Raw genomic sequence first — 54809 nt, forward strand, 5'->3', positions numbered from 1 at the left:
CCGGAGGAGATCACCCGGGACATCCCGAACGTCTCCGAGGAGGTCCTGGCCGACCTGGACGAGCGCGGCATCATCCGCATCGGCGCCGAGGTCGTGAACGGTGATGTCCTGGTCGGCAAGGTCACGCCGAAGGGTGAGACCGAGCTGACGCCCGAGGAGCGGCTGCTGCGCGCGATCTTCGGTGAGAAGGCCCGTGAGGTCCGTGACACCTCGCTGAAGGTGCCGCACGGCGAGCAGGGCAAGGTCATCGGGGTGCGGGTGTTCTCCCGCGAGGAGGGCGACGAGCTGCCGCCCGGTGTCAACGAACTGGTCCGCGTCTATGTGGCCCAGAAGCGGAAGATCAACGACGGCGACAAGCTGGCCGGCCGGCACGGCAACAAGGGCGTCATCTCCAAGATCCTCCCGGTGGAGGACATGCCGTTCCTGGAGGACGGCACCCCGGTCGACATCATCCTCAACCCGCTGGGCGTGCCCGGCCGGATGAACGTCGGCCAGGTGCTGGAGACCCACCTCGGCTGGATCGCCGCCCGCGGCTGGGACATCTCCGGCGTCCAAGAAGCGTGGGCCGAACGCCTGCGTGACAAGGGCTTCGACAAGGTCGCCCCGCGCACCAACATGGCCACCCCGGTCTTCGACGGCGCCCACGAGGAGGAGATCGTCGGCCTGCTCGACAACACCATCGCCAACCGCGACGGGGATCGGCTCGTGCAGCGCAGCGGGAAGGCCAGACTGTTCGACGGGCGTAGTGGTGAGCCGTTCCCCTATCCCATCGGGGTCGGCTACATGTACATCCTGAAGCTGCTCCACCTGGTCGACGACAAGATCCACGCACGTTCGACCGGCCCGTACTCCATGATCACCCAGCAGCCGCTCGGCGGTAAGGCCCAGTTCGGTGGCCAGCGCTTCGGTGAGATGGAGGTGTGGGCTCTGGAGGCCTATGGCGCCGCCTACGCCCTCCAGGAGCTGCTGACGATCAAGTCCGACGACGTCGTCGGCCGCGTGAAGGTCTACGAGGCGATCGTCAAGGGCGAGAACGTCCCCGAGCCGGGAATCCCCGAGTCCTTCAAGGTCCTCATCAAGGAAATGCAGTCGCTGTGCCTCAACGTCGAGGTGCTCTCCAGTGACGGCATGTCCATCGAGATGCGCGACACCGACGAGGACGTCTTCCGCGCCGCGGAAGAGCTCGGAATCGACCTGTCCCGGCGCGAGCCGAGCAGCGTCGAGGAGGTCTGAGCGCCTTACGGCTTCTGAGCCCCTTGCGGTCCTGATGGCTTCTGGGCGCCCTTGCAGCCCTGACGGCTTCTGGGCGTCCTTGCAGCCGCTTACGGCTTCTGGGCGCCCAGCGGGCTCGAGCGGCGGCCACTTCATCATGCTGTTCGGCGCCGGGGCCGCCCCGGCGCGACGGCTGGGTGCGCTGGAGACTCCGGATGACCGCGATCGCCGATCGCAAGACCCAGCGCCCGGATGCCGTGCTGGAGCTCATCGAGCGCAGCCAGGTCACCGGAGAATGACGCGCATGCACCAGATCAGCCGAGCAAGGGGAACTCGACGTGTTGGTGCCAGCGGGTGCCGTCACTGACGAACAGGCTGACCGACGATACGTGGGCAGTGATCGGCAATCGTGGAGTGAGCGCGGCTTCCACCTCATGGAACACCTGGGCCTGCTGGCCGTGGGCGACCGTCAGGTGCGGGATGACCTCGGCGAACTGTCCGCCGTACGGTGGCGCTTCGGGCCATCGCGCCACGACGGCCTCGGTCAGGGCACGGAACGGCTGCTCGGGCGTCGGCGCCAGGTAGAGCACTTCAGGGAAACGCCGGCACGTGTCGAACCGGACGGCGAACGGGCTGTGTTCGCCGATCAGCACGCTCAAGTCGTCGATGACCGCGGGCCCGATGCGATCGATGTCGAGGAAGGGAAAAAGCACCGTCACGTGCGCGGGAACCCCCGCCCTCGCGGAGGAATCGAAACGCCGCCGCCAGCCCCCGACCAATGGCTCGGCTTCCCGCACCACGGCCAGCAATGCTGTCTCGCCTGCTCGGTACTGTCCTGAAGCGTCATCCGACATGGCCGGATGATCTCGGACTACTCGGCAGGTTCGCCACCCATATAGGCCCACCGCTCGGGTTGATGTCACCGGAGGAAAAGTAACTCTCCGTAATCAAACCATGGGGTGTTTGATGTAGTTCAGCGGCTTTTGCGGCGGGCGGCCGGGTCGGCTTCGGCGGTGAGGCGGGCGGAAGTCTCCTCGCCGAGGCGGACATAGCGGCCGAGGCCGGCCAGGTGCTGGTGGCGGGACTTGGCCTGGAGCTCGGGCGCGGGAGCCGGAGGCAGGAGCGCGCCGGTCGGCCAGGAAGACCGGGCCGGCGGTGCGGCCTTTGAGCAGGCGGGGCAGTAGCCGGGCGGTGCCGGTGCCCCAGTGCACGTACTCGATCGCGCCGCCCTTGGAGACCACGCGGGCACGGCGGAACTCCAGGTCCAGATCCTCGATGTTCAAGGTGAGGATCTCCTCGGCGCGAGGTGGCTAGGTGGTCGTTCGCGATCGGGCCTCGGCGGCCCAATGAGGTGCGTTCCACCGGTCGGCGATGGTGGCGGCCTGAGCGAAGTGGGCGGCGGCCTCGTCGTCGTGGCCGAGGAAGACGGCCAGCTCGCCGAGAGTGTGGGCGACCGGGCGCAGCTCCACCGACAGGCTCGTGGCGTCCGGCGGGGGGCCGTCGCGGCGCGCAAGCAGCGTCGCGTAGATCTCCTCGGCCGCGGCGCGATCGTCCAGGGCGATGGCGGCCATCGCGCGGACGGTCGTGAGGAAGGTGAAGAAGTAGTCGGGGCGGATCGGGTCCGAGGTGCGTATCCGGCGGGCTTCGTCGATCAGGCCGTTGGCGTGCAGGGCGAGGACCAGCAGGTCGGAGGCGATCGGGCCGAACGCCTCGTGGAAGGCGCGCACCTCCTCCAGGTGCTCGCCGAGCGTGCCGTTGTTCACCCAGATCGCGGCCAGCGCGAGGCCGAGAATGCCGACGGCGTGCAGGGATCCGGCACGCCGCATGCCGTCAGCGGCCTCGGTGTAGAGCCGTTCGGCGGCGGCGAACCGGCCCTCGATGAGGGCCAGGGTCGCCAGCACCACCTTGGCGACGCCGATCGCTTCGGGCAGTCGGTAGGTGCGCGCGAGGTCGAGGGCCTCGGCGGCCGCGCGGCGCATGGTGGCCGGGTCGTTGGCCGCGGCGGCGCAGGCGGCCTGGTTGAGTAGCCCGGTGACGCGGTAGACGGGCAGGTCGTGCTCGGTGCCGATCGCCACCAGCTCGCGGCAGAGGTCGTCGCGTTCGGGCAAGCTGCCGTGGCCGCGGGTCAGGACCTGGAGGGCCGCCGCCCGCAGGCGGGGTGAGGTGGCGAGGTCGAGCGCCTCGCGGGCCGCAGCCAAGGCGGTGGGGTCGTCCTCGCCGACCAGTTCTTCGGCGTAGGCGGCGAGGAGGTGGCTGCGTACCTCCGGGGCCAGTTCGGTGTGCTTGAGCAGGCGGCTCAGCCTGTCGACGATGGGCCGGTCCACCGTGCCGTACTCGCGGGATTGCCATGGTGTCGGCTCGGTCCAGGCCGTGAACGCGGCGATCATCAAGTCGTCGCGTCCCAGGGACTCGGCGTACTCGACGGCCTGCAGGCGGGTCTGGCGCGCGGCAAGCAAGGCGCCGGCCCGGATCTGCGCCCGCAGCAGCCTGCCATGCAGGTCTATGCGTTCCTCCGGGTCGGTCGAGTTCGCGACCGCGTCGGTGAGGAGATCGGCCGCGACGTCGTGTGCGTAGCGTGCCTCGGCCAGCTCGGCGGCCCGGAGGCAGTAGCCGACGGCCTGGGGGGATCCGGCTCGCGTGTAGTGGTATGCGAGCGCCGTGATGTCACCGGTGGTCTCCAGCGCGGCGGCGAGGCGGGCGTGCATGCGGGTGGCCCGCAGGCGGCTGACGTCGGCGACGAGGGTGTCGCGGACGAGGGCGTGCACGAACCGCACCCGCCCGGGGCCCGGCTCGCTCAGCAATCCGGCGATCACGCCCGTGTCCAGTGCGTCGAGCACGCCGTCCTCGTCGGTGTAGGCGGCCTCCACCAGGACGTTCACCGAGCTCTCCCGGCCCGCGACCGCGGCGAGGCGCAACACGGCCACACCTGCCTCGGGCAGGCGTGCGAGGCGCCGCCGCAGCACGTCCCGTACGCCCTCGGGGACCTCGGAAAGGGCGACCAGCGCGCCCTCCCCGTTCATCAGCCGGGCGCTTTCGCGTACATAGAACGGGTTGCCGCCGGTGCGCTCGGCGATGGCGGCGGCGGTCTCGTCGTCGGCCTTGCACTCGGTCCGTACGAGCTGTGCGACGGCCTCCTCGTCCAGGCCGGGCAGGGGGAGCCGCAGCGGTGTGGCGCGCGCGAGGGAGGCCAGCGTTTCGGTGAGGTGTTCACTCTCGTCCGCCCGGTACGCCGCGACGACCAGCAGGGGAGCCCTGATGCCGAGGCCGCCGCCGAGCAGCTCCAGCGTGGCGGTGTCCGCCCAGTGCAGGTCGTCCAGGACGATGGCGACCGGGCGTTCCGCGGCGACCGCCGCCAGCCATGTCCACACAGCTTGGCGTAGGCGGAACCGTCCCGCGGTCGCGTCACCGTTCACCGGCCCGGCGTCGGCGAGCAGCGGCGCGAGGTCGTCCGCGAACCCGCCCGGGGATGTGGTCGCGGCGATGCTCCTCAGCACCTCGGTCCACGCCCACGCGGGCGGCGCGCTGTCGACCTCGGGGCAGCGGCCGACGGCGACCAGCCATCCGTCACCTTCGAGCCGCCTACCGAGGTGTTCCAGGAGCGTCGACTTGCCGAGCCCGGCCTCGCCGGTGACCAGGGCGATACGGGCTCCGTCGGCAGCGGCCTCGGCGGCGGCCGTGACCAGTGCCGACAGCTCTGCCTCGCGTCCGACGAACGGCGCCTCGACGATCGTGGCCGTTCCCGGGCGAGGGGCCGCGGTCGGCTGTGGCGGGGGCGACGGCACGCTCGCACGTAGGACGTCCAAGCGCTGGGTGAGGATCGCCTCCTCCAACGCCGTGAGGTCCGGGCCGGGGTCGAGCCCGAGCTCCTCGGCGAGGATGCCGCGGGCGCGGCGGAGCGTCGCCAGCGCGTCGGCTTGGCGGCCGCTGCTCCACAGTGCCAGGGCGTGCAGCCGCCAGCCCTCCTCTCGCAGCGGCTCGTCGCGGGTGAGCCGCTCGGCCTCGGGAACCACCGCGGCGGCGTCGCCGATGCGCAGACCCGCCGCGACGTGCAGCTCGGTGGCGACCAGGCGCAGCTCGTTCAGCCGGGCCGTCTCGGCGGCGGCCCACGGCTCGTCGGCGACCTCGGCGAACGCCGGTCCCTGCCACAACCCCAGCGCCTCGGCGAGCCGAGCCCGCACGACGTGCGGGTCGGTGACCGTACGGGCCTGGTCGAGCAGATCCTCGAACCGCCACGCGTCCACCGACTCGCACGGCAGCCGGAGCGCATAACCGGGCGAGGCGCTCACCAGCAGCCGGGCCGGCGTGCGCGGCGGACGTCCGGGCTCCAGCAGCCGGCGCAGGTTGGACACGTACGCCTGCAAGGACATCAGCGCCCGCGCGGGCGGCTCCCCGCGCCACAGATCCTCGATCATCCGGTCGACCGGCACGACCTGCCCACGCGCCGCCACCAGCAACGCCAGCACACCCCGCTGCCGCGGCCCGCCCAGGGGAACGGGCTCGCCGCCGACCTCGGCCCCGAAAGAGCCCAGCACCCGGATGAAGACCATGATCCGCACATTTTACGTGGACGTTCCAAACCGCTTCCAAACCGCTTCCAAATCCCCTCCAAACACCCTGGAGCAGCCTGAACACGTCGCCACCGATGAAGGGCAGGAACAGATGAGCGTCAACACCCAGGACATGGAGATCGTCCACCGCGTGCTCCGCCGTGAGTCACGGCTGCTGATGGAGCTCGTCGCGGCCGTCACCCCGGGTGACACCGCTCGCGCCAAGGTGATCGCCGACCACTTCCGCGTCTACCGGCTGGGCCTGCACAACCATCACGAGGGCGAGGACGAGCTGCTGTGGCCGCCGCTGCTTTCCCGGGTGGACCTGGAGACCGACATCGTCCTGCGCATGCAGGCCCAGCACGAACGCACCGCGGACACCCTGGCCAGGCTGGACGCCACGGTCCCCGCCTGGGAGGCCACCGCGGGCGCCGACGAACGCGACACCCTCGTGGCCGCCCTCTCCGAGCACCGCGCGGTCCTGCTGGAACACCTCGACGACGAGGAGGCCACCCTCCTCCCGCTCGCGGCCAAGCACATCACCGAGCAGGAGTGGGCCTCCCTGGGCGACCACCTGGTGAACAACACTCCCAAGCTCACCCTGCTCACGCTCTTCGGCGCCGTCCTGGAAGACGCGAACCCGGCCGAGCGCGCCATCGTCCTCAGCGGCCTGCCCGCCCCGGTCCGCGTCATCTGGCACGTCATCGGCCGCCCCCGCTACGCCCGCCACATCCGCCGTGTCCGCGGCTGAACCCCACCCCCTCTGAACATCACCCGTCTGACCATCAAAGGAGAACGACCATGTCGCTGAAGAAGCTCAACACTGTCCTGGCCACCGCCGTCGTCCTGTTCACCCTCTACCTCGGGTTGTCCTTCGTCCTGCCCCTCGGGACGTCCTTCCCGGGCTTGCCGAACTGGCCCTCTGGCGACAGCGGCTTTCCTATCGTGAAGGGCAGCCGCGAAATCGCGATGGGCCTGGCCATGGGCATCCTGCTGGTGACGGGCCACCGCCGCGCATTGGGCTGGGTCCTGCTGATGGTGGCCGTCGCCCCGTTCGGCGACATGGTCAACGTCCTGGCCCACCACGGCCCCATGGCCGCCGCGTTCGGCATCCACGGCCTGACCTCGGCGCTGATCGCGGTCACGGGACTGCTGATCCTCCGCGAGACCAGCAAGGCGCGCAAGGCCCAGGAGACCGCCACCGCAGCGCCCGCCGCGCAGCCCGCCTGACCTCCCCGTAGTGCGGCACGGTATTCCTTCGCATTTTCTGACAACTCGAAAAGGGAGACGACAATGGCGATCAACGATCTGCGCGGTGTCCTCAAGGGGCGCGTGCTCCTGCCCGATGAAGACGGCTTCGATCAGGCCGCTACCGCGTGGAATCTGACCGTCAGGCAGCCGGTGGCGGCCGTGGCGGAGGCCGCGGATGCCGATGACGTGGCGGCGCTGGTGCGTTACGCGCGGCGGGCGGGTATGACGGTGACCGCGCAGCCGAGCGGCCATGGCGCCTCCGGTGATGTGGAAGGCCTGATCCTGCTGCGTACCGGCCTGCTGAACGAGGTGGACGTACGCGCGCAGGAGCGCGTGGTCCGGGTGGGCGCGGGCGTGAGGTGGGGGCAGTTGCTGGCGGCGGCCGGTCCGCTGGGTCTGACCGGCCTGTCCGGCAGCGCGCCGGGGGTCAGCGTGACCGGCTACACCCTGGGCGGTGGGGTCGGCTGGTTCAGCCGCAAGTACGGCTTCGCCTCTGACAGCGTGCGGGCTGTCGACATCGTGGACGCCGATGGCGAACCGGTCCGGGTGACCGCCGAGTCCGATCCCGAGCTGTTCTGGGCGCTGCGCGGCGGTGGCGGGGACTTCGCGGTGGTGACCGCCCTCGAACTCGAGCTGTATCCCGCGCCGGTCCTGTACGGCGGGCGCGTGATCTGGCCGGAGCACCGGACCAGGGAGGTGTACGACGCGTTCCTGGAGATCACCGCCGAGGCGCCGCGGGAACTCAGTGTCTGGATCAACCGGCTCCAGCCGCCCGGCGCGTCGCCGATGGTGACGCTGGATCTGGCCTACCTGGGTGAGGCGGCTCAGGGGGCGGATCTGCTGGCACGCCTCGACAAGATCGAGGACGCGATCTCCGACAGCCGCGGCGTCGTCCCGGTTGCCGACCTGGGTGCCATCACCGGCGAGCCCACCGATCCGGCCCCATCCATCGCTCGTGCGGAGTTGCTCACCGGCCTGGACGCGGACGCGGTGGAGCTCCTGCTGGCCAAGCCGGTCCAGCCGCTCATCAACCTGCAGATCAGGCACCTGGGCGGGGCGCTCGCCGAGCCGGGAGAGGGGGCCGGTGCGAGCGGCGCGGTGGCTGAGCCGTACCTGCTCGGCCTGCTGGGTCTCGGCCTGCCGCACGCGGCCGACGCGACACGCGCCAAGCAGGCCGAGGTCGTAGCCGACCTGGAGGCCTACATCAGCGGCCGCAAGCCGTACACCGTGCTGTCCCCCGGCGACACGGCGGCCAAGTCCTTCTCCGGCAGCGCGCTCGCGCGGCTGCGGGAGATCAAGCGGGCCCGCGACCCGCACAACGTGTTCCGCGCCAACTACCCGGTGCTCGGATAGATCGGTACCAGCAGGTCACGGCCCCTCCGCCCACCGGGGCGGCGGGGCCGCACGGAACCCGCGTGACAGATGTCGCCGCGAGCACTGTGAAGGGCACACCCGCGCCGGAAGGACTCGCACAATGGCCGTGGCCACGCCGTCGGCGACCCGCTTGATCCCGACGTTGGCGCGCGGCCTGTCGAGATCTCGTTCAGGTAGTTGTAGATCGTGTAGCAGCCGGCGGGCGTTCTTTGCCGGTCCAGGTGGCCAGGAGTTGGAGCGCGGCGTGGGAGGCCGTGCCCTCCTCGGCGGTGTGCATGGCCAGGGCCAGTCCGGGCTCGTCCGGCAGGCGCAGGGTCTCGTAGGCCAGCTCGAGCTCGCCGACCAGCGGATGCCGGTACAGGTACCGTCCATACCTCTTGTCCTTCACCTGGTGCTCCGCCCACAGCTCGCGGAAATCCGCGCTGCCGGCGGAGAGCTCCTCGATCAGGGCCGCCGTGGACAGGTCGGCGGGTCGGTGACCGGCGTCCAGCCGGAGGAAGCCGACGATATCCCGAGCCCGTGCCGGCCAGTCGGCGTAGAGGTGACGTATGCCCTCGTCCAGGAAGGTCAGCCGAGCCATGTTGCGCTGCGCCGGAAGCAGTGCTCCGAAGTCGGTGATCAGTGCGGCGGCCAGCGAATTCCAGGCCAGCACGGTGGTGTTGCGGTCGACCAGGTAGGCCGGCACGTCGTGGATCGAGGACAGCAGCCGGTAAATGCCTGAGCGCAGAGGCCGACGTTCGGCGGGGCCGGGTGTGGCGGCCGGAGCCGGCCGGGCCAGGCGATGCAGGTGGGCGCGTTCGGTGGCGTCCAGCCGCAGCGCCCGGGCCACCGCGTCCAAGACCTCCGCGGAAAAGTGCAGAGTGCGTCCCTGCTCCAGCCGGATGTAGTGGTCGACGCTGACCCCGGCCAGCTGCGCCAGCTCCTCGCGCCGCAGCCCGGGGACGCGACGCCGCTGCCCGTACGCGGACAGGCCGAACTCCTCCGGACGCAGCCGGGCTCGCCGAGATCGCAGGAATTCGCCCAGCTCGGCGCGTCGATCCAACACCATGCTCTCCAGTATCGCGGGCGCGCGCCGGTTGAGCCTGGTCGTGCCGTGCCTAGGCATGGGCTGCCGCTGGTTGTGTCCGTCGCCGCCCGCCCACAGTGGATGGCGCCGGAACGGTTCCGCACCCGTCATGGGCGATGAACGCCCTGCCGGGTTCAGATCACGGGAGCAGTACGTGACCTCTTCTCATCTGCCCATCAAGCGGCTCGGCCGCACCGATATGGACATCACCCGAGTGGGCTTCGGCTCATGGGCGGTGTCGGGCTCGGGCTGGCACTTCGGCTGGGGCGCCACCGACGACTCCGAGTCCATCGCCGCCATCCGCCACGCCCTCGCCCGCGGCGTCAACTGGATCGACACCGCCGCCGTCTACGGCCTGGGCCATTCGGAGGAACTGGTCGGCAAGGCCATCGCCGACCTGCCCGAGGCCGACCGGCCCTACATCTTCACCAAGGTTGGGCTGGTCTGGGACCCGGACGACCCGCGGGCCGCGCCGCGCCGGATCATGAAGCCTGCCAGCGTGCGGCGCGAGATCGAGGACTCGCTGCGGCGGCTGGGCGTCGAGCGCATCGACCTGTACCAGGTGCACTGGCCCGACACCGGCGAATCGCTGGAGTACGCCGGCGACGGCACCGGCGCCGTCTCGCCCAACGCCACCCCGCTGGAGGAGTACTGGCAGGTGATGGCCGATCTGAAGGCCGAGGGCAAGGTCCGCGCGATCGGGCTGTCCAACCACTCGCCCCAGCAACTGGCGGCGGCCGAGCGCATCGCTCACGTCGACGTCATCCAGCCGCCGTTCTCGGCGATCAACCGGTCCGCGGCGGTCGAGATCGCCTGGGCGCGCGCCCATGACACCGGCGTGATCGCGTACTCACCGCTGCAGTCGGGGCTGCTCACCGGCGCCTTCTCCGCCCAGCGTGTCGCCTCCCTGCCCGCCGACGACTGGCGTACGGCCCACCACGACTTCACCACCGGCCTGCCCGCCAACCTCCGGCTCGCCGACGCGCTGCGCCCGATCGCCGAACGCCATGACGCCAGCGTGGCAGCGGCGGCCATCGCTTGGGTCCTGGCCTGGCCCGGCATCACCGGCGCGATCGTCGGCGCCCGCAAGCCCGCCCAGGTCGACGGCTGGATCGGCGCCGCGTCAGTGGAGCTGACCCGCGCCGACCTCGACGAGATCGCCACGGCGATAACCCGCTCCGGCGCGGGAGCCGGTCCCGCCCACCCCTGACCGCGGAAAGGACCATCACCCCGTGTCTCTTTGGGTCATCGCTGAGTGCGTCGCCGCTCCCGGACAGCACGACCGGCTCCGCACGGCACTGGAAGCCATGTTCGAACCATCCCTGGACGAACCTGGCTGCCTTGCCTACCAGGCGTACATCGACCCCAACGATCCCGCCCGCATGGTGATCGTCGAGGAGTGGACCGGCCCGCAAGCCCTCGCCGAGCACTTCACCACACCGCACTTCCGCCATGTGGAGCAGGTACTCGGGCAGATCCTCGCCCAACCGCTGATCATCCGGAAACTGGTCGCCGCCCCGACCATATGAACGAGCACCGGCGGGCTGGAGCCCGGTCGAGGACTTCGCCCCGCTTCACCCCGTCGTGTGTCCACAGTTCAGGGCTTGATGAGGACCTTGAGGCTGTTGCGGTCGGCCATGTCTGGTAGCCGTTCGGGACGCCGACGTCGACGAAGGAAGCATGGGGGTCTGGACAGCTCTGTTGTCAGGAACTGCCCGGTAGATGGGCGTGGCGGCGTGGGATCTGGAGCGACGCCGCTGGCACGTCCGGCAGCGTGTTGGTAGCGCAGAGGCGTGTGTCCCTCGAGTTCTCAGAAACGACGACCGGTCGTCATCAGGAGCGCGACAGAGAACGCGTTCTTGCCTGGACTGCGAGATCGCGGGCCAGATGGGCGCGGCGCAAGCCATGCGAGCGCAGGTAGCGGAGATCCCCAGCGGTGTCGTACATGAGTTGGACATGGAAGTAGTTCACCTGCTCCAGCACGGCGAACAGCCCAAACCCCAGGCCTGGCCAGCTTCCTGCCCCCGGATCGACCACCACCGCCCAGACGATGAACAGCAATCCAGCGACCAGCACGGCAACGTTGGCTCTGCGGGCGACCACGAAGGCACCGGCTCCTGGAAGGGACCTGTTTCGCGTGGCGATCTGGCGGCGCTTGGCCGACCAATACCCGGCTCCCTCCAGCAAGAGAAGCGTGAACAACGCGAAGCCCACACTGTTTCCCGCGGTCACTGGAAACCCCACCACGCCGAACCAGATCACCGCCTGCAGCGGGATGTTAAGCAACTCCAGCCAAACCAGCGACCATAACCGTCGCTGAGCCCAGGCGCGGGAACGATGATCCATCAAGCGACTATGGCAGTCCAGCCCTCGCCCGGTCCAGGCGGGCGAGGGCCCGCGGAGAGAAGGCGGGATCTTGAATTCCGGCACCTGAAAACATTTACTGCGGCGTTCTCGCGACTCGATGCGGCCTCTATGACGTTCTCTCCCGGCGGATATCCGTACACTTCCTCGAAGGTCGATATATGCTCACGAATTAGCGGGATCAGTCGTTCCTGAAGTTCGATCGCTTCCATTGCCGCCCTCTCCACCAGAAACCGGCGATCAGGCCGCTGAGCCCGCGGCTGCGATCGGCTACTTCTGTCAGCCCGGGGTTTATCAACGGAGGAATGCCAGCGCCCGCTCGGCTACAACGACAGCCGATTTCCCTTCGGGCCCGAAATGATTGAGGCCGTCCAAGGTTTCGAGCGTGACGTCAGGAAGGGTGTCGCGTACAGCGTCGAACTCCTCCCTGCTCGCGCGCGAGCTACGGCCCCCGCAAAGGAGCAGCACCGACGCGGTAACGGCCGAGAACGCGGCAAGCCGGCCCTGTTGGGCTGCCACCTGCTCGTGCTCGGCCAGATTGGCCTCCAGAAGGGGCCGCATCCGCTGCCAGCTCGGTCCCCGGAATCCCACCCGTAACGCCATGCGCAGATACCAGTAGGGCAGCTTGGCCATGAAGGCCGGTGCGCCGCCCGAGCCTCGGATGAAGTGAACGAAGGCGCCATAAGGATCGCCCGCGGCCAGCCGCTCCCGGTATGGGGCCATCCAGCCGGTGGGGACATGACCAGCGGGCACTCCCGGCTCATAGACCGCGATGCGATCGAAGACCTGGAACGACCGTGCGGTCTCCAGGATGACGAGTCCCCCGTAGCTGTGACCGAACGCCAACCGCGCCCCGGTCTCCGCCTGGACGGCACGGAGGTCTTCGACTTCCTTCCCCAAGGCGTACTGGGCTCCCTGAGGGCCGCTGGCGCCGCGCCCCCGCCGTTCGACGAGATGCACCGTGAAGGAGCGGGCCAACGCCGAGGCCAACGGCAGGTAGTCCTGTGCGGTTCGCAGAGCGCCACCGAGCACGATGAGGCCCGGCCCGGCGCCCATCGTCTGATAGCCGATCTGCGTGCCGTCGGCTGAGAAGAGCGCGCGCTGGCGCACCGGCAGGGGACTCACTTGGCCCCCTCCCGCTCCACGTGGTCAAACGTCGCCAGCAGCTGCGCGGTGTGCTTCGCGTACTCGTCGTACGGCACGCCGCTGTGTGTCACGAGTGCGGCCAACCGTTCTTCGAATCCGTGCTGGACCGAGGCCACCAACTGCTTCCCCTTGTCCGTGAGGCTCAGCCGCCGACGGCGCCCCCCACCCGGATCGGGCTGGACGTCGAGAAGTCCATCGGCGGCAAGGACAGCGGTCATCCGGCTTACCGACGGCTCGGTCACGCCGAGGTGGTCGGCCAGGGCTCGTTGCGTCGAGGCGCCCAGCTCCCCTACCAGGGTCAGCGCCAGGAAACGGCTGTAGGACACGTTGTACTCCGCCCGCAGGATCCGATCGGCGGACCGGTCCAGGCGGGCGGTGAGCACATGCAGGTTGAAACTCAGATTGCGTTCCACTCTACTAACTTAACATTCTAACTTAGAACTGCAAGTTGCAATGTGGACGGGCACATGCACCGCGCGCCGTTAACCGACTGGTCAGCGGCCGGTGGATCCATCGATCTGCTCGCGAAGGATGTCGGCGTGGCCGGCGTGGCGGCCGGTCTCTTCGATCATGTGCACCAGCACCCAGCGCATCGACGGTGCCGGCCCTGGGCGCGAGGATCGCGGGGCAGGAAGGGCCAGATCTGGGCAGGCGTCGATGACCTGGTTCGCTCGCTCGACGGTCTTCCGGTAGTCGGCGAGCACGCCGTCGACGGTGTCCGCCGCGGACGGCCGCATGGTCGCGCGCCAGTCTCCGGCATCCTCACCGAGGAAGTAGAACCGCTCGACGAACGCCAGATGCTTGACCAGCCCGAGAAGGTTGGTGCCCGAGGACACTCCGGCCGTACGGACCTGCGGTTCAGGCACGCCCGCGACCTTGTCCGCGACCGCGTTCCGCAGATAGTCGAGGAAGCCCCGCAGGGTGGCCTTCTCGTCGGCGCCGGTCCGCGGCGGCGTGGTGTCCTTCGTCCTTGTCCTGGATCGCCGCATCAAGTCACTCTCCTGTGGTTCCGGCGGTTCGCTGGACGAGCAGGATGTTGTCGATGACGGTGGCGGTCTCACCGGCGGGTCCGGTGGCCCGGCGGCGGGGCATGTCGGCGCGCAGGACGGACCAGTGCGCGGGGTCGAGATCGAGTTCGGCGGCGATCTCGGTGGGTGTGGGGTACTGGATGTCGGGGTCCTGGTTCCATGACCAGGGCGCGGTGGAGCCGTGGTCGACGATCAGCAGTACACCGCCGGGGCGCAGGGCCTGTGCGGCGGTGCGCAGGACTCGGCTGCGGAGTAGCGGGAACGGGGTTTGGAAGTACTGGGCGGAGACGAGATCGAACTGGCCGGACGGGAAGCTTCTGGCCAGATCGTGCTGTTCGGTGGCGACCCGGTCCGCGACGCCGAGATCGCGGGCGCGTTCCCGTACCCGTTCGACGGCGGTGGTGGAGATGTCCACAGCGGTGACGTGCCAGCCCCGCTGGGCGAGCCAGATGGTGTCGCCTCCGGCGCCGCAGCCCAGGTCGAGGGCGGCGCCGGGGCGCAACGGTTCGGCGGTCTCGGCGAGCAGCGGGTTGACGCGTGCGTCCCAGGTACGCCGCGTGCGGTAGTGCCGCTCCCAGAACAGCTCGGCGTCCTCGTCCATCGCCCCCTGGTCGCCCGTAGCGGGTCGTCGGCGTCGGTTGGAATCCATGTGAGTTGCCCCTTCGTGGGTCGTGATACGCACCTTCGGCGCCGGTGATGTACGACAGCATCGCCACCGCCGTTTCTCGCTTGCAAGAAAAGTTGCGGATCCGCATTATCGGGAGGCATGGACAACCCCGCAGAAGACGTGTTGGCCGGAGTCGGGCCGCGTCTGCGCGCCCTGCGCAAGGCGCGGAGCACCACGCTGGCGGCGCTGGCCGGCGAGACCGGCCTCACGGCGAGCACTCTGTCCCGTCTCGAGAACGGCAAGCTCCGCCCCACACTGGAGCAGCTATTGCCGCTGGCCCGGGCGCACGGCGTCCCGCTCGATGACCTCGTCGCAGCCCCGCCCACCGGCGACCCGCGCATCCACCTGCGGCCAGTGCGGCGATCCGGGCTGGTGATGGTGCCACTGACCAGGCGGCCTGGCGGTATCCAGGCATACAAGGTGATCTATCCACCCGCCGGCCGAGTGCCCACGATGAACCTGCGGACCCACGAGGGATACGAGTGGTTCTACGTCCTCAACGGACACGTCAGGCTCGTACTCGGCGAGCAGGAGTTCCGGCTCGGCGTCGGCGAGGCCGCGGAGTTCGACACCCACGTACCACACTGGATCGGCAGCGCCGACAGCCAGCCCGCCGAGGTGCTCACCCTGTTCGGCGCGCAGGGAGAGCGCGCCCATCTGGCACCGGCCAGGCGCTGACCATCTCAACGGATCACGGTTTCACGCCGAAAGGGTTGTCGATGGCGTATAGCCAGCGCCCGTCTTGCCCGCGTCGGGCGACATCGGTGGCGGTGCCCTCGATGTGTACGGGGCGGCCATCACGATCCGTCCCGTCGATGACCCAGTCGACGATCAGCAAAGCGATGTCACCGGCGGTGTAGACGTGTCGCGGCCGAACGGCGATCGGCAGCCCGAGACTCAAGAATCGCTCATTGGCGGCATGGGCCTCCTGCCCGGTCAGCGGTGAGCCCGGCTCCGGGACGAACACCGCACCGCTCTCATAGACTTCCGCCACCGCCGCCGCATCACCGGTGTTGAACCGCTCGGCGAACACCGCAGGCACGTCCTCGGGGCGTTCAGCAAGCTGCCGCATCATCGATGCATGTCCTTCCAGCAGGTAGAAATCAGTAAGACGCGGCAACGCTAGGAGACGCCCTCGTGACTCACCAAACGGTTGGCTACCCAGCCCAGCCAGGCTTGCCCGACGACCCTCGCGCCAACGTCACCCAACCCACCCCCTCCTGCCCGGTGGAGATCACCCTCGCGGCCCTGCATGGCCGCTGGACGACCCTGGTGATCCGCGAATTCCTGCACGGCGATCGCACTTTCACCGAACTCCGCCATGCCCTGCCCGCGCTGTCGGACAAGGTCCTGTCCGATCGGCTGGCGCACCTGACGGAAGCCGGGGTGCTCGCTCGCCACCGTCAGCCTGGCTGGCCGCCCCGGGTCTACTACACACTCACCTCACACGGGCGTCAGCTCGGCCCCGTTCTGCAAGCCCTATGGGATTGGGGCGCGGAGCACCAACTCCCTTCGACCGAAACCCGATAGCGTCGGCCCCGCGATATCGTCGAAAGCGTTGCGCCCAACAGCACTGACCTTGTCGTGATCGCTCGCCTCTGCTTATGTGTTCGGAGTGAGCCATGATTCCGTTAGGGGCAGGCTTCTCGAACTTGTTCCGGCGAAGGTGAACCCGGCAGGCGGGAAGGAGTGACTGCGTCACCTATGAGGGCGGCAACATAACGGAATGCATTGGCGGGCTTTCGGAGGAAAAGATGAGCGCCGCATCGGGACTGATCGCGCTGGTGCTACTTGTCATCCAGATAGTGCTGATCATCCTGGTGAACCGGCGCATCCGCGCCCGCTCGTAACGAGGACCTGCTGGGGGCGGACGACATCCGAACGCAACACGATGGGCCCGTCACCACGTTTCCGCTGGCGACGGGCCTCCAGGACCGTCATGCTGGAGCCCGCTCCCCTAGCTTGGAGCAGTCCAGGTGCTCGCAATCACCCGGCCGTCACGCGCCAGGAGCCCGGTATGCCACCTCCATCCGCGCGGCATCGTCGATCTCCTCTGGCGTCAGCAGGACAGCCGTCTTCGTTCGTACCGCCCCGGTCGCCGATATCGTGAGCCCCACAGCGGCCGAGGCCGCGTTGCTCGGCAGCTCGACGATCACATAGGTGTCCGTCTCGCCGAACGCGAAATACATCTGCTCGACCCGCCCGCCGACGCTTTCTGCCATACGCTCCACCGCTTGCCGGCGTCCGGTGCCGCCATCTCGCAGCACTCCTTTGAGGCCATCAGCGGTGTAGGTCGCCTGGATCATGTACTTAGGCATGGTCGAGTTCCTCTTCTCGTGCCGCCATCCTGCGCTGGGCGGCCATTGCGGTCACGAGGTCGAAATACTCGGCTTAGGGCGACGGTAATCCCTCCTGCTGTACTGGTTTTCCTCTGCCGCAGGCTGTACTGGTTTTCCTCTTCCGCAGGCTTCTCGGAATCAGAGCGTGGCTTGTCCGGACGCGGGGGCTCAGCCGTAGTAGTCGCGGATTTCCCAGAAGCGGGAGGGGTGGCCGTCACAGGTGTACTGGACGGCCTCGACGTTGTTCTCGGTGCTGACGCCGCCGGCGATGGTCAGGCATTTGCCGGTCTGGACGTTCCGGAATTGGAGGTGTTGGCCGATCTGACTGCCAAGCGCCCAGTAGCGCGAAGGGTGGGTGTCGCAGGTGTACTGGAGGGCGACGATGTTGTTCTCGGTGCTGACGCCGCCGGCGATGGTCAGGCATTTGCCGGTCTGACGGTTCTTGACCTGCAGGGCCGCACTGGAGTAGCCCCAGATGTCCCAGCGGCGGGAGGGGTGGCTGTCGCAGGTGTACTGGACGGCGTGGACGTTGTTCTCGGTACTGACGCCGCCGGCGATGGTCAGGCACTTGCCGGTCTGCCAGTTCACGAGCTGGACGTTCGACGCGGCCCAGACGGCCGTGGACGACGGCGCGGCGGATGCCGGGGTGGCGCTGGTCGCGCCGAGGACGAGGAGGGGAGCGATGACGGCTGCCGTGCGAAGGTTGTGTGACTTCATGTAACCCAGCGTGCTGGCGTGGGGCCAGCATGGCGTGAGTACCGCATACTCAATGTGTGTGCCCTGGGGCGGGCTGCTCTGGGAGGCTGTGGCTTGGTCTGGCCCCCGTCCTGCCGGATAGGGGCCAATGCCGGCCTTCGGCACGACCGTCAGTACCCCGGGTAGCCACCGCCAGGAGCACTGGGCGCCACGCCACCGGGAGGCATTCCGCCAGGAGGCATGCCTCCGTAGGCCATGTCGGCGGCGGCCGCCGCGCGGTGTTCTTCTTGAGCCTCGGTAATCTTGCGGATGACGCCGATCGCCAGCACGGCCGCGATGAGCATCAGCACGATGCTCACCACGTCGAACCGCGCGGCGGCGGCCAGCGACTCCAACTCCTCGGCCTTGAACAGCAGGCGGCTCCCCACGTTGGTCACCCAGCTGCCGATCAGCCAAGCCGCCCACCAGGCGTTGAACAGCCCCCGCGGAGGCGAGGGGACGCGGGAGGAGGCGTACCAGATATCGTCCACGATCTGCTTGGGGAACCAGAAGTTGACGATCGGCACCACCCAGCCGAAGATCAGCCACGGCTGGCCGCGCCGGTGGCCGCCGGGTGAAAGGATCTCGGCGTTCACCCTGACCTTGAACAACCACACCAGGAACGCCACGATGGCCACGACGTAGACGACCGCCTCGAGGATGCCGGACAGGCCGTAGACGAGGTCGGCCGTGTCGATCTCCGCCTCGGACACGGAGTCGACGTCAACGACCATGCGGTCCACGAACGAGGCGTACCAGAGGTCGATCCCGGCCGCGACGATGCCGACGAGGGAGTCGCACACCAGAGCCACCACGGCGAAGATGGCGACGCCGCGGACCGGGCGCAACGGCATCGGCGGCGGCGGGTAGCCAGGGTGGGAGGGGGGTGGCGGATACATGGCGGGGCCTTTCAGAATTGGGCGAATCAGCATGTCGGGCTAGGAACCAGGAAAGAATCAATTGTCCGACCCGGCATCCTTTTGCGATAAAGCCGGACTTTCGGTATTTATCATGGTGAAAGTTGGCCCCGGTACGTCCCTCGCCCGTTCGCTGTCGGACTCTGGAGCCTCCGGTACATCGGCGTTCGTTCTATCAGCTCCAGTAGTTGAAACCAACCTATTTAGGCACTTGGCCTAGCAAGATACGCAGAGTCACCGCCTGCTCCGTTCAGGTGGCTCCCAGGAGTCCAGCCGAGCGCGCACGGTCAGTTGCCGGTCAGGAGAAACCTCGCAGCCAGTTCGTCGGCCAGCTCAGCGATGCCTCGAGAGCCGTCGACATCCAGGACCGGCAGGTCCTGCTTGAGAGCTTGGCGTCGTACCTCGTCGTCCCAGAGCTCGTCGCGGCCCAGCCGATTCACCATCGCCTCAGCGTGGTCGCAGTTTCCCCAGTTGGCTCGTGCTCGGGCTGGGTCAGCGAATCGGCTGCCCAATGCATGGCGCCGGAATTCGGGTGTTGGCAGGAAAAATACGGCTTGCTCACGCCACGTCAGCAATGGTGCGATGTGTTCGGGCAGGGTACGGAAATCGTCGACCAGCACAAGGCGGTCGGTTGGCAGGGTGAGCAGGTCTTCGATGACGAGTCCGATGGTCTCGCCGTGCAGACTGGGCATGCTCTGGAAGATCTCTTCCGGCGTGCGGTCCGTCCATCTCTGTTCCGGGGGTGTTCGCAGCAGCGCGCACATGTAGGGATGTCGTTGCGGGGAGCACCGCTGGACGTAGTGATGTTCGGCCAGATCGCCGTCATAAACGACGACGTCATAGCGTTCGGCCAAGACCTGGCTGAGGGTGCTCTTGCCCGCGCCGGTACCTCCGGCGATCCAGCGGACATGAGCGAGCCGACGGACGAGATGAGCAAAGTCAGGTTCGTTCAGGCTGGTCATGCCCATCAGTCTCACAAGATCGAGCAGCTAGAAACAGTCTTGTTCTCGCGTCCCTTGCCGGTGAAGACTGAAGGAGAGGGACGGTTCGTACATGCCGCCGCCGCTCGACACAGGCCTCTTCGTCCCCGACCCGGGCTCCCCGCCAACTCCGGCGGGATATGGGCGCGTACATCTACACAAGATCAGACGCTGTGATCCCGTGTCAGGGCTCGAACGCAGAACCTTCGAGTCCATGGCTCTAGGAGTAGAAGCCCCGCCCGTACTGCTCGCGGCGTTTCACGAAATCTCCGGGACGTGCCTCCCGAAGGCGCTCGTAGCGCTGAGCAAGCCTATCGATGGCTTCGTGGATGGTGTCACCAAACTGCTCGCGCATGATCACCAAGGCAGGAAGGATACGCTCAGCCAGAATGTGATCATCGATGGCTTCCCAAGGATCTCCCACGAGCCCATCCTCTCACCGCCAGCTGGGGAAATGGACGGCGATCAAGCGTCCGATCTGGTCGTCCAAGGGGTTGGAGGCATGATGTCCAGAGCGCGGCTGGCGAGAACCCTCAAGCGCTCCCAGGTGGGGTGACTCTGCAACCCCTCGTCGTTCCACGGCCGTGGGCCTTCGTCTGTGAGGTCGACGGTAAGCCGATCGATCTCGTCGAGATATCCCGAGAGTTCGTCAGTGATCCATCCGGCTTCCCGCGACAGCCAGCGCGCCCCATAGACATTGTCGAAATCAAGTGCCAGCTCATCTGGGAGCATCACTGACCCAAGCCACTCGATCTGGTCGGCGGCCGACCACGCCAAATGCCCCAGGACCTCTCGTAGGTGGCCCCAGTGGCCTCTGGCCATCGCCTCGGCCTCGTCCTCGTCGCCTGACTGCCGCACGGGTTCATTCTGCTGTACGCCGCACAAACCCAACCGTCCTGATGTCGGGTAGCCAGAGCGTATTGCTGCGCCCCGGCCCCCTCAGGACCGGAGTCCGCGGGCGCGCTCAATCTCGAGCACGCCGGCGCTCGGCGAGGTGGCCCCACGCTGATGCGACCGCGATGGAGACGAGCAGCAACACGGCGCTTCCGGCGATGTCGAGCACATAATGGTTCCCCGTGATGAGCACGACTGCGGTCATGCCCAGCGGAAAGATCCACGGCAGCAACGCCAGTCGCGGATGGGAGGACCGCAGCGCGCACCACGCGGCATACGCGCACCACAACGACCACCCCACGTGCATGCTGGGCATCGCTGTCAGGTTCTGGCCGTTCGCGATCTCTCGTGAGGCATGGCTGCCCAGGATGTCGTACTCGGCGATGATGTCGACGACGCCCGGTAAGGCGAACCGTGGGGGCGACATGGGCAGCGCCCAGTAGACGGGCAGCACGAGAAGGAGCATCGCGACGAGGGTCCGGCGGATCCTGACGTAGACATCGGCGTGCCGGACGAAGACCCACACCAGTACACCGACGATCACGAGGTAGTACAGGCGGTAGTAGTACACCGCCGGCTGGATGAGGGCCGGATGCTCGGTCAGCCACTGGTTCGCCCTCAGCGCGATGTCCAGGTGGACGGCCCGCTCTATGGACTGCACGGCCAGGGCGTTGGCGGTGGCGGCTGCGACGTCCTGCCCGACGGCGGCATGAAGCCATGCGAAGAGCAGGATCACGAGCAGCAGACCGGCCACTTCGACGAGTGGCGCGGGCCGCCCACCCATCTTCCCGACAAGTGCCGCTGACCGGGCACGAGCGACCAGGCTCGATAATCGGCCGGCGGCCACCTCATGTGGGCTCACGCCGGTCACCCTAACTCACCGTTCCTGAGCGACGACGGCGAAGGTCTACGTGCTCGCCCGCCTCCGGCCGCGCGGCGGCGAGCCTGAGCGGGACGGGCACCGGCCATCAGGACAGTTTCTCGAAGAAGAACTCGTGCTTGAGGAACGACGTGTCGTATTCGTGCCCCGGGTACGGCGGGATCAGCTGCGATGCCTGGAACAGCCGCCAGCCGTCGCGCAGCGCGTCCACCCCCGTCTCGTACGGCGGTTCGTCCCCGTCGCCCGCCGTCGGATCGGTACGCCCGGTGCCGTCGTAGCGGGACCATCCCACCACCGGCGCGTCGAGGGCGGAGGTGGCCAGGTAGAGAACGAGCACCTGCTGCTTCATGCGGCCCTCCCGGGGCGGTTGTTCACACGCGTCGTCCAGTAGTCGATGTCGAACGAGGGATCCGCGCTCATGGCGCGCCACAGGAGTGCCCGATTGTGGATCTCCAGCCGGCCGGTTGCCTGCTCGTACCAGGGGAAACGCCTGCCCAGCTCGTCGAGGACGGCGGGGTCGGCGAGGTCGGAGGTGTCCCACAGGAGCACCTGCGGGACGGTGGGGTTGAACCGGATCTTGAACATGTACCGCCGCACCTCGCTGTCGTTGCGCCGGCCGCCGTGCCAGATGCCGTGGTGCAGCAGCATCACCGTCCCGGCGGGGCAGGTCAGCCGGGTCTGGCCGAGCAGGTTCTGGTAGCGGCCGGTGTCGCTCTCGTTGACGCGGCGCAGGTGGCTGCCGGGCACCACGAGGGTGCCGCCCATGTCCGTGGTGACCTCGCGGGGGTAGTACATGAGCTGCACGTCGAAGGCGTCCACGCGGGTGTCGATGATGGCGTCGGCGTGCAGCGGCTGGGCCTGTCCGCCGTGCGGCTCGCGGATGTGCACGGCATGGTGGTCGACGGTCGGGCCGGGCCCGAGGAGGGAGTGCAAGGCCCCGGCGACCTGGGGCAGCTCGATGAGGCGGCGGGCGAACGTCCCCTCGGGGAATGCCGTGTCGATCGGGGTCCCGTACGGCAGGCGCGGGATTCCCGCCTCCAGTACGTCGATCGCCTGGTCGTTGAGCTCGTCCGGGACGACCCCGTCGAGCCGCAGGTAACCGGCGGCCACGAAGCCGGCCACCTGCGCGGAGGTGAGCAAAGTGGTTCTCATGCCTCAAAGCTAGAATTGGACACTCGCCGTGTCGTGGGTTGTAATCATCAACTACTGGTTGATTTTCCCCCGCTGGTGTAGACATGCGCTGTGCGTCACCTGACGATCGCGCTCTCCGAGCCACCCGTGGTTGCCAGTGCGGGAGTGGGCGTGCACGGCGTCGTCGGCCTCCACGACGTATTTCGGCTGCCCGACCTGTGGCAACTCCACCTGTACGGCTACGCGGCCGAGCTCGTCCTGGAAAGCACCGTGCATGCCATCAAGCCGGGACACGTGAGCCTGATCCCGCCTGGCGCCGAGGTGCACTACCACTATCGGGGCAGATCAGAGCACCTGTACGCGCACTTCCGCCTGCCCGGCGCGGACGAGCGCCGCACCGTGGCGGTCATGCGGGACGCCGGCGACCAGGCCCCGGTCATCGGCGCCGCGCTGCGCCAGGCCATCGCGGCCGTCCCCGGCACCCCGGCCAGGGCGTCGGCCGAGGTGTGGTCGGTGCTCTGGCGGGTGGCGAGCCTGCCCGTGGTCGGCAGCCGGCCCGCCGTGGTGGCCGCGGCGATCGAGTACATCGAGGCGAACCTGGCCGCACCGCTGACCGTACCGGACGTCGCCAGGGCCGCCGGTGTCTCGCACAACCACCTCACCCGGCTGTTCCGCGCCCAGAGCGGTGACACGGTGGTCGCCTACATCCGCCGCCGCCGGCTGTCACGGGCGCTGCACTTGCTGCGCGAGTCGACGCTGGCGATTCCCGCGATCGCCGCGGCAGTGGGGATCGCGGACCTGCAGGCGTTCAACAAGGCGTGCCGCCGTGAGCTGGGCGCCTCGCCCCGCGTCCTGCGCACGCGGCGATAGTTGCGCGGGCGGAGGTCGTGTCAGGCCGACGCCGCCTCGACACCGCCTCGACACCGCCTCGAAGCCGCCTCGAAGCCGCCTCGAAGCCGCCTCGAAGCCGCGAAGATATCGATATAGATCATCGTCCGGACGGCGAGTGCCGATAATGGCGTGTGCCGTTCACGCTGAGCCATGTCGCCGCGATCCTGCCGGTGCGGCGGTGGTTGCCGCCCTCGGCGCTGGCGGTCGGGACGGTGATACCTGATCTGCCGTACTACCTGCCGCTGCCGTTCTCCTCGGCGAGCACGCACGCATGGTGGGGGCTGCTGGTGGGGGTGCCGTCGGGCGCGGTGCTGCTGATGCTGTTTTACCAGGTGCTCCGTGCGCCGCTGGTCGCGTTGGCCCCGGCCGGGGTGCGCGCCCGGCTGCCCGTCGCGCCGCGGCCGGCGCCCGTGGCGGCGGTGGCGGCGCTGGTCGCCGGAATGGTCACGCACCTGGTCTGGGACGGGTTCACGCAGGTCGGCGGGTTCGCGGTGGCGCACTGGCAGGTGCTGCGGCTACCGGTCATCGGCCCGCATCGTGTGTTCAACGTGCTCATGTACGCCAGTTCGGCAGGCGGTCTGGCGGCCCTGGCCGGATGGTTCGCGCTCTGGTACCGGCGAACCCCGGTCCGGTCGGAACGGCTGCCCGGGGTGGCGGGTCGCATACGCGGCGCGTTGCTGGCCACGGTCACGGTGGCCGCGATCGCCGGTGCCGCCGCCGGGGCGGTGACCGACCGCGCCGCGGTGAGCGGCTACGACCTGGTTCGGAGCATGATCCTGAGAGGCGCCGACGGGGCCGCTGTGATACTTGCCTGCTACGTACTCGCCTGGCACGGGCGGAACATGATGAGCACCCGACGGGCGGCGCGTGACGCGGGCCCGCCAGCCTGAGCGTTTCGCGTGGCGGCCGACACGGTTCCGGCTGGTGGCCAAGCCTTAGCCCAGCTGGAGCCGGACGGCCCCTCACCGCAATGATCGTCGTCCACAACGATGTTCACGCAGTCTCCTGCAGCAGCGTCTGCTCATGCGTAACGCGGTGGCGCCGGGTCGGCATCCCGACTGTCGGGTTGGCGACGCTCCATGCGGCGCTCTTGCAGATCAGTTCCTTGTAGACGGCGGCCAGTCGGCCGGTCAGGACCGCCTGCTTGGCACGGTCATCGTCTGCGACGTACTGGATCAGGCCCTCCTTGCGGCCCAGTGAGATGCACTGGTTGAAGTAGCCGATCGTCTTGTTCGGGACCTTTCGGCCGGTCAGGCGCGCCGCGAGGGCGTCGGCGGCCAGCCAGGCGGTTGGGATTCCCGAGGCGCACGACATCCGTAGCGGCTTGTCTCCGGCGCCCATCGCCATGGCCGCGTCGCCGACGGCGTACACCTCGGGGTGTGAAACCGAGCGCATGGTCTGGTCGACCACGATCTGGCCGGTGCCGGAGACCTCCAGGGAGGTCGCCTTCGCGATCGGGTGGACCGCGAAACCGGCGGCCCATACGGTGACCGCGGCGGGGATGACCTTGCCGTCGGCGGTGGTGACGTGGTCGGCTTCGACGCCGCTGATCGCGGTGTGCTCGTACGCGGTGATGCCGAGCTTGCCGAAGACCTTCCTTACGTGCTCGCGCCCCTTGGGTGAGACCCATTCGCCGAGGCTGCCGCTGATGGCCAGGGCGACGTTGAGGTCCGGGCGGGCCTCGGCGATCTCGGTGGCGGCCTCCACGCCGGTGAGGCCGCCGCCGACCACCACCACGGCCTGCCCGGCGTCGAGGCCCGCCAGGCGCTCGCGCAGCCGGAGCGCTCCGGTACGGCTGGCGATCTGGTAGGCGTGCTCGGCAGTCCCAAGTACGCCTTGGCTGTTCCAGCCGCTGCCGAGGGCGTACACGAGGGTGTCGTACTCCAGTTCTTCGGCACCGTTCGCACCGGAGATGGCGACGGTCTTGCGCTCGACGTCGACGCCGGTGACCTTCGCGAGCCTCAGTTCGACGCCGGTGCCGGCGAAGATCTCGCTGAGTGGCCGGGGCCTGAGGTCCTGGCCGGTCGCGAGCTGGTGATTGCGGACGCGTTCGACGAAGTCGGGCTCGGCGTTGACGAGGGTGATGGCGACGTCCTCGCGGCGCAGCCGCTTGGCGAGGCGGCCGGCGGCGCTGGCTCCGGTGTATCCGGCTCCGAGAACGATGACGCGGTGCTGCATTTCAGGCTCCTGTCCGGTTCGGATTTGTCACTTGAACCGGATGGCCCGCTGTTTCCTGACAGGAGCACAATGTGAGACACGTCACATCACAAGCAAGGGCTTTCCATGGCTGGCCGCCGCCCATTGCGCGGTCGCGCGTTCGAGCTTGTCGGGGTTTGCCTGGGTACGGCAGGCGCTGATGCCCTCGGCGGTGACCTCCAGGCACATGACGGCGACGACCCGGCCCTCCACGACGGCCACAACGGCGGGTTCACCATTGGCGGTCCAGGCGTAGATTTCGGGCGAGCCGCTGACGATGGCGCGCTTGGCCTCGGCGGGCTTGAGCAAGCCCCACACGAACTTCGCGACCGCGACGGCTCCCTCGAACGCCTTGGTGCGTGCCGGAACCTTCCCTCCGCCGTCGCCGATGGAGATGGCGTCCTTGGTGAGCAGGCGTACGAGCTCATCGGTCTGGCCACTGGTGGCAGCCGCGAGGAACTCCTCGACAATCCGCCGGGCCGCGGCCTCGTCGATCTCGGTTCGGGCTTTGCCGTACGCGACATGCTTCTTGGCACGGTGAAAGATCTGCTGGCTGGCCGCCTCGGTGATGTCGAGAATCTCGGCGATCTCCCGGTGCGGGTAGTCGAAGGCCTCCCGCAGCACGTACACGGCGCGTTCGTTGGGAGACAGGCGCTCCATGAGGGTGAGGACCGCGTACGAGACCGATTCGCGCTGCTCAGCGGTGTCGGCCGGGCCGAGCATCAGGTCCCCGGCGAGCAGCGGCTCGGGAAGCCATTGACCCACGTAGGTCTCGCGGCGCGCCCGCGCGGAGGTGAGCTGGTTGAGGCACAGGTTGGTGAGTACTTTCGTCAGCCATGCCTCGGGGACCTCGACGCGGTCGACGTCGGCGGCCTGCCAGCGCAGGAACGTCTCCTGCACGACGTCCTCCGCCTCGTCCGCGGAACCGAGGAGACGGTAGGCGATGGCCTCCAGACGGCGCCTCGACAGCTCGAACCGGTCCACGTCAATCACCGTTAAAGGCATGACCCGATCCTAACTGTTCAGTTGTAGATCGCTTTTGGTCCTGTGGTTACCTGGCCTTGCAGGTCACTGGGTCGGAACATTCAGTCGATCGACCCGACGATGGGCTCCTCCGCGTAGTGAGTCGATGTCAGGGTGACCCCAGTGGCCCGCGCAGCCAGCGCGATGGCGAGAGCGGCGGAAGTCCGCGTGTCAGCCTCTCCGTCCAGTGGCATGCCCAGATCCCGCATGTGGCCCAGCAGGCGGTCCGGATCGCTACCATCCCGATCGCCGGGGAAGAACGGCTCGAATCCTGTGATCACCACTCCGTCGACGGAGTAGACGAAGTACTCGTCCATGTCGGGATGGACACCACGGTCGTTGACGTGCTGCTCGAGGTGGGAAAATCCCTACCCGCGGACTGGCAGCGCCCTCGCACGCTCCTTTCAGAGCAGTGATCGGCTCTGCTTGGAGGCAACCGTTAGGCGGGGCTTGCAGCAGCCAGTCTCAAGGAGCCCAGCCCTGACCCGTACAAGGGCAAGAACAAGCCCGAACCGCAAAAGCGGCCAATCGCGCCCACGCCACGCGACCCCGGGGAACGCGCACGGGCGGCCGGCTCAGCTGCAGCGCGCGACGCGGGTCACGGAATACGGCTTGTAGACAGCGGCGTAGAACTTCTTCTTACCCTTGGTGTTGGCGTTGACCGTCATGCAACGGTACTTGGCGACCTTGTCGCCCACCGAGCCCTTCCTCACGAACATGATCTTGGCGCTGACCTTGTGGCTGCAGTGGTTGTTGAAGTAGATGGTCGCGCTCGTGTTGCCCTCGCCCCACGAGTAGTTGGCCCACTTGCCTCTGGGCTTGGAGCAACGGACGCTGTCGCGCTCGACCCCGGCTTGAGCTGACGCGGCGGTGGCTTTCGTCGCGGCGGTCTCCGCGCTCGTCCGTGCGGTGCCTGCCTGTGCGGAGACTGCCTGTGCGGAGGCTGCGGTCGCCGGTGCCAGCAGCATGGCCGTCCCGGCAGCGGAGCTGAGCAGAACGGAGGTGATCTTCTTGCGGTTCATGCTTCAACCTCATAAGAGCATTAGATCTTGGCCGAATCGACCGTATCGGCTATCCCAATATTCTGTAAAATCGAGGTCGTCAGCCCGTCAAGCAGATTGTTAGCCAGCCTCGTCCAGGCCGTGGGGACCTGGAGGGCGAAGGGTTGGAGAGACTGCGGCGCACTTGGCCGCCAGCGGCGTAGCGATCGAGAGCCGCATTGGGGCGGCGGCGCGACAAGAGGCCCCCAGCAGCGATGAGTCTCGCGGTGGTCCCGGGTCTACACGTCACACCGCTCCGTCGCACTCAAATCAGGAGGCACCTTGAAGCTTCTTCTCACGTCCGGAGGCGTCACGAACACGAGCATCCGCGACGCGCTGGTCGACCTGCTGGGCAAGCCGATCGCCGACTCCAGTGCCCTCTGCATCCCCACGGCTGAGTATGGCCACCCCATGTGCACGCCAGCCTCAGCCTGGCGCTTCATCGCCGGACAGACCCCGGCACCCATGTGCGACCTGGGCTGGAAGTCGGTGGGCCTCCTCGAGCTCACCGCACTGCCCAGCATCGGCAAGGACCGCTGGGTCCCCTGGGTCCGGGAGGCTGACGTCCTGCTGGTGGACGGCGGCGATGCGACGTACCTGTGTCACTGGATGCGGCAGTCCGGGCTGGCGGATCTCCTGCCGTCGCTGTCCGAGACGGTCTGGGTGGGGGTGAGCGCCGGCAGCATGGTGATGACCCCCCGGATCGGTGACTACTTCGTCGAATGGACGCCGCCCACCGGAAGCGACCACACCTTAGGGGTCGTCGACTTCTCGATCTTCCCGCACCTGGGACACGAGCTCATGCCGGGAAACACCATGGCCGACGCTGAAAGGTGGGGCGCCGACATCGCGGGTCCGGCGTACGCCATCGACGACCAGACGGCCATCAAGGTGACCGACGGCACCGTCGAGGTCGTCTCCGAGGGCCGCTGGAGGTCCCTTTCCTCCTAGCCACCGAAGCCAACCGTGAGTGCGCGAGGCGCCCACTCATGCCGCAGATTGCGTGCGCCGCCGGGTTCTTGGTCATTGCCGACGAAGAGGGCGTTGCAGCCGACGACAACAAAGGCGATTACAGCGAGGCAGCCCCATGCCCCGCCCTGGTTGCCTGACTTGGATTTGCTGGGCATGGCGTCCCCTCCTGCTCCGCGTGGACACGAACGGTATGTGGGACGCTGCTTTGCGCTACTTAGTTGGCGGGAGAGCCCTCATCCAGAAGGTTCCAGGGCCCCCGTCATGGCGAGCGCGGTGAACTTGCTGCCGAGCGCAATGGCGGGATGGTCTGGAGAGATTTGTCGCACCGTTCTGTGACACTCTCAGGATGGTGAACGTAGAGGAGTTGCGGCCGGTACTGCGGGCCGCCTGGGGGTCTGACACCTGCGATCCAGTAGGCCGGGAACAGTGGCGGCCCGACAACCCGGCAAGGAGCCAGTGCGGGACCACGGCATTGGTCGTCCAGGATCTCCTCGGAGGTGACCTGATCCTTGGCGAGGTCCAAATCAGCGGGACCAAGGTCTGGAACCACTATTGGAATCGGCTGCCTGACGGCACTGAAGTGGACCTCACCTCCGATCAATTCCAGCCCGGCGAGGTTGTTGCTGGTGGTCGCGTGCAGCACCGGCCGCCGGATGCGCCCCGCCGGTGCCGCGAGCAGTACGAGCTGCTCCGACAGCGGGTAGTTACCGCTCTGTCATCGCCACCACTCGGTTCCGCGCCTCAACTCGGCCAATCACCCTTCACATTCGATCGGTCACTTGAATAATGGCGGAGCGCGTGTGCGGCGGCGCGTCAGGCTTGGGGACATGGAGACCGGTTCCGTGCGCAGGATTCTGGCCGTGAAGCCGGATGGTCCATGGCTGGTGCTTGTCCATGGGACCACCTGGAATGTCGAGTCACGAAACACCGGGGTGGACAAGCCCCTTGCCATATCGAGGATAGGGCTCCTACCGCTGCCGTGCTCGGCCCGCGCAATCGTGAGCAACTCGATTGTTCATGTGACGTTCGGTAGCCAATCATGGATCGGACTGTTTCTCGCACATCGGATCTATTCAGCTACTATCAGGATTCCATGCGAAATTGAACTCGATCTCCATTCTCCATGACTACCTGGACGACGCCATCTTGCATGGTGGCCGCAGGCGCATTAATTGACGGTGGCTCCGCTCGGAGGGCACGAGGCACGTAGGCTTCTGAGCCATTGTTCCACTGCTCGATCATTACCACAAGATCGGCACACTCCGGAATCACCCCGAGCCTGTTTGCCCACCACTTACGCCAAGGATTCAGAATTTCGCGGATTTCTGCTCTGCGAAGCTCGTCTTTTTTCTTATTGAGCTCAGAGGACGCCCTCTTTCTCTGTGCTTCCTCCTGCTGTACTCCTGAGGCTCTCCCCACACTTCGCTCATGATCACCTAGAGTAGGCGACCTTTCGGGCTGTCCTGCGTGATCGGAGAAGCATTTTTGCAGTACATCTAGCAAGCAGATAGCTGTAGCCCGCATGCGCCTGTCGCGATCATGTTTTACGCAATGGATCAACATCTCTACTGGCACCAGAGGAATGGTATTACCAGAGCCTCTGTCAAACCACCAAGACCTGCTTCTTGTTATTAGCGCAAATACCCCGGCCCTGAAAATATGTGGTTTCACCTTAGCCGGGAGGCTTCGATTCCAGCAGCTCGCCAAATAACCAGGGAAATACACATGACCTGCGTCGTCAGTAAAGTTCCCCTTGCGAGCATGGATTTCAAGAAGCATGGCAGCTTCAGCGATCGCAGTCCTATCAATAGGGTCGTTTCCGTATGCCGAGTTGTAGCTGTGCTCGCCAGCCAGAACCTGCCCTAGGACCCACGTAGCCCCCCCGACGTCTATCTTCCCCTTCTCCCATGCAGGCTCCAGCGCGCGTAGCGCGATGTGAGCCTGCCCAAGCATCACCATTGCGGGCAGTAGGCCGGACTCCCTCTCCACGGCCCCTTCCGGAAGGGAGTTGATACTGTTGAGGACGGCTTCCATTCGGAGCCTTCGCTGTTCTCGCATGTTGTGGCGCTGTGTAACGAACATTGCGAGGACTGTAGCTACAGTAGCAAGACCGCCAGCAATGAAGGCGAGGAACGTCTCTACCTGCTTTGAATCCGGCTTTGGCCCATCAAGGCTAACCATGTCGGCGCGTTTCATCATGAGGAAGGCGAGCACACTCATGACTACGATTACAATAGCGATCGGCGGATAAAACCAATTATTCTTTATCAGCCACCAGGCGCGCTGTGGATGCATACGATTTCGGAAATAGGCAACGCGACGCATAGCTCCCCCATTAGTTGACGCCACAGTCACAGGCCGTTACAGACTGCTACATCTTAGTAGAGTCCGACAGACGCAAACAGTCAAGGAAAAAGACCACGAACTTGGGGCAATCATTCGGCTATGAAGATGAGATGCTCTACCTACTGGTTGCCTGGGAGATTGCTATATTAAGAACGACTGGACTGAGAGCGCGTTTAAGAGAACGATCAGCGTCGATTGCAGCATTGCTGAGCGGTCTTTAGCTTGATAGAGCCTGATCGGCCGTGCGTCTTTGCAAGTATTTCCAATAGGGATTACGCTTCCGAAGCTCTCCCGTGTCTCTCTCTGAAGATCCCCATGTCCCGGAAGTTCGCCACGAACAGATTGACTTCAGGGAGGTCCTCGAACTCTTCCCGCGCAAGATAAGTGGCTGCCATGGCCCGAGGACTCATCCGGCGCAGGCTGTACCCCAAGATCCGCGCACACCTGCTCATACTCCTGCCGAGACGTCCCACGCGGGAACCGCCGCCCGAACTCCCCACACAACTCCCTGCGCTCCCGACGAAGCTCAGCCATGATCCCCCACCCCCGATCACGGGCAAGCCGCAGAGAAACCGTCTCAGCAAAAGTCCGATCAGGCGGGCCGGCACGACCATCCCTGATCCCCGGGCTGAAACACTCCTCGTCACTCAACGGAACCAGCTCCAACTCGGCGCAGGCCCGTTCGTACTCCTCGCGAGTGAACTGTCCGCCCGGCCGAACCCCAGAGGCAACCCGTGCCCGCTCCAGCACCGACCGTAGTTCCCGCCAGAACGGATCGTCCGGGTTGTAGGGACCCACAGGCGGAGGGATCTCCTGCAACGGCATATCCAACACGCTAACCAGCACCACCGCGCCACCGCGCCACCGCGCCACCGCAGCGAAACGACCGCTTCGACTTGTCCTCGCCTCCGCGCGACACCAGCGGCATCCTTCAGCCGATGCCGGCCACGCTGCTGCCCTTGGGCCAGGTCCTGGTCAAAGATGCCTCCGGCGGGGGCCTCAGGCTCCGAGATGATCTCGGCAAGCCGCACATTGTCAGTGGCTGATGTGGGGCCGGCTCCTCCCGTCACCGTCGCCCAGGACAAGCCGAGCGGGCCAAGGGCTGGAGGCGACGGGAAGATCCGGCGAGAGCGGTGCGTGCGTCCGCACGGGGCAACCGAACGCGGGTGATCGCCGTGCCAGATCCGTGCCAGATGCCACGGGAAAACAGAGGGAACCACGGGCACACACGGGCGATCAACGAGAGAGGCCCCTCACCGCGTTTCCGCTGGTGAAGGGCCTCTTCTTGCTGGTGTGGCAGGTGCAAGGTTCGAACTTGCGTAGGCTGAGCCGACGGTTTTACAGGGCGTCGCAGTTAATGGCCTGACAACCCTGTTGAGCTGCGAAGATGCCGCGTTTGGCGACCCCCTCGCGAACCGTCTTCCGGATATATTCCGGATCTTACAAGCTCGAGCCCTGCCCAGGCTTTCCCTTGACATCAACCCTGTTGCATGGTGGGGCTGGGTGAGGAACGAACTCTGTACCGTCGAGCGCACCAGCCACGTACGGCAGCTAGTCATCGACAGGCGATCGTGAGAGCGGTATCTGTGCGCCGCGATGAGGACCAAACCGCATTAGCAGCTCGGGTCCTGCCCGTCCCGATCGGTTCAACCTGGACCAACGGGGGTGGCCGGTCTGTCTTGAACGGAGCTGTACGGCGGTGAACTGCAACCCAAACTGCAACCCGCGCAGGGGTTCGAGTTGCGCGCCGCGCATGCCTCCGCCTACCTGACGCTCCTATGTCAGGCAACTGCTTCGGCAGCTCTGGCCGGCATCGTACGCGCCGTTGGCTCCCAAAAGCGAAGTGCCGGCGATATACGGACTCGCCGCGAAAACTATCTGACCTGCGCCTATATAGATCCGTCCACCTCAGTGGGGGCGCATTAGGAACCAGGTAGTGGCAAGCCTATCGCCATCGCTGGAACATGCAGCGCAGCCAAAGACTCCGACTACCCATGGACCTAGATACGGACAAAGATGAATAGATGGGACATGTTGTCGTTCGGGTTGATTTACTCTCCATGTAGGAGTTAAGCTGATCGGCTGCCTAGATAAAGAGGTCTAAGCAATGCCAGCGATCACACCAGCCGATCAGATGCTCCTCCATATCTCGACCTGCAAAAAAGCCGCCATTGACGCATTCCCAGTAGGCGGAGGAAGACATCCATTCCCTCTGGCGCAACTTGTCCAGCAAGTGATATCTGATCGCTTAATTCTAGCTGGCGAACACTTGCGTGCCGGGGATCAACTATTGTTCGCAACACAGTATCGCTCGGCAATTAGCCGTCATTATTATGCAATGTATCAAGCTGCGCGCGCTATAGTATTTGCAGAGACCCGTGGGGACGATTATGAGCGCCACAGCATCCTTCCGCGAAAGCTGCCACCCCACATGAAAGACGCAGCTATACGAGAGAATGAACTAACAGACGCCCGCCTATTGCGCAATCAAGCTGATTATGATATATACCCGATAGGCCAATCCGACTGGGAGGATGAGGCCCGCCAGCTAGCTGTAACTTCCGCTGAATTTGTTCAGGCCTGCGAGGACTTCGCCTCAGGAAACGGACACATATGATGTCAGCAAACGATTACGCGGCCCGCATCAAGCAGACTCTAGTAGAGGCTGGGGTCACTATCACTCATATAGAAGAACGCACATTCCCTGGGGAAAGGTGGTTTATCATATGGGTGGCCGAAGACGGGCTCATAACAGCACAAAGTCTAGCGGGCTCAATTGAGGCTGAACTAAATGACGTTGCGCATGCGGAGGGCAACTCTTTCGTAGTCACGTTCCGGCCGAACCGGGACGAAGAGAAAGAAGTTAGCGAAGAGAGGAATCAGGGAGTTCTATCTAGCTCCAAAGCTGATCAACTAATCCAGCTCCTTGAAGCGAGATCTCGCACCTCTGATGCTCTTCCAAGTCTTAAGTACATGGAAGATCCGCGAGCAAGCTTGGCAGCCATTGGCGCATCTAGGCATCACCTGGTCTACGGTCGAAGAGGTGTTGGAAAAACTGCTCTGCTCCTTGAAGCGAAGCGTCTAGCCGAGAAGCAGGGGCATGTTGCTGTCTGGATGAATGCTCATACGCTTCGGCGTCTCGACGCGGCACCTGCGTTCCTTGTAGTTGCGGAAGCTGTACTCAAATCACTCACGAAGCACGCAGGATCTTCCCAAGGGGAATCATTTAGCCGCCTTAAAGAAGCTAGTGCGAATATCGCCGACCTCCGTACGATGGAGACAATCTCCGAGAAATCAGTCGGCGAGATTCTCGCAAATCTCAACTCGTCCCTGCGGATGGTTCTTCGCGAGGGCCTAGTTCGCCTATATCTCTTTATAGACGATTTCTATCTCTTCCCAACCAAAGCTCAATCTCAGTTGCTTGACTACATTGCGGGAATGCTGCGTGATTGTGATGGCTGGCTCAAAGTAGCTAGCATCGAGCGTCTCACTCGTCCCTTTGAGCCCTCGTCAAGAATGGGGCTCGAAATCCCGCACGATGCATCAAAGATCGACCTAGATGTCACCCTCGAAGATCCTTCCGCCACGCAGTCGTTCCTTGAATCTGTTCTCGCTAATTACACAACAACGGCGGGGCTCAACAAGCCGTCCAGTATTGCGAGAGATACGGCGCTAGGCCGCTTGGTTCTCGGTTCTGGAGGCGTTCCACGCGATTACCTTAACCTGTTTGCCTCTTCGATCGTCGCTGCTCGATCACGGCCTAAGGCTCGTGAAATAGGTAAAGAAGATGTCGCCGATGCTGCTGGACGCGCTGCTCGTGGAAAGAAGCGTGACCTAGAGCAAGATGTTGCCTCCGAAACCGCCGGAGCCCTTCTTAGGGCACTAGAAGGTTTGTCAGCACGCGTGAAGAGTGCCGGCTACACCTATTTCCGGATCGATATAGCCCAAAAATCTCATAGTTTCTATGAGATTTTGGCGCAGCTCGTTGACTTGCGATTTGCGCATCTTATTCAGGCATCACTTTCTGATCAACACAAAGCGGGGGTAAAGTATGAGGCCTATGTTCTCGATCTCAGCGAGTTCACGGACGTCCGCCTGAAGCGGGGACTTCATGTCCTCGATCTGGAGAATGGCGGGTGGACTTACCGGCAAAGCGGAAAAGCTGGAACAACGAAGAAACTCACAGGCACGCTATTCCGGGACCATCTACGCCAAGCACCGATCATTGATCTCGAAGAAATGTCGATCCAAACGATGTGACCTGGCGATGAGCTCGATCTACACGACTTGGAGGCTGAATCCGCAGACGCATCTACGGTGTCAAATCTTGGGCGTTCCGACGATACGAATCCGAGGAATCCCAACACCCGCGTTCACGAACTTCCATGCATCACAGCACTTCAGGTTGCCCCTATGCCTTAAATTAGGCTCTACCGCCTTCTCGGAAATGAGAGCCCCCGGAGGACCTCCCGGGCTCTCATGGTGAGTCGACTCAGCCCAGGTAGGGAAGGTCGGCTTTGGATGGATCAGAAAATCACAGTGGGAGACATTCCCCGCACATTCCTTGAACCTGCGGATTAAAAGATCCAGTTCGCGCCGTTCCAGATCGTTCAATGCAGGTCAGGGCGCATGGGCAGTCCATCCTGAACGGCTGTGAACGGCCTCGTACCGCAACCCGAAATGCAACCCTGGCGGCTCGTTGATCGCTTCCTTGTCGGAGCGTCCGATTGTCATCAAGGAGTGTAGACCGGGCCTTCGCTCAGGTGTAGACGCCTCGCCCGTACTCCCCGCGAGGCTTCGTGAAGTCCTCGAAACGTACCCCTCGAAGGTACTCGTAACGTTCGTTGAATCTGTCGATAGCTTCGTGGATGGTGTCACCGAACTGTTCACGCATGATCATCAGCGCTGGAACGATGCGCTCAGCAACGATGAGATCGTCGATGGCTACCCATGCGTCTTCCATAAGAGCATCTTCCGCCAATGTCAGCTTGGGAATTGCAGGGATCTTGGCTCGTAGGGGCGCTGACCTGGGACTGAGGCCGGTCGTGAGTGACCGTGGTTGACCCCTCGTTACCGCCCCTAATGGCACGCTAATGGCACGACGATCAGCCCGCTACCTGGTGTTTCTCGCGCAATGCGCACACGCCGGCCGCCTGATCATCCCGTCTGCCGTCGACCCGCCCGAAAGGGAGGCGGGCCAGGGCCACGGGGTCAAGGTGGAGCGCCCCACTGGACGAACGACCTTGACCCCGTGGCCCTGGTCTGCTCGGCTTGTCCCGGGTCGATGGCGGGCGGGATGATCAGGCTTCCACCTCAGCCACCTACGGATCTCAAGACCACGCGGCGCTCATCCCGGAGCCGGAGCGCCCCCGCCGGAGGCGCTCTTGTCATCCCTACACGTTGTCCGTCGAAGCCAGCATCATGTCCCAACGTGCCCGCTGAAGCCGCGACCTGATCGCGGTAATCTCATCCGCAAGTCGTTCCACCTGCGGGATGCTCCACCGCTGCCGGGAACTTTCGCGACGCATCCGACTGCGGTCCGCGTGGTACATGACCGCATCCTTATCGAGTCGGCCGTAAGGACTGTCGCTACAGTATTCCTTGCACTCGTGCCGGAAGAGGCACTCGCGGTACCAGATCCCATGGACAACGACGTTTCGGCTATCGCGAAGAGGAGGAATCTTCGGCAAGCAGCCCGAGATGCTCAGCAGGTATTCATGCCGCTTACGGCGCCAAGATGAGTGTTTGCTAGAGTCTTCTCGCTCTATCAATGCCTCGTAAGTTTCGAGCTCAGAGGCGATGAGGAGCTTCACGTAGCTTGCCAGCCAGTCCAAGCTCTGGCCCTCTGCGATAATCCAGATTTGGTCACCACCGATTAACTCGCTGAGGGCGCACCGAAGCTCCTCTTCCAACTCCGCTGACGCCATGGCTACGCGTCCTACAGCAAAGATCAGTTCGCGGTCGGTAGAGTCCGTTGGATCTAACGTCGTGCGTGCCATGCGTTCAATGATGCTGGTAACGCGACCCCGTGGCGAATGGTTTCGCTTGCTATGCGCGGCACGCGCACGTCGCGCGCGAGAACGGCCCCCAGGCCGCACGCGCAGCGTGCGGGCGTGCGCGGGCCGCGCGGCGGCGCGGAGCGCCGCCCTTGATCTCTATGAGCGCTATTCGGCAACGTTCCCGGACTGTCGCTGGGAAGTGCGTGTACGTCGGGGTTGTGGGCCGGTAGCTTCGCAGGTGTGGCTGATGACGCTGAGCTGACGCGCTGGGTCGTGCATGGGGAACGGCTGATCTACGACAATCGGTGGATCCGGCTCGGCATGGCCGATGTTGAGATCCCCGGCGGCGAGCGATTCGAGCATCATGTGGTGCACCTGGATCGGGCCGCTATCGCGGTGGTCGTCGACGAGCAGGATCGGGTTTTGCTGATGTGGCGCCATCGGTTCGTGTTCGATCGGTGGGGGTGGGAGCTTCCCGGTGGTTTGGTGGAGGCGGGTGAGGACCCCATGACGACCGCTGTGCGGGAGGTGGAGGAGGAGACCGGGTATCGGCCTAAGCAGGTCGAGCACTTGGTGAGCTATCAGCCGATGGCCGGCATGGTGGATTCGGAGCACAGTCTCTTTCTGGTGCGTGGAGCCGAGCTGGTGGGCAAGCCGGAGGGTGAGGTGGAGGCCGATCGGATCGAGTGGGTTCCGATGTCGGAGATCCCCGGCATGATCGCCCGCGGTGACATCTGGACGTCGGGGACGTTGATCGGTCTTCTCCAGGCTCAGCAGCGGCTCAACGGCCAAGGGCGCGGTTGACCGCTCGCGACAGTTCGTCGATGCGTCGTCGCTGACGGCGAGAGCCGGTCATGGTGGCGAGCTGCTGCGCTCGCTGGATGTGCGGTTGAGCGGCCTCTGGTTCGCCAGCCGCGAGCAACGCATGCCCCAGGTCGCAGCGGACGCCTGACTCGGCGCGGTTGTAGGTGCCGTCCATCCCGGCCAGTGCTGAGCGCAGGTCCTCGACGGTTCCGGGGTCGCCGAAGCGTAGGAGGCAGCTGCCTCTCCAGCGGGCGAAGTGGTGGACGTTGATCGATAGGTAAGGCATCTCGGGGTCTCCATCGCCTTCCGGCAACACGGCTGCGGCCTGGTCGAGCGCGCGGCGGCAGGCGCCCTCGTCCCCGAGTACGGCGGCGGCTTCTGCTTCGGCTGCTGCCAGCCAGGTCCGCAGCCGTGCGGGGACGTGGCTGCGGTGGGTGGCGTGGATGTGTTGGAGGAGTTCGGCAGCTTCGGCGGGTCTGCCGAGGTCCATGAGGACGTATGCCTGTTCGCCGGAGACGTAGGCGAGGACGGCGGGGTCGTCGGCTTCGCGGGCGGCGGCTTTGGCGTGCTCGTAGTGGTTCCAGGCGTCGTTGAGGGCGACGGTGTTGATGGCCTGCCATCCGGCCAGTGACGCGGTCTCGGCGAGGAGGTGGGCCAGTTGGGCGCGAATGTGCGGGCGTACGGCGTGGTGGTGGGCGCGTTCGATCTGGGCTATCTGGGCGCGCATCTTGTCGGCGATGGCGATGCTGCCGAGTCGGCGGTCTTGTAGGCGGAGGTTGTTGGTGTCTGTGGTCAGGATCATGACCATGGTGGGGTCGATGGCTGAGGCGGCGTCCAGGCGGGCGGTGAGTTCGCTGGTCTGCTCCTGGTGCTCGTTGTCGTGATCGCCGGTTGGTGAGGCGAGGTCGAGCGGGGCCAGGCCGAGGAGCATTCTGGCGTGGTCGGGCAGGCCGAGTCCGGTGGCGATGCGTTCGAATACCGCCAGTTCTTCGATGGGGCCGGCTGTCCCGTTGAAGATCTTGTTGACGCGGGGTTGTGCGATCTCGGTTGCTGTCGCGATGCGTACTTGGCTGAGACCGCCGTATTTGGCGGCTATCCGGAATAGCCCGGTGATGTCGCGCTTTTGGAGGATTTCGCGGCTTTCGTCGCGGTCCCACACCCATTCTGGTATGTCGATGGGGTCGAACGCGCTTTTGCGCATGTGGACCTCCGGAAGTCGGCTTCCAGGTGGTGTATTGATGTGCCGCAGACGCGATATGGCTTCGAGGTATAACGCCGTGGGATATGTATAAACGGTCTGGCTGCTCATGCTGTCGGGCATGACAACTCCGGTCAGGTGTACCGAATGCGACGGCCGAGGATGGAAGATCGTCACTCGGCGCGGTCACGTCGCGGCATCGAGGTTGGGCATGGCCTCGTCCGCCAAGGAAGACTGCCTGTACTGCGACGGCCCCGGGCAGGGCGGCGTGCTGGGTGAGCTGTTCGAGTGGGAAGTCCGCATCAGCATCGGCGACGGTGACGAGCTGGGCCCTTGCGGGTCGAGCCCGTTCCAGGCCACCTCCATGGACGCGCTGCGCACGGCGATGCGGGGCATGCCTGACGGTGCGTGCGTGCGGGGGCGCATCGTGCACAGCGTTTGCGACTTCGGTGCGGCCCCCGACGACCGTTCCCGCCGCGAGATCTTCCGCGCTTCCCTCGACCCGGCGGGCATGGTGCGGTTCGAGCGGGTGGCCGAATGAACGCGCCGAAATTGATCACGATTGATCCGCGCCATTCGGCCGAACTTCTCCGGCAGGCGCTGGCGGGGAAAGGGATCGCTGCCGATGTTCACGACGGTTACGGGCTCGCGCTGGTATCGGTCTGGGTCGGTCTGGTGGTGTGGTGCGATGGCCGGCACTTCTGGTGGCGAACGGGGTGGAATGCCACGCGTCGGCGGGTCATCTATGCCTGGCATCCGGCGGTTGACCCGGTCCGGGCCGCTCACCGTATCTCCATGCAGTATGCAGACCTGCGGGCCGCACATTCGGGCAAAGGGCCGCTGGCTGATTTCGTGCGTGAGGTCGAGCCATGAGCGATACGGCCTTCTGGGGATGCGGGGTGGAGAGTGTCCGGCGAGACTCCGTGCTGGTTCAGCATGCGGTACGGACGCACGGTACGACGGCGTGGTGCGGGGCGTCAGTCCAGCCGGTGATGATCGGCAATTGGCATCTGCCCTTCGTCCCGACTGGCTCGGCCTCCTGCCAGGAATGCACCGAGCGGTGGGAGCAGGCCGCTAAGGCGGCACGGAAGACTGCCGTGAAAGGGCCCTGACAGGTCCTGTCTTAGCCAGTACTGTACTTGTGCGGACGAGCGCAAGAGTGAACGGACGGCCAAGATGAGCATGGACTTCGCCCCGCCGAAATACGCCCAGGTTATGCGGGCGATTCAGGAGCGGATCGAGTCGGGCGAGTACGCCCCTGGTGACATGCTGCCGTCCGAGACGCAGTTGGTGCGTGAGCTCGGCGTGGGCCGTACCACGGTGGTGCGGGCTCTCCAGACCTTGGCCATGCAGGGCTGGATCGAGCGGGAGCACGGGCGCGGCTCGTTCGTGAAGGGCCGTCCCGACAGCGGGGGCGAGCGCGTCCGGCCGAGTCTGAGCACGGCGGAACAGGGTGAGAGCGCTGACAGCCTGGTGGAGGTGGCGCGCGTTTCGGCTCCTCGGCACGTGGCTCGGCTTCTCGGTGTGGCTGAGCGGACGCCGGTGATCGTGCGCAGGCGGGTGGCCCGTCAGGGGGAGGTCCCGTCCGCGGTGGAGACCGTGTGGATTCCCCTGGAGATCGCGGTGGGCACCGACCTGGACAAGCCCGAGCCGCTGCGCAACGGCATCCGCCGGCATCTCCAGGCGGTCAAGCACCTGCGCTTCGATCACATCACGGAGCGGCTGTCTGCGCGGAAGCCCACCAAGGAGGAAGCCGAGTTGCTCGGCTCGTCCAACCCGGTGCTCGGCGTGCTGGCGTCCGTGCACGACCCTTCGGGAGCCGTACTGCTGGCCATGAGCCTGGCGCTGCCCGGCGGCCTGTACGAGCTTGAGGATGTCTTCAAGGTGAGCTGATTTTATCCATAGACCCAGCTTCAGTGACTAACTGACTAGCGGGCCGGGATTAGTGACTGACTGACTTAAACACAGCAAGCACAAGACCACTTGTGCGGACGAGTTGGATCAGCTACTCTCAACTTATGCGGACAAGTGGACGAGCGAATGAGCGCTCTCCCCGCTGACGAGAGGAACCGCATGGCAATCCAAGGCCCCATCCCGATCGGCTTCGACCAGGTCTTCCCGCACGGCTGCTACATCGTGGGACAGGTCGAGCAGGTCAAGGACTTCGACGCCTCGACCAACGGCAGGACCGTCTACGCCAAGGACAAGACGACCGGAGAACCGGTCTGGCAGGTCCCGGTCATGGACGGCGACCCAACCCTCAAGGCGTCCCAGAAGACCGTCGCGGTCAAGATCCTGTCCGCGACCGAACCCGTCGCGCCACCCGCCGCGGCCGGTCTCCCGATCACTCCCGTGGAGTTCGTCGGGATGACCGTCACCCCGTACGTCGGCCAGACCGGGCGGCTGGCCTACTCCATCCGCGCCACGGGAATGCGCCCGCCGCGCACCAAGCAGACCCCGGTCAGCAAGGAGGCGGCGGCGTGAGCCTCGGCCCGTACACCTACGTCACGCTCTCGATGACTCAGGCGCAGACTCCGCGGCTCATCGTCTCCTTCCACACCAGCGAGGTAGGGGTCCGCGCCCACGTGATTGACGAGCGTCGCCCGTACTTGGCATTCAGCACGCCGGAGGCGGACGTCTCGGTCTCCACCACGGGCGGCGGGCCGGTCACCAACGCCGACCTGATCCTGGCTCGCGACATCTACAGCGCTGCCGCCCGCTACCTGGCCGACTGCGAGCGCTTGCACATCGAGCAGTCGGCCACCGGCAAGGCCACCGACCAGACGGCGGCCTGACAGATAAGGCGGGGCCGCTGGAAGCGGCAACTTCCGGCGGCCCCTCGGTTCTCCCTGATCTCACTCACGAGAGGTTCCCAGCATATGTTCAAGCGCCTTCCTGGCGACGAGACACGCAACCTCGTCACCACCACGCCCGACACGGCCATCGTCTTCCGCCCGGCCGTCATCCGCACCCCCGCCATCCTGACTCTGATCATCTTCACCTGGCGGCTCCTTGCCGGACTCGTCCGGCTCTTGCGGCGCCACCCCGTCGCCATGCTCGCGACGCTCACCCCCGGTGTCCTCACGCTGCTGTACGGCTGGCAGACCGCGCTGCTGCTCATCGCTCCCGTCCCGGCAGGGCTGGCGGCCTGGGCGCTGACCAACTGGAACAGCTTCGCCCGCCTGATCGGCCGGCGGCTGCTGGCCTGGTGGCGGCTCGTCTTCATCTACCGGCGGCACTGGCAGCCCGTCATGATCGTCTCCGGCCTCGGCAGGCACCTGTGGGGCCGCGACTACCTTCCCCGGCTCGGCAAGGTCACCTGCACGGAGTGGGCCGACCTGGTCACCGTTCGGATGCTCAAGGGGCAGTCGGTCAAGGACTGGGCCGATCGCCTCGACCACCTCGCCCAGGGGTTCGGCTCCACGTCATGCCGGGTCGCGCTGTCCCGGGCTGGTCGCCTCACGCTCACCTTTCCCCGGCATGACCCGCTGGCCGAACGCATCCCGGCGCTTCCCGTGCCGGGCACCCCGACCGTGGGGCCGGTCGAGATCGGCAAGCAGGAGGACGGACGGCCGTGGCTGCTCAAAGTGCACGGCACACATGTCCTGGTCGCGGGCGCCACCGGAGCGGGCAAGGGCTCGATCATCTGGTCCACGATCCGCGGGCTCCTCCCGGCCGTCCGCGCGGGCCTGGTCGAGGTCTGGGCGCTGGACCCCAAGCTGATGGAACTGTCCTACGGACGCGCCCTGTTCGGCGAACGGTACGCCGCCACCCCCGAGGACTGCGCTGACCTGCTCGACCAGGCCGTGACCGTCATGCAGAAGCGCGCGGCCCGCTTCGCCGGCGTCCAACGCTCCCACACCCCGACCGTCGATGACCCCTTCGTCCTGGTCGTGGTCGACGAGGTGGCGTTCCTGACCGCCTATCAGTCCGACCGGGAGCTGAGACGCCGGATCTCCGCGGCCCTGGCCACCCTCACCACGCAAGGCCGCGCGGTGGGCGTGGGCGTGCTGGCCGCGCTCCAGGACCCGCGCAAAGAGGTCATGAACATCCGCAACCTGTTCCCCGACAAGATCGCCCTTCGGCTGGACGAGTCGGAACAGGTGGACATGGTCCTCGGCGACGGCGCACGAGACCGGGGAGCCTTGGCCGACCACATCTCACCCGTCCCCGAACTAGGCGCCGGTGTCGGCTACGTCCGACTGGAGACCTCACCCGACCCGATCCGCGTCCGCGCCGCCTACGTCTCCGACACCGACATCCGGGAGATGGCCGACGCGGGAGGGGGCGCCTGATGAAGGTCTGCTTCCACGGCACCGCCGAAGAGATCGAGCTGGTGGCAGGCCGTTCGATGCTCGTCATGCTCACCGTTCGTGACCTTCCCCGCGTACGAGCCTTCGAGGTCTTCCACACCCACATCAGCCGCCACCCCTACCAAGGGCTGTACCGGCTGTGCGCCGAACTGGCCGAGACGGAGGGCAGCGACCATGCGTGACCTCGCCTACCTCCTCGACGGGCTGCGCTGCTCGGCCTGCCTGAGCGACAACACGCTCTGGATGGACCTGGCGGCGGGCCTGGTCGAGTGCCGCGAGTGCGGCCAAGGCGCCCTCATCGACCCCGACCACGACGAGGAGGAGCTATGACCTACGACCGCGCGTTGCCCCGCGCCGAACGGCTGGCCATGCCGCTGGCCCGCGACGTGGCCGAAGAAGTCGCCAAGCAGTACGGCGTGTGCATCCGGCCCGTCCCGCTCAAGCGGCTCGACACCCACACCGGTACGTGGGAGATCGTCGATGTCCCCTGCGGGGCCACCCTGGAGGCCAAGTGCCCGCCGTGCGCCAAGCGCAACCGGCAGCTCCGCATGGCCCAGTGCCGGGAAGGCTGGCACCTGGAGGCCGAACCGGCCATCACACCGGACGAGCCAAACGACGAACAGCGCTGGCTGGTGGAGTTCCGCGCCGACGTCCAAGCTCAACGCGACCAGGCCGACCAGGCAGGTCAGGACACCACTGACCTGGACGAGCTGATCTCGGGTCTGGATGAGGAGATCAACGCGGCAGGGATGCGCGGCAACGTCCTCGGCCGCACTTGCCCCAAGCGCAACCGCTCGACCCGGCGACGGCAGGACGCCCCCGACCTGCCCAAGCGCAAGATGGCGGCAACGACGCTCGGACGGACCTTCACCGGCTCGGACGGCAAGATCTACCGTCCGTCACTGTTCGTCACCCTCACCCTCCCCTCCTACGGCAAGGTCAAAAACGGGACTCCCGTCGATCCGGACAGCTACGACTACACGCGGGCCGCCCGGGACGCGCTGCACTTTTCCAAGCTGGTCGATCGCTTCGTACAGAACCTGCGCCGCGTCGCGGGCTATGACGTGCAGTACTTCGCGGCCGTGGAACCTCAGAAGCGGCTCGCGCCGCACCTGCACATGGCCATCCGTGGCACCCTCCCGAGGGCGGAGGTCAAGCAGATAGCCGCCGCCACCTACCACCAGGTGTGGTGGCCGCCGGCTGACCGAGTGATCTTCGACGGTGACTGTCTACCCGAATGGGAGGACGGGACGGGCTACTTCGACCCGGCAACCGGCGAGGTGCTGCCCACCTGGGATCAGGCACTCGACCAGCTCGACACCGATGAGGCGGCCGAACCCCTGCACGTGCTCCGCTTCGGCGTCCAGGTGGACGTGCAAGGCCTGCTCGCCGGTACTCCGGATGCCGACCAGTGCATCCGCTACCTGTCCAAGTACCTCACCAAGTCGATCTCCGACAGCCTCGACCCCGACGACCAGGCCCAGCGCGACCACGCCGCACGGATGGCTGAGGCGCTGCGCTTCGAGCCCTGCTCGCCGACCTGCCCGAACTGGCTGCGTTACGGCGTCCAGCCCAAGAACGCCAAGCCGAGCATGACTCCCGGCCGGTGCCGGGGCAAGGCCCACAAACCCGACCACCTCGGCTTCGCCGGACGCCGCGTCCTGGTCTCCCGCAAGTGGTCCAACAAGACCCTCGCCGAACACAAGCAGGACCGCCGCACCTGGGTCCTCGAAGCCCTCGGCCAGGCCGACCAGCCAACCGACCCACACCGCTACGTCTGGAAGCCCGTCCCGGCCAGTGACGCGAATGTGGCTCCGCTGGCCATACGCCTTCTTCGGTCGGTCGCCGAACGGCAACGCTGGCGCGCCCACATGGCCCGACTCCAAGCGGAAGCCGGAGACCAAGATCTTTCGGCAACTGCGGGGAGGGCGGCATGAAGCGAGACGAACTGCTCACCGTCGCCCAGGTACTCGACGAACTCGGCGGTGTCTCCCGCCGCACCTTCTACCGCTGGCGCGAGATCGGTAAGGCGCCGGAAGGCATCCGCCTGCCCAACGGCGAACTCCGCATCTACCGCAGTGACCTCGAAGCCTGGCTTGAATCCCTCCGGAGCGCAGCATGAAGACGTCGTACCACGTGAAGTTCTGGGAGATCCGCCCCAACAAGTCAGCGACGAAGTCCGGCAAGACGATCTCGTACACGGTGCGCTGGACCGTGGCCGGCCGCGAGAAGTCCAAGACCTACGAGAAGTCCGCACAGGCCAAGAACTGGCTCTCCGACCTCAGGCAGGCCGCCAAGAACGGAGAGCCGTTCGACATCGAAACCGGCCTCCCTCTGTCCATGATCAAGGCCAAGGAGGCGCGTACGGTCCTCGACTTCGTCAGGGCGTACGTCGAGATGAAATGGCCGCATGCGGCCTCCAAGAGCCGTGACAGCATGTCTGATGCGCTCTCCACGGTCCTCCCTGCTCTGACCAAGGAGACGCCCGGTCGGCCCGACGCCAAGGTCCTCCGTGGAGCATTGCGCAAGTACGCCTTGCTGCCAGAGGGCAAGCGGCCAGCCACTCCCCCGGACATGGCCCAAGCCATTCGGTGGCTGGAGTCGGCATCCCTCGACGTCCAAGATCTGAACGAGACCAAGGTCATACGTCCTGCGCTCGACGCCCTGGCGTTGTGCCTGGATGGGACGAAAGCAGGCGCCAACACCGTCAAGCGGAAGCGGGCCGTGCTCCACAACGTGCTGGAGTACGCCGTGGAACTGGAGGAGTTGCCCTCCAACCCGCTGCACCGCGTCAAGTGGTCCCCTCCCAAGACGACTGAGACGGTAGACCCGCGCGTGGTCGTCAACCCTCGTCAGGCTCGGGAGCTGCTGGTGGCGGTTACCTATGTCGGCAAGCGCGGGCGAGGCCGACGGGGACGTGGGCAGCGGCTTATGGCCATGTTCGCCTGTATGTACTTTGCTGCCCTACGTCCGGGCGAGGCGGTGAGTCTGCGCAAGGACGACTGCTACCTGCCGCTGAAGGGTTGGGGACGGCTCACACTCGACGTCTCCCGACCCGAAGTGAACAGACAGTGGACGGACACCGGAGACGCACACGAGCAGCGTGGGCTCAAGCATCGTGGAGAGACCGACGTCCGAGTGGTGCCGATCCCTCCGGAACTGGTCAAGATCCTGCGCGAGCACATCGCAGAGTTCGGCGTCGGCGAAGACGGCAGGATCTTCCGCAGCGAGCGCGGCGGCGTGGTGGCCTCGACGGCGTACACGGAGGTGTGGCAAGAAGCCCGCATGCTCGCCCTGATGCCCGGCCAGGTTGCCTCGCCACTCGTGCGGCGGCCGTACGACCTGCGGCACGCGGCCGTCTCGCTCTGGCTCAACGGCGGCGTACCGGCTCCTGAGGTTGCCAAGCGGGCCGGTCACGGCGTGGATGTCCTGCTCCGCGTCTACGCCAAGTGCATCGACGGGCAGGAGGAGATCGTGAACCAGCGGATCGAGGACGCGCTTGCTGCGTGAGATCTCACGAGGAACAGCCAACGGGCTCCGGATCACCCTCCGGGGCCCTTCGGCGTTGCCGGGCTCTGATCGTTCCGCGACTGTTCCGGATCAAGGTGTCCGACCTGGGGAAACACCCCATGATCCATTCCGGGTATATTCCGGGACCAGCTACAAACGGCGGCTCAGAGGGGCCTACGGCTGCTTACCCCAGAAACGCAGAAGAGGCCCCGTAGGGCCTCTGAGCTGCTCTTACTGCGTGTGGCAGGTGCAAGGTTCGAACTTGCGTAGGCTGAGCCGACGGTTTTACAGACCGCTCCCTTTGGCCACTCGGGCAACCTGCCGTGCCATCCGCTCTCGCGGCGACATCAGAAGAATAGCGGACTTCCGAGGTACACGTGACACCGGTTTGTCCCACGTCGGATCCCGCCTACCTGCTCCGCCGAAACGGTATTCGCCCCACCATCGACCGGGCCGTCCCCTTGAGCAGGCCCGTGTCTTTGGCCTGCGAGAACGGCTCGCCAGGCACCGAGGGCCGAGGAAGTCTCAGAGCTTCGCGTGGGGGTAGGGCTCGGCGAGCGCCAGTAGGTGGCGGTCGGACAGTCGACGCGGGGCCGTGGCCAGCCGCTCGACCTCGCTCTTCAGGGATAGCGTCCTGTACGGCCGGAGCCGACTCCGCGCACCCGTACGATCCCCACCAAATCCATCGAAGAGCTCCCAAATGGGGAGGCGACGCCGGTGATCCTTCGGTGTGGCGCGTGGATCAAGGCCTGGCGCCCTGCACGACGCGCCGATGCTGGCTAGGCTCGTACGCTGGGGTCCGCGTTCGCAGAGGGCGCGTTTCGAGGTCCGCAAGATCTGGAACCGGATACCGCCAAATGCTTACGCAGCGAGAGGATGTGCGTTTTGGCCGATTCATCTTTCGACATCGTCAGCAAGATCGACCGCCAGGAGGTCGACAACGCGCTGAACCAGACGGTCAAGGAGATCGGACACCGCTTCGACTTCAAGGGCACCGGGGCCAGCATCAGCTGGACCGGGCAGAGTATCGAGATCAAGGCCAACAGCGAGGAGCGGGCCGGGGCCGCGCTCGACGTGTTCAAGGAGAAGGTGATCAAGCGAGGCCTCTCCTTGAAGATCCTCGACGCGGACGAGCCCAAGCTGTCCGGCAGGGAATATCGCATGCTGGTCTCGCTCAAGGAGGGCATCGACCAGGAGAACGCCAAGAAGATTTCCAAGCTGATCCGTGACGAGGGACCCAAGGGTGTCAAGGCGCAGATCCAGGGTGAGGAACTTCGGGTCAGTTCGAAGAAGAAGGACGATCTCCAGGAGGTCATGTCCCTGCTCAAGGGCAAGGATCTGGACATCGCCCTGCAGTTCGTGAATTACCGGTAGCGGGCGCCCGCCGTACGTCTGAGATCGCGGAGGGGCACGTCCGGGGCACGCGGGCGAGTGCGCTGTCCACAAGGTCACGCGCGACTTCTCTGGTGCCTCGGGCCGCTCCCCTCACAAGCGCCCGCTCACATGGCCGGTTGATGGGGGCTCAGATCTCGGTGTCCTCACCTGCCGGCTCGGCCGGCGTGTTCTCCCGCCAGGCGCGCTGCCGCCTTGTTATCTCGCGCAGGAGGCGCTCGAACTCGGCGTACACGTCGGCGCCAATAGCGTGCCTGTGCCGGTGCTCGATCGCGGCAAGGATGGCGTCCGAGCGGCTCATCTGGTCCAGCCCGTGCGCTGTGGGCACGATGAGCTTGGCGCGGCGGTCGCTGGGGTCGGGGCGGCGTTCGAGGTAGCCAAGGGCCTCCAGCTCGTCGATCAGCTTGCCGACGACCTGCTTGTGTTGCCCTGACGAGCGGGCCAGATCGGTGGCACGGCTACCCTCGGCATCCAGGTAGGCCAGGACCGCCCCATGCTGCGGTCGCAGGCCGGAATGTCCCTGCTCGGCGAGGGTTTCGAACAATTCCTCCTGCACGGCGAACAGTAGCCGGCTGGCAAGCACCCCCAGATCAGGATCCGTCCGCTTTCGCTCGCTACGCCTCATGACCAGCCTCCCTTAGTAACCGAAGATTATAGTCACCTATCTTGACTATATATTTGGGTGACTATATCGTTCTCACCGTACCGCGATCGAGGAGGAACCCATGAGCACAACCGTCGAACTGACCCGCTTCAAGGTGCGCCCTGAACAAGCGGAGGCGATGCTGGCGGCACGCCCGGCGATGCTGGCCGACTTTCGCGGCGACCGGGAGGGCTTCCTCGGTGCCCGTCTGGTGCAGTTGCCCGGGGACGAGTGGCTGGATGTTGTCGAATGGCGCTCGGCGGAGGACTTCGCCGTCTCGCGCGCCAAGGGCGCCAACCTGCCGGGCATCGCCGCCTTTTTCGGCACCATCGCCGAGTTGGTCAGCGCTGAGGAGGGCGTCCTGGCCGACGCCTGGTGACGGGCGAGCGCGCCTACAGCTACACCCGTCGCCGCTTCTCCTTCGGTGGTGGCGGCGGCGCCCTGGAGAACCATCGCCTGGCCGCTGCTGTCCTGCGCGCGGCCACGCGATCGGGGCATGTGCAACGTTGATACCGTCTACACCTTCTAGCCGATCTCGCCAGTAGCCTGTCACGATGACCATGCTTGTTCACATCACCGCGGCCAAGCACACACGGTCGATGCGGCGCAGCGGCATCCGTGCGGTGAGCGGTGGGCATGACGATATCTCTGGTGTCTATTGCCTGCCGGTGCTCCCGTCGTACCAGATCACCCATCAGTGGGTCCGTGAGCTGCGGCGAGGCGGGCAGCGTACCCTCGTCGCGGTCTATTTCCGGGTGCCAGATGACGAACCGGTGCAGGTCGGCCACTACAGCCGCTTTCCCGCCGAGATGGCCAGCGCGGAGGCATCCGCGCTGATCGCGGCCCAGCAGGATGCACGCGGGTACGAATTCTTCGTCGCGCGGCCCATCCGGGCCGACGAGATCCACCGCATCCGCGCCGTCAATCAGGTGACCGGGTGGCGCTACATGCCGGACGCTCATGGGAGACCGCCATGCGCGTGCCCGATCTGCAATCCCTCGGGCCAGTACGGCGCCGCCAAGATCCGGAAAGCCTTTGGCGACCCTGACGAGTAGTCGGATGGACGAGGAAATCAGTGAGGAACTGCGAGGCAAGCTGACTGAGCTTGCCCGGCTTCAGGACGGCGAAGCCGGCGATTTGACGGACGAGCACGAACGCTGGGCGCTCTACCGAGTCGCGATCGAAGACGGCACGGTGTAACCGAGCTCCGCTCTGACGGCTTTCCGCATGACCAGGTGGTCGACAGCTTGCCGGGCTGGTCCAACTGGCTCCAACTCCGGATCACCGCGGTCGTTGAGGACACGGCTGTGTTGCGGATCCTGGCGGAACAGGGCCGGACCAAGAGGGTGCGCAGGCAGGCGACAGAGGCGGCGCAGATGTCCGCACGCCGCCGCGGCCGCTCCGCGCGAAGCTGACCAGGCGCAGCCCACAGCCCCGCGTACGCGTGGCAGATGTCGGCCGGCCAGGCGAACCATTCGATCTGGCGTCCTGATCCGTGGTCAAGGTCGAGTCGGTTTGGTCAGCGCGTGAGGCCGGAGATGAGTCTGGCGATCTTCCCCTGGCGGGGTGCCAGCCAATCGGCGATGTCGGCGACGACGGCCGCGTCGACGTGCTGGGGCGACTCGTAGTCCGCGGGAGTGGACGGGCCCGAGCCGGAGAAGAATAGGTGGTCGTCGGCGTCGTGGACGCGGATGGTGACGTCCGCCCGGTGGGCGAGACCTGCCTGCCAGCGGGCGAGGTCGTCGGCGACGGTCACCTGGTAGTCGCGGCCGCCCTGCAGGATGAGCATCGGCTTGTCCAGCGCCGCCGCGGTCGCCACCGGGTCGTAGCCACGCAGATCCAGCCAGTACGCCGCCGAATAGCCGAACGGCAGTTCGGTGGCGGGCGTGTCGGGCGACAGGCCGGGGCTGTCGACCATCGCGGCCTGCCGCGTGATCATCTCGGCGGCGGACCGCGCGCCGGGGTCCAGCGAGGCGAGGTAACTGACGACGCGTACGGCGGCCTGGTGCATCGGCTGGGCATCACCGGCCAGCAGCACCAGACCGGCCACGGACGGCTCGGCGGCGGCGACTCGCGGGGCCACCTTGCCGCCCATGCTGTGGCCGGCGACGTACACCCTGGCGGCATCCACGGTCGGGTGGCGCTGCAGCAGGTGGATGGCGGCGACGGCGTGCGGGACGTACTCGTCGCTCATCGTGAAGTCGGATTTGCCGGCCACCTGACCGGCGTGGGCGTAGGTCACCTTGTCGAAGCGCAGCACCGCCACACCACGACTGGCCAGCCCCCAGGCCAGGTCCTTGAGCGGCTTGTTGGGGCCGCTGGTCTCATCCCGGTCGAACGGTCCGCCGCCGCTGAGCAGCACCACGCCGGGCCACGGGCCACGCCCGCGCGGCACGCTCAACGTGCCGGGTACGGCCAGCGCGCCGGAGCCCACGGTGACCTCGTGCTCGTCGAAACTCTTACGACGCGCGTACGGCGGCGGCGTCCATTGCGCGGTGAGCGCCGGCGCGAGCCGCAGACCGTGGAGCAGACCGGCCTCGTCGACCGACATGACCACCGTCAACCCGCCCCGATCGCACGTCACCGGCACGCTCACCCGGGTCAGCCCCGCCTGGACCGGCTCGCTCACCGGCGTCCCCAACGCCGAGATCGACCCGATCCTGGAGATCAGGCCTTCCCACTCGACGCGCAGCGCCTCAGCGGACACCACCGCTCGCAGCGGCGGGGCGAATAACTCCTCGACATCCGCGAAGCGCCCATTCCCCGCCATTTCGACGACCGCCGTGGCGACGGCCGCCGGGCCCATTCCCATCGTCATCTCGACACCGACCTTTCTCATGTTTTGCGAACGGTAGCACAGCATGAGATCGTTGTGCGGATGGAATCCTTGGAGCTACTGGCACATCCGGTACGTCTGCGGATCGTGCACGCGATGCGCGGCGGGCGTTCACTCACCACCACTCAGCTGTGCGCCCGGATCCCCGACGTCTCGAAGGCCATGGTCTATCGGCACGTCGACCTGCTCGCGTCCGGCGGAATCCTGGAGGTGGCCGGCGAGAGGAGGGTGCGGGGCGCGGTGGAACGCCACTACCGCCTACGCCTCGACCGGGTCACTGTCGACGCCGACGCGCTCGCGGCGCTGTCGCCCGACGACCACCGGCGCGTCTTCGCCACCTCGATGGCGGTCCTGGTCGCCGAGTTCAACGCCTACCTCGACCGCGAGAACGCCGACCCGATGGCCGACCTCGTCGGCTACCGGCAGCACGCCATCTGGCTCAACCGTGGCGAACTGGAGAAAATGATCGGCGAGCTGCGTCGGGTGATCTGGCCCCTGCTGGCCAACCAGCCGACGCCGGACCGCGCGCAATACCTGCTCAGCCCCCTCTTCTTTCCGATCGAACAGCCATCCGCCGACCCCGAGTCCGATTGACGATCCGGCGACCTGTGGCATCACATCCGCAATCCGGAGAACACCCGCATAAGCTCCCGTGACGTGACGAAGATCCCTCTGCGCCGTTTTACGGCCCGCGCCCTGCCCATCGACGAACAGGGCAGGGTACTCCTGCTCCACGGATTCAATCCCGCCCGGCCCGACGAGCCCTTCTGGTTCACCATCGGTGGCGCCGCCGAGGACGGGGAGACACTCCACGAGGCCGCTCTGCGCGAGCTGCACGAGGAGGTCGGGATCCGGGTCGGGGCCGATCAGCTCACCGGTCCGTACGGCACGAGCACGATCGAGTTCTTGTTCGCCGAGTACGCCGTCACCCAGGACCAGACGTTCTTCGCGGTCCGGGTGGCCGAGGGCACGGACATCTCGTACGAGCACATGGAGGAGATGGAGAAGGCCACCACGCTGGGTCACCGATGGTGGAGCCCGGAGGAACTGGAGGCCACTGAAGAGGTCTTCTTTCCCGAGGACCTCGCCGCCCTCCTGCGCAAGATCAACTCAGCTGCTTGGCGAGCATGAGGCAATGGTCATGAGAGTGGCGGGAGCCCTCGGCGTGGCGGATCAGCGGCGGTAGCCCGCCATGCGCTCCAGCCGCGCGACCCGCTCGGAAGTGGGCGGGTGGGTGGAGAACAGCCGCCCGAACCCGGACCCGCTGAACGGGTTGGCGATCATCATGTGGGAAGCCGAGGTGAGGCGGCTGTTCTCCGGCAGCGGCAGCCGGCGAGCGCCCATCTCGATCTTGCGCAGCGCAGAGGCCAGCGCCAGCGGATCGCCCGTCAGCCGGGCGCCGGACTCGTCCGCCTGGAACTCCCGCGTTCTGGAGATCGCCATCTGCACCATCCCCGCCGCCACCGGTCCGAGAACCATCATGAGCAGCGCCCCTACGAACCCGGGCCCCTCATCGTCATCGGACCCACCGAAGAACACGGCCACGTAGCTGAGCCAAGTGATCATCGTGGCCAGCGCGCCGGCTACTGACGAGACCAGGATGTCTCGGTTGTACACATGGGACAGCTCGTGTCCGATGACTCCGCGCATCTCGTCCGGGTTGAGCAGCTGCGTGAGCCCGTACGTCACGCAGACCGCCGCCTGGCGCGGGCTCCGTCCGGTCGCGAAGGCGTTCGGTTGCACGGTGGGCGAGATGTACAGGCGCGGCATCGGCTGCCGGGCTTCGTTGGAGAGCTCCCGTACGATCCGGTAGAGCATGGGCTGCTCGACCTCGCTGACCTGCCGCGCCCGCATCGCCGACAGGGCGATCCGGTCGGAGAAGAAGTAGGCGACACCGCTGCTCGCCATGGCGAACACGAACGCGAGCTGCAGCCCGGTGCCACCGCCCAGCCACCCTCCCACCGCGAGTATCAACGCAGATAGGCCGCCCAGCAGAATGGCGGTGCGCAGACCGTTGTGGTGCAAGGTTCCCCCCTTCGCGGTGTGGGTTCACCTGGTCCAACGACGATCCCCCGGTTCATCGTTCCCCGTGGTGCCCGCCCGAGGGCACAGCGCGACCGTATCGCCTGCTCAGCGCGTCGGAACAGCGACACCTCCGCCTGCTCAGCGCGTCGGAACCACGCCCCCTCCGCCTGCTCAGCACGTCGGAACCGCGCCCCCTCCGCCTGCTCACCCAGAGGCGGATCCGCCTCATCTGCTTACTCACCCGGAGGCGGACAGCGAGGTCATCCCCAGCACCAGTTGCGGTGCGACCGAGAACAGCAGCGCCGCCACCACAGCGATCCCGACGGCCACCCAGGCGGCGGGAAGCGCCCGGCGGACACCGGCGGTCACGGGTTCGGCCGGGGTGAACAGCCGGGCCGTCCAGACCACGTAGTAGTACAGGCCGATCACGGTGTTGACGGCCATGACCACCGCGAGCCACCCGGCTCCACCCTCGACGATCTCCCGGAACACCACCACCTTGGCGAACAGCCCCGCCAACCCCGGCGGCAGACCGGCCAGGCAGATCAGGCAGAACGCCAGCGCGATCGCCGCCACCGGGCTGCGGAAGGCGAGGCCGCGGTAGTCGTCCAGTTCGTTGCGCGCGGTCGTCCGCGACATCAGCATGACGACCGCGAATGCACCCAGGTTCATGGCCGCGTAGATGACGAGGTACGCCACGGACGCCCCGACCGCCCCGGCGACCTCCCCCGTCGTGCCAGCCGCACCGACCACGGCACCGGTCACACCAGATGCGCCCGCCGCGCCGCCTGACCCAACCGCGCCGACTGCACCGGCCGCACCCGCGGCACCCGCGGTAAGGCCCGGGGAGGCGGCCATCTCGCCCGTCTGGGCCGTCACCGCGAGCGGGGCCAGGATGTAGCCCGACTGGGCGACCGAGGACCAGGCCAGCAGGCGTACGGCCGAGCGTTGGCGCATGGCCAGGAGGTTGCCGACCGTCATGGTGAGCGCCGCGACGACCGCGATGATGGGCGACCACGTCGATGCCTGGCCGGGCAACGCCGTGACCAGAACGAGGATCAGGCCCGCGAACCCGGCCGCCTTCGAGATC

The 54809-nt window shown here is 66.3% G+C and carries 61 protein-coding genes, 1 tRNA gene and 1 pseudogene (1 of these 63 running past the window's edge); 31 read left to right on the forward strand and 32 right to left on the reverse strand.

Annotated elements, in window-relative coordinates; genetic code table 11:
• Positions 1–1233 (forward strand): annotated as a pseudogene (locus tag AB0H88_RS45665) (DNA-directed RNA polymerase subunit beta); the annotation flags it as partial.
• Between the two features lie 293 nt (positions 1234–1526).
• On the opposite strand, the gene AB0H88_RS45670 reads toward AB0H88_RS45665, so the two are convergent.
• The 3 genes from AB0H88_RS45670 to AB0H88_RS45680 form a co-directional block, all read right to left on the reverse strand.
• Positions 1527–2012 (reverse strand): 2'-5' RNA ligase family protein, encoded by a 486-nt coding sequence (locus AB0H88_RS45670; RefSeq protein WP_357655694.1) that lies wholly within the window; start codon positions 2010–2012, stop codon positions 1527–1529.
• Between the two features lie 173 nt (positions 2013–2185).
• Positions 2186–2461 carry a hypothetical protein gene (locus AB0H88_RS45675; protein WP_357655414.1) on the reverse strand — a complete coding sequence of 92 codons (276 nt, stop codon included), beginning with the start codon at positions 2459–2461 and terminating at the stop codon, positions 2186–2188.
• A gap of 61 nt (positions 2462–2522) precedes the next feature.
• A complete protein-coding gene (locus AB0H88_RS45680; RefSeq protein WP_357655416.1) occupies positions 2523–5759 on the reverse strand; it encodes a BTAD domain-containing putative transcriptional regulator in 3237 nt (1078 codons plus the stop codon).
• A gap of 112 nt (positions 5760–5871) precedes the next feature.
• Between AB0H88_RS45680 and AB0H88_RS45685 the strand changes: the two genes are divergently transcribed.
• From AB0H88_RS45685 to AB0H88_RS45695, 3 genes are all read left to right on the forward strand, one after another.
• Positions 5872–6510, forward strand: coding sequence for a hemerythrin domain-containing protein (locus AB0H88_RS45685; protein WP_357655419.1), 639 nt, complete (start codon positions 5872–5874; stop codon positions 6508–6510).
• Positions 6511–6560: 50 nt separating this feature from the next.
• On the forward strand, positions 6561–6989 hold the full coding sequence (locus AB0H88_RS45690; protein ID WP_357655421.1) for a DUF4267 domain-containing protein: 429 nt from the start codon (positions 6561–6563) through the stop codon (positions 6987–6989).
• Positions 6990–7052: 63 nt separating this feature from the next.
• A complete protein-coding gene (locus AB0H88_RS45695; RefSeq protein ID WP_357655424.1) occupies positions 7053–8363 on the forward strand; it encodes an FAD-binding oxidoreductase in 1311 nt (436 codons plus the stop codon).
• Between the two features lie 190 nt (positions 8364–8553).
• Here AB0H88_RS45695 and AB0H88_RS45700 read toward each other — a convergent pair whose 3' ends face one another.
• Positions 8554–9432 (reverse strand): helix-turn-helix transcriptional regulator, encoded by an 879-nt coding sequence (locus AB0H88_RS45700; RefSeq protein WP_357655427.1) that lies wholly within the window; start codon positions 9430–9432, stop codon positions 8554–8556.
• 172 nt (positions 9433–9604) lie between these two features.
• Here AB0H88_RS45700 and AB0H88_RS45705 point away from each other — a divergent pair, with 172 nt between their 5' ends.
• Together AB0H88_RS45705 and AB0H88_RS45710 are read left to right on the forward strand one after the other, a co-directional pair.
• Positions 9605–10660 carry an aldo/keto reductase gene (locus AB0H88_RS45705; protein ID WP_357655429.1) on the forward strand — a complete coding sequence of 352 codons (1056 nt, stop codon included), beginning with the start codon at positions 9605–9607 and terminating at the stop codon, positions 10658–10660.
• 22 nt (positions 10661–10682) lie between these two features.
• A complete protein-coding gene (locus AB0H88_RS45710; protein WP_357655431.1) occupies positions 10683–10979 on the forward strand; it encodes a putative quinol monooxygenase in 297 nt (98 codons plus the stop codon).
• 304 nt (positions 10980–11283) lie between these two features.
• On the opposite strand, the gene AB0H88_RS45715 is transcribed toward AB0H88_RS45710, so the two are convergent.
• The 5 genes from AB0H88_RS45715 to AB0H88_RS45735 all read right to left on the reverse strand — a co-directional run bounded on the left by AB0H88_RS45715 (position 11284) and on the right by AB0H88_RS45735 (position 14637).
• Complete coding sequence (locus tag AB0H88_RS45715; protein ID WP_357655434.1) at positions 11284–11796, reverse strand: hypothetical protein; 513 nt, start codon at positions 11794–11796, stop codon at positions 11284–11286.
• Positions 11797–12108: 312 nt separating this feature from the next.
• Positions 12109–12939, reverse strand: a complete 831-nt coding sequence (locus AB0H88_RS45720; RefSeq protein WP_357655435.1) for an alpha/beta hydrolase — start codon at positions 12937–12939, stop codon at positions 12109–12111.
• Positions 12936–13373 (reverse strand): MarR family transcriptional regulator, encoded by a 438-nt coding sequence (locus AB0H88_RS45725; RefSeq protein ID WP_357655438.1) that lies wholly within the window; start codon positions 13371–13373, stop codon positions 12936–12938. Before AB0H88_RS45725 ends, AB0H88_RS45720 begins: the two co-directional genes overlap by 4 nt.
• An 81-nt stretch (positions 13374–13454) precedes the next feature.
• Positions 13455–13949 (reverse strand): DinB family protein, encoded by a 495-nt coding sequence (locus tag AB0H88_RS45730; protein WP_357655440.1) that lies wholly within the window; start codon positions 13947–13949, stop codon positions 13455–13457.
• 4 nt (positions 13950–13953) lie between these two features.
• Complete coding sequence (locus tag AB0H88_RS45735) at positions 13954–14637, reverse strand: class I SAM-dependent methyltransferase (RefSeq protein WP_357655443.1); 684 nt, start codon at positions 14635–14637, stop codon at positions 13954–13956.
• 117 nt (positions 14638–14754) lie between these two features.
• On the opposite strand from AB0H88_RS45735, the gene AB0H88_RS45740 reads away from it, so the two are divergent.
• The gene (locus AB0H88_RS45740; protein WP_357655446.1) at positions 14755–15333 is read left to right on the forward strand and encodes an XRE family transcriptional regulator; all 579 of its coding nucleotides are present in this window, start codon (positions 14755–14757) and stop codon (positions 15331–15333) included.
• A gap of 13 nt (positions 15334–15346) precedes the next feature.
• Here the strand turns inward: AB0H88_RS45740 and AB0H88_RS45745 are convergent, their stop codons facing one another.
• Positions 15347–15730, reverse strand: a complete 384-nt coding sequence (locus AB0H88_RS45745; protein ID WP_357655449.1) for a DUF4440 domain-containing protein — start codon at positions 15728–15730, stop codon at positions 15347–15349.
• A 62-nt stretch (positions 15731–15792) separates the two neighbouring features.
• Here AB0H88_RS45745 and AB0H88_RS45750 point away from each other — a divergent pair, with 62 nt between their 5' ends.
• Positions 15793–16185, forward strand: coding sequence for a helix-turn-helix domain-containing protein (locus AB0H88_RS45750; RefSeq protein ID WP_357655452.1), 393 nt, complete (start codon positions 15793–15795; stop codon positions 16183–16185).
• Positions 16186–16652: 467 nt separating this feature from the next.
• Here the strand turns inward: AB0H88_RS45750 and AB0H88_RS45755 are convergent, their stop codons facing one another.
• The 9 genes from AB0H88_RS45755 to AB0H88_RS45795 form a co-directional block, all read right to left on the reverse strand.
• The gene (locus AB0H88_RS45755; protein ID WP_357655454.1) at positions 16653–16973 is read right to left on the reverse strand and encodes a GYD domain-containing protein; all 321 of its coding nucleotides are present in this window, start codon (positions 16971–16973) and stop codon (positions 16653–16655) included.
• A 189-nt stretch (positions 16974–17162) separates the two neighbouring features.
• A complete protein-coding gene (locus AB0H88_RS45760) occupies positions 17163–17711 on the reverse strand; it encodes an RICIN domain-containing protein (protein ID WP_357655457.1) in 549 nt (182 codons plus the stop codon).
• Positions 17712–17860: 149 nt separating this feature from the next.
• Positions 17861–18628 carry a DUF4328 domain-containing protein gene (locus tag AB0H88_RS45765; protein WP_357655460.1) on the reverse strand — a complete coding sequence of 256 codons (768 nt, stop codon included), beginning with the start codon at positions 18626–18628 and terminating at the stop codon, positions 17861–17863.
• Between the two features lie 305 nt (positions 18629–18933).
• The gene (locus AB0H88_RS45770; RefSeq protein ID WP_357655461.1) at positions 18934–19608 is read right to left on the reverse strand and encodes a hypothetical protein; all 675 of its coding nucleotides are present in this window, start codon (positions 19606–19608) and stop codon (positions 18934–18936) included.
• 238 nt (positions 19609–19846) lie between these two features.
• Positions 19847–20050 carry a hypothetical protein gene (locus AB0H88_RS45775; protein WP_357655464.1) on the reverse strand — a complete coding sequence of 68 codons (204 nt, stop codon included), beginning with the start codon at positions 20048–20050 and terminating at the stop codon, positions 19847–19849.
• 41 nt (positions 20051–20091) lie between these two features.
• The gene (locus tag AB0H88_RS45780) at positions 20092–20484 is read right to left on the reverse strand and encodes a hypothetical protein (protein ID WP_357655466.1); all 393 of its coding nucleotides are present in this window, start codon (positions 20482–20484) and stop codon (positions 20092–20094) included.
• A gap of 106 nt (positions 20485–20590) precedes the next feature.
• Positions 20591–21382 (reverse strand): phosphatase PAP2 family protein, encoded by a 792-nt coding sequence (locus AB0H88_RS45785; RefSeq protein ID WP_357655469.1) that lies wholly within the window; start codon positions 21380–21382, stop codon positions 20591–20593.
• A gap of 106 nt (positions 21383–21488) precedes the next feature.
• Positions 21489–21749 (reverse strand): hypothetical protein, encoded by a 261-nt coding sequence (locus tag AB0H88_RS45790; RefSeq protein ID WP_349448871.1) that lies wholly within the window; start codon positions 21747–21749, stop codon positions 21489–21491.
• Positions 21746–22552, reverse strand: a complete 807-nt coding sequence (locus AB0H88_RS45795; RefSeq protein ID WP_357655472.1) for a phytanoyl-CoA dioxygenase family protein — start codon at positions 22550–22552, stop codon at positions 21746–21748. The genes AB0H88_RS45790 and AB0H88_RS45795 overlap by 4 nt, the downstream gene beginning before the upstream one ends.
• Positions 22553–22642: 90 nt before the next feature.
• Here AB0H88_RS45795 and AB0H88_RS45800 point away from each other — a divergent pair, with 90 nt between their 5' ends.
• Together AB0H88_RS45800 and AB0H88_RS45805 are read left to right on the forward strand one after the other, a co-directional pair.
• Positions 22643–23401 (forward strand): helix-turn-helix transcriptional regulator, encoded by a 759-nt coding sequence (locus AB0H88_RS45800; protein WP_357655475.1) that lies wholly within the window; start codon positions 22643–22645, stop codon positions 23399–23401.
• Between the two features lie 152 nt (positions 23402–23553).
• A complete protein-coding gene (locus AB0H88_RS45805; RefSeq protein ID WP_357655477.1) occupies positions 23554–24312 on the forward strand; it encodes a DUF4184 family protein in 759 nt (252 codons plus the stop codon).
• A gap of 103 nt (positions 24313–24415) precedes the next feature.
• Here the strand turns inward: AB0H88_RS45805 and AB0H88_RS45810 are convergent, their stop codons facing one another.
• The 4 genes from AB0H88_RS45810 to AB0H88_RS45825 all read right to left on the reverse strand — a co-directional run bounded on the left by AB0H88_RS45810 (position 24416) and on the right by AB0H88_RS45825 (position 27663).
• Positions 24416–25600: an FAD-dependent oxidoreductase gene (locus AB0H88_RS45810; protein WP_357655479.1), complete on the reverse strand. Its 1185-nt coding sequence runs from the start codon at positions 25598–25600 to the stop codon at positions 24416–24418.
• Between the two features lie 81 nt (positions 25601–25681).
• Complete coding sequence (sigJ, locus tag AB0H88_RS45815; RefSeq protein WP_357655482.1) at positions 25682–26623, reverse strand: RNA polymerase sigma factor SigJ; 942 nt, start codon at positions 26621–26623, stop codon at positions 25682–25684.
• Positions 26624–26703: 80 nt separating this feature from the next.
• Positions 26704–26958, reverse strand: coding sequence for a DUF6461 domain-containing protein (locus AB0H88_RS45820; protein ID WP_357655485.1), 255 nt, complete (start codon positions 26956–26958; stop codon positions 26704–26706).
• 258 nt (positions 26959–27216) lie between these two features.
• On the reverse strand, positions 27217–27663 hold the full coding sequence (locus AB0H88_RS45825) for a hypothetical protein (protein WP_357655487.1): 447 nt from the start codon (positions 27661–27663) through the stop codon (positions 27217–27219).
• 300 nt (positions 27664–27963) lie between these two features.
• On the opposite strand from AB0H88_RS45825, the gene AB0H88_RS45830 reads away from it, so the two are divergent.
• A complete protein-coding gene (locus AB0H88_RS45830) occupies positions 27964–28632 on the forward strand; it encodes a Type 1 glutamine amidotransferase-like domain-containing protein (RefSeq protein ID WP_357655490.1) in 669 nt (222 codons plus the stop codon).
• A 1104-nt stretch (positions 28633–29736) separates the two neighbouring features.
• Here the strand turns inward: AB0H88_RS45830 and AB0H88_RS45835 are convergent.
• Positions 29737–30873 carry a hypothetical protein gene (locus tag AB0H88_RS45835; protein WP_357655492.1) on the reverse strand — a complete coding sequence of 379 codons (1137 nt, stop codon included), beginning with the start codon at positions 30871–30873 and terminating at the stop codon, positions 29737–29739.
• A 2233-nt stretch (positions 30874–33106) separates the two neighbouring features.
• Between AB0H88_RS45835 and AB0H88_RS45840 the strand changes: the two genes are divergently transcribed.
• Both AB0H88_RS45840 and AB0H88_RS45845 read left to right on the forward strand, forming a co-directional pair.
• Complete coding sequence (locus AB0H88_RS45840; RefSeq protein ID WP_357655495.1) at positions 33107–33616, forward strand: hypothetical protein; 510 nt, start codon at positions 33107–33109, stop codon at positions 33614–33616.
• Positions 33617–33729: 113 nt separating this feature from the next.
• Positions 33730–35259, forward strand: coding sequence for an ATP-binding protein (locus AB0H88_RS45845; protein WP_357655498.1), 1530 nt, complete (start codon positions 33730–33732; stop codon positions 35257–35259).
• Between the two features lie 499 nt (positions 35260–35758).
• Here the strand turns inward: AB0H88_RS45845 and AB0H88_RS45850 are convergent, their stop codons facing one another.
• Together AB0H88_RS45850 and AB0H88_RS45855 are read right to left on the reverse strand one after the other, a co-directional pair.
• Positions 35759–35962, reverse strand: a complete 204-nt coding sequence (locus AB0H88_RS45850) for a hypothetical protein (protein ID WP_357655500.1) — start codon at positions 35960–35962, stop codon at positions 35759–35761.
• 430 nt (positions 35963–36392) lie between these two features.
• Positions 36393–36998, reverse strand: a complete 606-nt coding sequence (locus AB0H88_RS45855; protein ID WP_357655502.1) for a hypothetical protein — start codon at positions 36996–36998, stop codon at positions 36393–36395.
• 240 nt (positions 36999–37238) lie between these two features.
• On the opposite strand from AB0H88_RS45855, the gene AB0H88_RS45860 reads away from it, so the two are divergent.
• Positions 37239–37802, forward strand: coding sequence for an NUDIX hydrolase (locus tag AB0H88_RS45860; protein ID WP_357655505.1), 564 nt, complete (start codon positions 37239–37241; stop codon positions 37800–37802).
• On the opposite strand, the gene AB0H88_RS45865 is transcribed toward AB0H88_RS45860, so the two are convergent.
• The gene (locus AB0H88_RS45865) at positions 37780–39177 is read right to left on the reverse strand and encodes a helix-turn-helix transcriptional regulator (RefSeq protein ID WP_357655508.1); all 1398 of its coding nucleotides are present in this window, start codon (positions 39175–39177) and stop codon (positions 37780–37782) included. The two genes, AB0H88_RS45860 and AB0H88_RS45865, sit on opposite strands and share 23 nt — an antisense overlap.
• Before the next feature lie 34 nt (positions 39178–39211).
• Here AB0H88_RS45865 and AB0H88_RS45870 point away from each other — a divergent pair, with 34 nt between their 5' ends.
• The 11 genes from AB0H88_RS45870 (at position 39212) to AB0H88_RS45920 (ending at position 46823) form a co-directional block, all read left to right on the forward strand.
• Positions 39212–39541, forward strand: coding sequence for a hypothetical protein (locus AB0H88_RS45870; RefSeq protein ID WP_357655509.1), 330 nt, complete (start codon positions 39212–39214; stop codon positions 39539–39541).
• Positions 39538–39873 (forward strand): hypothetical protein, encoded by a 336-nt coding sequence (locus tag AB0H88_RS45875; protein ID WP_357655510.1) that lies wholly within the window; start codon positions 39538–39540, stop codon positions 39871–39873. Before AB0H88_RS45870 ends, AB0H88_RS45875 begins: the two co-directional genes overlap by 4 nt.
• A gap of 303 nt (positions 39874–40176) precedes the next feature.
• Entirely contained in the window at positions 40177–40893 is a 717-nt protein-coding gene (locus AB0H88_RS45880; protein ID WP_357655512.1) for a GntR family transcriptional regulator, read from the forward strand.
• Positions 40894–41073: 180 nt separating this feature from the next.
• Positions 41074–41484: a plasmid replication, integration and excision activator gene (locus tag AB0H88_RS45885; protein ID WP_357655514.1), complete on the forward strand. Its 411-nt coding sequence runs from the start codon at positions 41074–41076 to the stop codon at positions 41482–41484.
• Positions 41481–41795, forward strand: coding sequence for a hypothetical protein (locus AB0H88_RS45890; protein ID WP_357655515.1), 315 nt, complete (start codon positions 41481–41483; stop codon positions 41793–41795). The genes AB0H88_RS45885 and AB0H88_RS45890 overlap by 4 nt, the downstream gene beginning before the upstream one ends.
• Before the next feature lie 84 nt (positions 41796–41879).
• Positions 41880–43295 carry an FtsK/SpoIIIE domain-containing protein gene (locus AB0H88_RS45895; RefSeq protein ID WP_357655518.1) on the forward strand — a complete coding sequence of 472 codons (1416 nt, stop codon included), beginning with the start codon at positions 41880–41882 and terminating at the stop codon, positions 43293–43295.
• The gene (locus AB0H88_RS45900; protein ID WP_357655520.1) at positions 43295–43495 is read left to right on the forward strand and encodes a hypothetical protein; all 201 of its coding nucleotides are present in this window, start codon (positions 43295–43297) and stop codon (positions 43493–43495) included. Before AB0H88_RS45895 ends, AB0H88_RS45900 begins: the two co-directional genes overlap by 1 nt.
• Positions 43488–43643 (forward strand): hypothetical protein, encoded by a 156-nt coding sequence (locus AB0H88_RS45905; protein ID WP_357655522.1) that lies wholly within the window; start codon positions 43488–43490, stop codon positions 43641–43643. Before AB0H88_RS45900 ends, AB0H88_RS45905 begins: the two co-directional genes overlap by 8 nt.
• The gene (locus AB0H88_RS45910) at positions 43640–45250 is read left to right on the forward strand and encodes a replication initiator (RefSeq protein ID WP_357655524.1); all 1611 of its coding nucleotides are present in this window, start codon (positions 43640–43642) and stop codon (positions 45248–45250) included. Before AB0H88_RS45905 ends, AB0H88_RS45910 begins: the two co-directional genes overlap by 4 nt.
• Complete coding sequence (locus AB0H88_RS45915) at positions 45247–45435, forward strand: helix-turn-helix domain-containing protein (protein ID WP_175593493.1); 189 nt, start codon at positions 45247–45249, stop codon at positions 45433–45435. The genes AB0H88_RS45910 and AB0H88_RS45915 overlap by 4 nt, the downstream gene beginning before the upstream one ends.
• Positions 45432–46823, forward strand: coding sequence for a site-specific integrase (locus tag AB0H88_RS45920; RefSeq protein WP_357655527.1), 1392 nt, complete (start codon positions 45432–45434; stop codon positions 46821–46823). The genes AB0H88_RS45915 and AB0H88_RS45920 overlap by 4 nt, the downstream gene beginning before the upstream one ends.
• 241 nt (positions 46824–47064) lie before the next feature.
• Here AB0H88_RS45920 and AB0H88_RS45925 read toward each other — a convergent pair.
• Positions 47065–47146 (reverse strand) — tRNA-Tyr (locus AB0H88_RS45925).
• Between the two features lie 553 nt (positions 47147–47699).
• Here AB0H88_RS45925 and AB0H88_RS45930 point away from each other — a divergent pair.
• Positions 47700–48197 carry a YajQ family cyclic di-GMP-binding protein gene (locus AB0H88_RS45930; RefSeq protein ID WP_357655528.1) on the forward strand — a complete coding sequence of 166 codons (498 nt, stop codon included), beginning with the start codon at positions 47700–47702 and terminating at the stop codon, positions 48195–48197.
• A gap of 148 nt (positions 48198–48345) precedes the next feature.
• Here AB0H88_RS45930 and AB0H88_RS45935 read toward each other — a convergent pair whose 3' ends face one another.
• Entirely contained in the window at positions 48346–48840 is a 495-nt protein-coding gene (locus AB0H88_RS45935) for a MarR family transcriptional regulator (protein ID WP_357655531.1), read from the reverse strand.
• 100 nt (positions 48841–48940) lie between these two features.
• Between AB0H88_RS45935 and AB0H88_RS45940 the strand changes: the two genes are divergently transcribed.
• The 3 genes from AB0H88_RS45940 (at position 48941) to AB0H88_RS45950 (ending at position 50058) form a co-directional block, all read left to right on the forward strand.
• A complete protein-coding gene (locus AB0H88_RS45940) occupies positions 48941–49237 on the forward strand; it encodes an antibiotic biosynthesis monooxygenase (RefSeq protein WP_357655533.1) in 297 nt (98 codons plus the stop codon).
• A gap of 175 nt (positions 49238–49412) precedes the next feature.
• Positions 49413–49913: a hypothetical protein gene (locus tag AB0H88_RS45945; RefSeq protein WP_357655535.1), complete on the forward strand. Its 501-nt coding sequence runs from the start codon at positions 49413–49415 to the stop codon at positions 49911–49913.
• A gap of 4 nt (positions 49914–49917) precedes the next feature.
• Entirely contained in the window at positions 49918–50058 is a 141-nt protein-coding gene (locus AB0H88_RS45950; protein WP_357655538.1) for a hypothetical protein, read from the forward strand.
• Positions 50059–50377: 319 nt separating this feature from the next.
• On the opposite strand, the gene AB0H88_RS45955 is transcribed toward AB0H88_RS45950, so the two are convergent.
• Positions 50378–51697, reverse strand: coding sequence for an alpha/beta fold hydrolase (locus tag AB0H88_RS45955; protein WP_357655541.1), 1320 nt, complete (start codon positions 51695–51697; stop codon positions 50378–50380).
• A 39-nt stretch (positions 51698–51736) separates the two neighbouring features.
• On the opposite strand from AB0H88_RS45955, the gene AB0H88_RS45960 reads away from it, so the two are divergent.
• Both AB0H88_RS45960 and AB0H88_RS45965 read left to right on the forward strand, forming a co-directional pair.
• Positions 51737–52288: a helix-turn-helix domain-containing protein gene (locus AB0H88_RS45960; protein WP_357655544.1), complete on the forward strand. Its 552-nt coding sequence runs from the start codon at positions 51737–51739 to the stop codon at positions 52286–52288.
• Between the two features lie 63 nt (positions 52289–52351).
• Positions 52352–52825, forward strand: a complete 474-nt coding sequence (locus tag AB0H88_RS45965) for an NUDIX domain-containing protein (RefSeq protein WP_357655546.1) — start codon at positions 52352–52354, stop codon at positions 52823–52825.
• A 42-nt stretch (positions 52826–52867) separates the two neighbouring features.
• Here AB0H88_RS45965 and htpX read toward each other — a convergent pair whose 3' ends face one another.
• Both htpX and AB0H88_RS45975 read right to left on the reverse strand, forming a co-directional pair.
• Entirely contained in the window at positions 52868–53719 is an 852-nt protein-coding gene (gene htpX, locus AB0H88_RS45970; RefSeq protein ID WP_357655549.1) for a zinc metalloprotease HtpX, read from the reverse strand.
• Between the two features lie 237 nt (positions 53720–53956).
• A protein-coding gene (locus AB0H88_RS45975; RefSeq protein WP_357655551.1) for an NADH-quinone oxidoreductase subunit N crosses the window boundary here: on the reverse strand, positions 53957–54809 show its 3' end. 854 nt of this gene lie beyond the right edge of the window; the window shows 853 of its 1707 coding nt (coding positions 855–1707); its start codon lies off the right edge, out of view — the gene reads right to left on this strand; its stop codon occupies positions 53957–53959.

It is taken from the genome of Nonomuraea sp. NPDC050680 (assembly GCF_040654555.1).
Lineage (GTDB): Bacteria > Actinomycetota > Actinomycetes > Streptosporangiales > Streptosporangiaceae > Nonomuraea.

Bases quoted from the DNA above. Each gene is read 5' to 3' on its own strand.
- AB0H88_RS45900 (WP_357655520.1), top strand. From the start codon at position 43,295: ATGAAGGTCTGCTTCCACGGCACCGCCGAAGAGATCGAGCTGGTGGCA.
- AB0H88_RS45820 (WP_357655485.1), bottom strand. From the start codon at position 26,958: ATGGACGAGTACTTCGTCTACTCCGTCGACGGAGTGGTGATCACAGGA.
- AB0H88_RS45940 (WP_357655533.1), top strand. From the start codon at position 48,941: ATGAGCACAACCGTCGAACTGACCCGCTTCAAGGTGCGCCCTGAACAA.
- AB0H88_RS45755 (WP_357655454.1), bottom strand. From the start codon at position 16,973: ATGCCTAAGTACATGATCCAGGCGACCTACACCGCTGATGGCCTCAAA.
- AB0H88_RS45825 (WP_357655487.1), bottom strand. From the start codon at position 27,663: ATGAACCGCAAGAAGATCACCTCCGTTCTGCTCAGCTCCGCTGCCGGG.
- sigJ (WP_357655482.1), bottom strand. From the start codon at position 26,623: ATGCCTTTAACGGTGATTGACGTGGACCGGTTCGAGCTGTCGAGGCGC.
- AB0H88_RS45950 (WP_357655538.1), top strand. From the start codon at position 49,918: ATGGACGAGGAAATCAGTGAGGAACTGCGAGGCAAGCTGACTGAGCTT.
- AB0H88_RS45685 (WP_357655419.1), top strand. From the start codon at position 5,872: ATGAGCGTCAACACCCAGGACATGGAGATCGTCCACCGCGTGCTCCGC.
- AB0H88_RS45745 (WP_357655449.1), bottom strand. From the start codon at position 15,730: ATGATGCGGCAGCTTGCTGAACGCCCCGAGGACGTGCCTGCGGTGTTC.
- AB0H88_RS45770 (WP_357655461.1), bottom strand. From the start codon at position 19,608: ATGACCAGCCTGAACGAACCTGACTTTGCTCATCTCGTCCGTCGGCTC.
- AB0H88_RS45835 (WP_357655492.1), bottom strand. From the start codon at position 30,873: ATGAGTGTGCTCGCCTTCCTCATGATGAAACGCGCCGACATGGTTAGC.
- AB0H88_RS45935 (WP_357655531.1), bottom strand. From the start codon at position 48,840: ATGAGGCGTAGCGAGCGAAAGCGGACGGATCCTGATCTGGGGGTGCTT.
- AB0H88_RS45735 (WP_357655443.1), bottom strand. From the start codon at position 14,637: ATGGATTCCAACCGACGCCGACGACCCGCTACGGGCGACCAGGGGGCG.
- AB0H88_RS45680 (WP_357655416.1), bottom strand. From the start codon at position 5,759: ATGGTCTTCATCCGGGTGCTGGGCTCTTTCGGGGCCGAGGTCGGCGGC.
- AB0H88_RS45955 (WP_357655541.1), bottom strand. From the start codon at position 51,697: ATGAGAAAGGTCGGTGTCGAGATGACGATGGGAATGGGCCCGGCGGCC.
- AB0H88_RS45790 (WP_349448871.1), bottom strand. From the start codon at position 21,749: ATGAAGCAGCAGGTGCTCGTTCTCTACCTGGCCACCTCCGCCCTCGAC.
- AB0H88_RS45885 (WP_357655514.1), top strand. From the start codon at position 41,074: ATGGCAATCCAAGGCCCCATCCCGATCGGCTTCGACCAGGTCTTCCCG.
- AB0H88_RS45760 (WP_357655457.1), bottom strand. From the start codon at position 17,711: ATGAAGTCACACAACCTTCGCACGGCAGCCGTCATCGCTCCCCTCCTC.
- AB0H88_RS45855 (WP_357655502.1), bottom strand. From the start codon at position 36,998: ATGGCACGCACGACGTTAGATCCAACGGACTCTACCGACCGCGAACTG.
- AB0H88_RS45810 (WP_357655479.1), bottom strand. From the start codon at position 25,600: ATGCAGCACCGCGTCATCGTTCTCGGAGCCGGATACACCGGAGCCAGC.
- AB0H88_RS45915 (WP_175593493.1), top strand. From the start codon at position 45,247: ATGAAGCGAGACGAACTGCTCACCGTCGCCCAGGTACTCGACGAACTC.
- AB0H88_RS45700 (WP_357655427.1), bottom strand. From the start codon at position 9,432: ATGGTGTTGGATCGACGCGCCGAGCTGGGCGAATTCCTGCGATCTCGG.
- AB0H88_RS45930 (WP_357655528.1), top strand. From the start codon at position 47,700: ATGTGCGTTTTGGCCGATTCATCTTTCGACATCGTCAGCAAGATCGAC.
- AB0H88_RS45695 (WP_357655424.1), top strand. From the start codon at position 7,053: ATGGCGATCAACGATCTGCGCGGTGTCCTCAAGGGGCGCGTGCTCCTG.
- AB0H88_RS45875 (WP_357655510.1), top strand. From the start codon at position 39,538: ATGAACGCGCCGAAATTGATCACGATTGATCCGCGCCATTCGGCCGAA.
- AB0H88_RS45895 (WP_357655518.1), top strand. From the start codon at position 41,880: ATGTTCAAGCGCCTTCCTGGCGACGAGACACGCAACCTCGTCACCACC.
- AB0H88_RS45960 (WP_357655544.1), top strand. From the start codon at position 51,737: ATGGAATCCTTGGAGCTACTGGCACATCCGGTACGTCTGCGGATCGTG.
- AB0H88_RS45740 (WP_357655446.1), top strand. From the start codon at position 14,755: ATGGACAACCCCGCAGAAGACGTGTTGGCCGGAGTCGGGCCGCGTCTG.
- AB0H88_RS45910 (WP_357655524.1), top strand. From the start codon at position 43,640: ATGACCTACGACCGCGCGTTGCCCCGCGCCGAACGGCTGGCCATGCCG.
- AB0H88_RS45795 (WP_357655472.1), bottom strand. From the start codon at position 22,552: ATGAGAACCACTTTGCTCACCTCCGCGCAGGTGGCCGGCTTCGTGGCC.
- AB0H88_RS45870 (WP_357655509.1), top strand. From the start codon at position 39,212: ATGGCCTCGTCCGCCAAGGAAGACTGCCTGTACTGCGACGGCCCCGGG.
- AB0H88_RS45840 (WP_357655495.1), top strand. From the start codon at position 33,107: ATGCCAGCGATCACACCAGCCGATCAGATGCTCCTCCATATCTCGACC.
- AB0H88_RS45690 (WP_357655421.1), top strand. From the start codon at position 6,561: ATGTCGCTGAAGAAGCTCAACACTGTCCTGGCCACCGCCGTCGTCCTG.
- AB0H88_RS45730 (WP_357655440.1), bottom strand. From the start codon at position 13,949: ATGCGGCGATCCAGGACAAGGACGAAGGACACCACGCCGCCGCGGACC.
- AB0H88_RS45880 (WP_357655512.1), top strand. From the start codon at position 40,177: ATGAGCATGGACTTCGCCCCGCCGAAATACGCCCAGGTTATGCGGGCG.
- AB0H88_RS45715 (WP_357655434.1), bottom strand. From the start codon at position 11,796: ATGGATCATCGTTCCCGCGCCTGGGCTCAGCGACGGTTATGGTCGCTG.
- AB0H88_RS45850 (WP_357655500.1), bottom strand. From the start codon at position 35,962: ATGGAAGACGCATGGGTAGCCATCGACGATCTCATCGTTGCTGAGCGC.
- AB0H88_RS45765 (WP_357655460.1), bottom strand. From the start codon at position 18,628: ATGTATCCGCCACCCCCCTCCCACCCTGGCTACCCGCCGCCGCCGATG.
- AB0H88_RS45945 (WP_357655535.1), top strand. From the start codon at position 49,413: ATGACCATGCTTGTTCACATCACCGCGGCCAAGCACACACGGTCGATG.
- AB0H88_RS45905 (WP_357655522.1), top strand. From the start codon at position 43,488: ATGCGTGACCTCGCCTACCTCCTCGACGGGCTGCGCTGCTCGGCCTGC.
- AB0H88_RS45920 (WP_357655527.1), top strand. From the start codon at position 45,432: ATGAAGACGTCGTACCACGTGAAGTTCTGGGAGATCCGCCCCAACAAG.